At 63.4% G+C, this 57,671-nt stretch carries 42 protein-coding genes; 18 read left to right on the forward strand and 24 right to left on the reverse strand.

Going from position 1 to position 57,671, the window contains the following annotated elements; translation table 11 throughout:
- The coding region (locus SO139_RS21685) for a dihydrodipicolinate synthase family protein (protein ID WP_498540557.1) at window positions 1-343 on the reverse strand (343 nt) is incomplete at its 3' end.
- 42 nt (window positions 344-385) lie between these two features.
- Here SO139_RS21685 and SO139_RS21690 point away from each other — a divergent pair.
- The gene (locus tag SO139_RS21690) at window positions 386-787 is read left to right on the forward strand and encodes a hypothetical protein (RefSeq protein ID WP_449381098.1); all 402 of its coding nucleotides are present in this window, start codon (window positions 386-388) and stop codon (window positions 785-787) included.
- A 46-nt stretch (window positions 788-833) separates the two neighbouring features.
- Here the strand turns inward: SO139_RS21690 and SO139_RS21695 are convergent, their stop codons facing one another.
- The 3 genes from SO139_RS21695 to SO139_RS21705 all read right to left on the reverse strand — a co-directional run bounded on the left by SO139_RS21695 (window position 834) and on the right by SO139_RS21705 (window position 2,060).
- Window positions 834-1,088 (reverse strand): hypothetical protein, encoded by a 255-nt coding sequence (locus SO139_RS21695; protein ID WP_449381097.1) that lies wholly within the window; start codon window positions 1,086-1,088, stop codon window positions 834-836.
- A 196-nt stretch (window positions 1,089-1,284) separates the two neighbouring features.
- Window positions 1,285-1,551 carry a hypothetical protein gene (locus SO139_RS21700; RefSeq protein WP_449381096.1) on the reverse strand — a complete coding sequence of 89 codons (267 nt, stop codon included), beginning with the start codon at window positions 1,549-1,551 and terminating at the stop codon, window positions 1,285-1,287.
- Window positions 1,552-1,592: 41 nt separating this feature from the next.
- Window positions 1,593-2,060 carry a hypothetical protein gene (locus SO139_RS21705; protein ID WP_449381095.1) on the reverse strand — a complete coding sequence of 156 codons (468 nt, stop codon included), beginning with the start codon at window positions 2,058-2,060 and terminating at the stop codon, window positions 1,593-1,595.
- Window positions 2,061-2,547: 487 nt separating this feature from the next.
- Here SO139_RS21705 and SO139_RS21710 point away from each other — a divergent pair, with 487 nt between their 5' ends.
- The 6 genes from SO139_RS21710 (at window position 2,548) to SO139_RS21735 (ending at window position 10,752) form a co-directional block, all read left to right on the forward strand.
- The gene (locus SO139_RS21710; RefSeq protein WP_298102122.1) at window positions 2,548-2,637 is read left to right on the forward strand and encodes a K(+)-transporting ATPase subunit F; all 90 of its coding nucleotides are present in this window, start codon (window positions 2,548-2,550) and stop codon (window positions 2,635-2,637) included.
- Between the two features lie 111 nt (window positions 2,638-2,748).
- Window positions 2,749-4,452 (forward strand): potassium-transporting ATPase subunit KdpA, encoded by a 1,704-nt coding sequence (gene kdpA / locus SO139_RS21715; protein ID WP_449381094.1) that lies wholly within the window; start codon window positions 2,749-2,751, stop codon window positions 4,450-4,452.
- Between the two features lie 23 nt (window positions 4,453-4,475).
- On the forward strand, window positions 4,476-6,587 hold the full coding sequence (gene kdpB, locus SO139_RS21720; RefSeq protein WP_449381093.1) for a potassium-transporting ATPase subunit KdpB: 2,112 nt from the start codon (window positions 4,476-4,478) through the stop codon (window positions 6,585-6,587).
- Window positions 6,588-6,699: 112 nt separating this feature from the next.
- The gene (locus tag SO139_RS21725; RefSeq protein ID WP_449381092.1) at window positions 6,700-7,302 is read left to right on the forward strand and encodes a K(+)-transporting ATPase subunit C; all 603 of its coding nucleotides are present in this window, start codon (window positions 6,700-6,702) and stop codon (window positions 7,300-7,302) included.
- A gap of 40 nt (window positions 7,303-7,342) precedes the next feature.
- A complete protein-coding gene (locus tag SO139_RS21730; RefSeq protein WP_449381091.1) occupies window positions 7,343-10,066 on the forward strand; it encodes a DUF4118 domain-containing protein in 2,724 nt (907 codons plus the stop codon).
- Window positions 10,063-10,752 (forward strand): response regulator, encoded by a 690-nt coding sequence (locus SO139_RS21735; protein ID WP_449381090.1) that lies wholly within the window; start codon window positions 10,063-10,065, stop codon window positions 10,750-10,752. Before SO139_RS21730 ends, SO139_RS21735 begins: the two co-directional genes overlap by 4 nt.
- Window positions 10,753-10,914: 162 nt before the next feature.
- Here SO139_RS21735 and ku read toward each other — a convergent pair whose 3' ends face one another.
- Complete coding sequence (gene ku / locus SO139_RS21740; RefSeq protein ID WP_449381089.1) at window positions 10,915-11,799, reverse strand: non-homologous end joining protein Ku; 885 nt, start codon at window positions 11,797-11,799, stop codon at window positions 10,915-10,917.
- 120 nt (window positions 11,800-11,919) lie between these two features.
- Between ku and ligD the strand changes: the two genes are divergently transcribed.
- A complete protein-coding gene (gene ligD / locus SO139_RS21745) occupies window positions 11,920-14,577 on the forward strand; it encodes a DNA ligase D (RefSeq protein ID WP_449381088.1) in 2,658 nt (885 codons plus the stop codon).
- A gap of 138 nt (window positions 14,578-14,715) precedes the next feature.
- Here the strand turns inward: ligD and SO139_RS21750 are convergent, their stop codons facing one another.
- On the reverse strand, window positions 14,716-14,880 hold the full coding sequence (locus tag SO139_RS21750) for a DUF3309 family protein (RefSeq protein WP_211384334.1): 165 nt from the start codon (window positions 14,878-14,880) through the stop codon (window positions 14,716-14,718).
- Between the two features lie 175 nt (window positions 14,881-15,055).
- Here SO139_RS21750 and SO139_RS21755 point away from each other — a divergent pair, with 175 nt between their 5' ends.
- Window positions 15,056-15,373, forward strand: a complete 318-nt coding sequence (locus SO139_RS21755; protein WP_449381087.1) for a polyhydroxyalkanoic acid system family protein — start codon at window positions 15,056-15,058, stop codon at window positions 15,371-15,373.
- A 10-nt stretch (window positions 15,374-15,383) separates the two neighbouring features.
- Here SO139_RS21755 and treY read toward each other — a convergent pair whose 3' ends face one another.
- Genes treY through SO139_RS21785 form a run of 6 tightly spaced genes read right to left on the reverse strand, consistent with a single transcriptional unit; the run spans window position 15,384 to window position 29,384 of the window.
- Window positions 15,384-18,167 (reverse strand): malto-oligosyltrehalose synthase, encoded by a 2,784-nt coding sequence (treY, locus tag SO139_RS21760; RefSeq protein WP_449381086.1) that lies wholly within the window; start codon window positions 18,165-18,167, stop codon window positions 15,384-15,386.
- Window positions 18,168-18,169: 2 nt separating this feature from the next.
- Entirely contained in the window at window positions 18,170-19,924 is a 1,755-nt protein-coding gene (treZ, locus tag SO139_RS21765) for a malto-oligosyltrehalose trehalohydrolase (protein ID WP_449381085.1), read from the reverse strand.
- Window positions 19,921-21,996, reverse strand: a complete 2,076-nt coding sequence (gene glgX / locus SO139_RS21770) for a glycogen debranching protein GlgX (protein WP_449381084.1) — start codon at window positions 21,994-21,996, stop codon at window positions 19,921-19,923. The genes treZ and glgX overlap by 4 nt, the downstream gene beginning before the upstream one ends.
- A gap of 3 nt (window positions 21,997-21,999) precedes the next feature.
- Entirely contained in the window at window positions 22,000-24,147 is a 2,148-nt protein-coding gene (glgB, locus tag SO139_RS21775; RefSeq protein WP_449381083.1) for a 1,4-alpha-glucan branching protein GlgB, read from the reverse strand.
- Window positions 24,140-27,433, reverse strand: coding sequence for a maltose alpha-D-glucosyltransferase (gene treS / locus SO139_RS21780; RefSeq protein ID WP_449381082.1), 3,294 nt, complete (start codon window positions 27,431-27,433; stop codon window positions 24,140-24,142). Before treS ends, glgB begins: the two co-directional genes overlap by 8 nt.
- Before the next feature lie 10 nt (window positions 27,434-27,443).
- Window positions 27,444-29,384 (reverse strand): maltotransferase domain-containing protein, encoded by a 1,941-nt coding sequence (locus tag SO139_RS21785; protein ID WP_498540558.1) that lies wholly within the window; start codon window positions 29,382-29,384, stop codon window positions 27,444-27,446.
- A 204-nt stretch (window positions 29,385-29,588) separates the two neighbouring features.
- On the opposite strand from SO139_RS21785, the gene malQ reads away from it, so the two are divergent.
- Complete coding sequence (malQ, locus tag SO139_RS21790; protein ID WP_449381080.1) at window positions 29,589-31,544, forward strand: 4-alpha-glucanotransferase; 1,956 nt, start codon at window positions 29,589-29,591, stop codon at window positions 31,542-31,544.
- Between the two features lie 120 nt (window positions 31,545-31,664).
- Window positions 31,665-33,470 carry a glycoside hydrolase family 15 protein gene (locus SO139_RS21795; protein ID WP_449381111.1) on the forward strand — a complete coding sequence of 602 codons (1,806 nt, stop codon included), beginning with the start codon at window positions 31,665-31,667 and terminating at the stop codon, window positions 33,468-33,470.
- A gap of 7 nt (window positions 33,471-33,477) precedes the next feature.
- Here the strand turns inward: SO139_RS21795 and SO139_RS21800 are convergent, their stop codons facing one another.
- The 7 genes from SO139_RS21800 to SO139_RS21830 all read right to left on the reverse strand — a co-directional run bounded on the left by SO139_RS21800 (window position 33,478) and on the right by SO139_RS21830 (window position 42,236).
- Complete coding sequence (locus SO139_RS21800) at window positions 33,478-34,530, reverse strand: medium chain dehydrogenase/reductase family protein (protein WP_449381079.1); 1,053 nt, start codon at window positions 34,528-34,530, stop codon at window positions 33,478-33,480.
- Window positions 34,531-34,755: 225 nt separating this feature from the next.
- The gene (locus tag SO139_RS21805) at window positions 34,756-35,568 is read right to left on the reverse strand and encodes an HAD family hydrolase (RefSeq protein WP_449381078.1); all 813 of its coding nucleotides are present in this window, start codon (window positions 35,566-35,568) and stop codon (window positions 34,756-34,758) included.
- The gene (locus SO139_RS21810; RefSeq protein WP_449381077.1) at window positions 35,565-36,107 is read right to left on the reverse strand and encodes a gluconokinase; all 543 of its coding nucleotides are present in this window, start codon (window positions 36,105-36,107) and stop codon (window positions 35,565-35,567) included. Before SO139_RS21810 ends, SO139_RS21805 begins: the two co-directional genes overlap by 4 nt.
- Window positions 36,094-36,843 carry a 6-phosphogluconolactonase gene (gene pgl / locus SO139_RS21815; RefSeq protein ID WP_449381076.1) on the reverse strand — a complete coding sequence of 250 codons (750 nt, stop codon included), beginning with the start codon at window positions 36,841-36,843 and terminating at the stop codon, window positions 36,094-36,096. Before pgl ends, SO139_RS21810 begins: the two co-directional genes overlap by 14 nt.
- Window positions 36,843-38,357, reverse strand: coding sequence for a glucose-6-phosphate dehydrogenase (gene zwf / locus SO139_RS21820; RefSeq protein WP_449381075.1), 1,515 nt, complete (start codon window positions 38,355-38,357; stop codon window positions 36,843-36,845). The genes pgl and zwf overlap by 1 nt, the downstream gene beginning before the upstream one ends.
- Before the next feature lie 13 nt (window positions 38,358-38,370).
- Window positions 38,371-39,372, reverse strand: coding sequence for a phosphogluconate dehydrogenase (NAD(+)-dependent, decarboxylating) (gene gnd, locus SO139_RS21825; RefSeq protein WP_449381074.1), 1,002 nt, complete (start codon window positions 39,370-39,372; stop codon window positions 38,371-38,373).
- Between the two features lie 14 nt (window positions 39,373-39,386).
- Window positions 39,387-42,236 (reverse strand): bifunctional transaldolase/phosoglucose isomerase, encoded by a 2,850-nt coding sequence (locus SO139_RS21830; RefSeq protein ID WP_449381073.1) that lies wholly within the window; start codon window positions 42,234-42,236, stop codon window positions 39,387-39,389.
- A 395-nt stretch (window positions 42,237-42,631) separates the two neighbouring features.
- Here SO139_RS21830 and SO139_RS21835 point away from each other — a divergent pair, with 395 nt between their 5' ends.
- The 4 genes from SO139_RS21835 (at window position 42,632) to SO139_RS21850 (ending at window position 48,258) form a co-directional block, all read left to right on the forward strand.
- Entirely contained in the window at window positions 42,632-43,180 is a 549-nt protein-coding gene (locus tag SO139_RS21835) for a hypothetical protein (RefSeq protein ID WP_498540559.1), read from the forward strand.
- 302 nt (window positions 43,181-43,482) lie between these two features.
- Window positions 43,483-45,426, forward strand: a complete 1,944-nt coding sequence (locus tag SO139_RS21840) for a PrkA family serine protein kinase (RefSeq protein ID WP_449381071.1) — start codon at window positions 43,483-43,485, stop codon at window positions 45,424-45,426.
- Window positions 45,427-45,439: 13 nt separating this feature from the next.
- Window positions 45,440-46,717: a YeaH/YhbH family protein gene (locus SO139_RS21845; RefSeq protein ID WP_474799635.1), complete on the forward strand. Its 1,278-nt coding sequence runs from the start codon at window positions 45,440-45,442 to the stop codon at window positions 46,715-46,717.
- Window positions 46,714-48,258, forward strand: coding sequence for a SpoVR family protein (locus SO139_RS21850; RefSeq protein ID WP_449381069.1), 1,545 nt, complete (start codon window positions 46,714-46,716; stop codon window positions 48,256-48,258). The genes SO139_RS21845 and SO139_RS21850 overlap by 4 nt, the downstream gene beginning before the upstream one ends.
- 200 nt (window positions 48,259-48,458) lie before the next feature.
- Here SO139_RS21850 and SO139_RS21855 read toward each other — a convergent pair whose 3' ends face one another.
- Window positions 48,459-48,908: a DsrE family protein gene (locus SO139_RS21855; RefSeq protein ID WP_449381068.1), complete on the reverse strand. Its 450-nt coding sequence runs from the start codon at window positions 48,906-48,908 to the stop codon at window positions 48,459-48,461.
- A 29-nt stretch (window positions 48,909-48,937) separates the two neighbouring features.
- Entirely contained in the window at window positions 48,938-49,540 is a 603-nt protein-coding gene (locus SO139_RS21860) for a hypothetical protein (RefSeq protein WP_449381067.1), read from the reverse strand.
- A 206-nt stretch (window positions 49,541-49,746) separates the two neighbouring features.
- Here SO139_RS21860 and SO139_RS21865 point away from each other — a divergent pair, with 206 nt between their 5' ends.
- From SO139_RS21865 to SO139_RS21875, 3 genes are all read left to right on the forward strand, one after another.
- Window positions 49,747-50,730: an ABC transporter substrate-binding protein gene (locus SO139_RS21865; protein WP_449381066.1), complete on the forward strand. Its 984-nt coding sequence runs from the start codon at window positions 49,747-49,749 to the stop codon at window positions 50,728-50,730.
- Between the two features lie 241 nt (window positions 50,731-50,971).
- Window positions 50,972-52,522 (forward strand): SUMF1/EgtB/PvdO family nonheme iron enzyme, encoded by a 1,551-nt coding sequence (locus SO139_RS21870; protein WP_449381065.1) that lies wholly within the window; start codon window positions 50,972-50,974, stop codon window positions 52,520-52,522.
- 17 nt (window positions 52,523-52,539) lie between these two features.
- Complete coding sequence (locus tag SO139_RS21875; protein ID WP_449381064.1) at window positions 52,540-52,965, forward strand: DUF4399 domain-containing protein; 426 nt, start codon at window positions 52,540-52,542, stop codon at window positions 52,963-52,965.
- A 20-nt stretch (window positions 52,966-52,985) separates the two neighbouring features.
- On the opposite strand, the gene SO139_RS21880 is transcribed toward SO139_RS21875, so the two are convergent.
- From SO139_RS21880 to SO139_RS21890, 3 genes are read right to left on the reverse strand one after another with little or no spacing between them, the layout of a single operon-like run.
- Window positions 52,986-54,041: a 2-oxoacid:ferredoxin oxidoreductase subunit beta gene (locus tag SO139_RS21880; RefSeq protein ID WP_449381063.1), complete on the reverse strand. Its 1,056-nt coding sequence runs from the start codon at window positions 54,039-54,041 to the stop codon at window positions 52,986-52,988.
- Window positions 54,038-55,885, reverse strand: coding sequence for a 2-oxoacid:acceptor oxidoreductase subunit alpha (locus SO139_RS21885; protein ID WP_449381062.1), 1,848 nt, complete (start codon window positions 55,883-55,885; stop codon window positions 54,038-54,040). Before SO139_RS21885 ends, SO139_RS21880 begins: the two co-directional genes overlap by 4 nt.
- Entirely contained in the window at window positions 55,855-57,654 is a 1,800-nt protein-coding gene (locus SO139_RS21890) for an FAD-dependent oxidoreductase (protein ID WP_449381061.1), read from the reverse strand. The genes SO139_RS21885 and SO139_RS21890 overlap by 31 nt, the downstream gene beginning before the upstream one ends.
- Window positions 57,655-57,671 lie beyond the last annotated feature (17 nt).

Below are 57,671 nucleotides of genomic sequence, written 5' to 3' on the forward strand. Positions count from 1 at the left end.
TGTAGTACGGCACGACCGACAGGACTGCGTCCGCGCCAGCGGCTTCCGCCCGACGGGTGAGCTCGATGGCATGATCGGTTGCGTTCGCAACGGCGCCGGCGATGATCCTGCATCGACCGCGCGCGACATCGACCGCAGCGCGGATGATCAGCTCCTGCTCGGCCGCCGTCAGCGTTGGAGCTTCGCCAGTCGTCTCACAAACCAGGAGCGCCGGAGCACCGGCCGCGATCTGGCGCTCGCAGAGCATTGCGAAAGCCTTGAGATCGACGAGGCCTGCCGCGTTGAACGGGGTCGGCAGATCAGGGATATAGCCGGCGAGCCAGACGGACGGAGGGACGAGCATGGTTAGGGGACCTCACGCCGCGCGGTCCATCTGAGCGAGGCCTTGTCGCCGCGCAGACAGAACCAGCCCTTGATGGCACCTCACGCCCGCTTCGATCCGGAAGCCGAGCTGTTCGAGCTTCTTGCGGATCTTGAGTGCGAAACCGCTTTCGCCCGCCTTGATGCGAACCGCAATTGTCGCTGCGGCACTCAGGGAAGGGGCGATTTGCGCAAAGGCGCTTTCAAATTCGTCGATCGATTCCTGGACGGTGATGAGACCGACGGCGCATGTCGCCTTGCGCAGGCGAAACGTCGACGGGAATCCAATCCGGACAAAGCCGCGCCGCCGCAGGGCGAGATACAGGCTGGTACTGCCCTGGCCCGCGACGATCGCACGATGGAGGTTGGAAAGATGCGTAAGCGCGATCGTGGTCTCGACGACCTGATCGTGCTCGGGGGTAACTGAATGGAGCTGGAGCATTTGGATACTCTCTGGGAAGATCTGCGTTCCGTCAGGCGGCGCGCCGGTCGGCGGCCACTTGCGGCGTGCGGTTCATGTCGAGCTCGATCTCACGAGGCAGTTCGACGATGGTTTCGATATGATGTCCGTTCTCGAACAGCGCGTACTTGATCGCTTGGGCGCGGCTGACGAAGAGCCCGCCATAGAGGCCGTCCTGTTCCTGGGCGACCCACTGTCCCCTGCGATTCCGGCCGATGAAGACAACAGTTGAAGGCGAGCTGCACGACGGAGGTTCGACGAGTTTCACGTTAGAATTCCTTCTGGTCGACGCAAATGCGCACCCTCCGACGGAGGCTGTCCGCTTCCGACGAATATTGGGAGAATTCGTTGCGGGCACGCTTTGCGTGGCTTGTCCCGCTAATATCTCGGCTTGCGAATATGATTTCGAGGGCGGCCGCGGGGCGATCTTGTAGGAACGTTATAAAGTCGGGGGAGAACGGTCTTCAGACTGCTTCGACAAGACCGACGACATGCACCAGCGCAAACAATGCGCCGAACGCGACCGCCTCGTCCCAATGATTAAGGCGCGTGCGGAACGGTGGCTCGCGCTTGATCAGCCCGACGAGTACGCACAGGATGATCGCCATCCAGAGCAGGGCAGTGAGGCTCTTGCCGAAGCCGACGCTGCTGAACGCAGCAAAGCAGCCGAGCAGCGCGGCCCGCACGAGAAAGCGCACGAGCACCTTGGGTGTGCTCAGCGCGTGTGGCATGTCTGGCGATCGCGACAAGGTTCGGTGCACCCGACTGCGAGCTAGCCGAAATGATCGCAGTTGACCGGTTCGTACAGCTGACTCGCGGCCTGGCGAACGGACGGAACGCTTGGCCGGGTCTTTTCCGCACTTAGCATCTGCGCCTCTACAACAACCGAGAGCAGAGCGAGAGCGAGATCGGCGTGCTGCGCCTCGACCGAGTTCTCCAGCCAATCCGGCAACTCGCGTTCGCGCGAGAGCGCGCAATACCATTCGCCATCGTCATAGGCGATGCGGCGGACCTGCCACAGTGGCAATTCGAGTTCCAGGAGCACGAGCGCAGCATCGGCCCAGGCTTCGGCATCGATCAGGCGCGACAGCCGTGCGGTTCGTTCGCTCTGCCCGAGCGAAGGGAAACGGCGGCAGGCCTTGTCGATGAGGTCGAGCATCAGGGGCCGCGTGACCGCCTGCGCTCTGCGAAGCCGCTCGCCGAGCGAGGCCGGATCGAAATTTTGCAGAACGGAAGACATGACGGCGTCTCGATCATGGGCCGGTTGCGGGTCCGCAGCCGATGCCATCAAGATCGCGGGAGGGGCATTTGAAAGCGAGATGGGGCAGGGGAGAGAAATATAGGGATTTCATAAAGATCGGAGCGGGCCGCGTAAGGGGTCCGTAGCTTCTCCAAACTCACAATCGTCGTCCCGGCGCGCCAGGACGACAGCGTGATTTGTGACGCCGGCCAGCGCGCCAGCCAGACACCTGTAGAACTGCCAGAGCTCCACGCCGCGCTCGGCCTTTATGAGATTCCTATATCGTCGCCATAGCCTCCATCTCGAAAACCTATGCCTCGGGTGGCACTTGTCGGCCTGACAGCGCGGCATCCGTATCCGGACTGCGCTTGGATGCATAGGGATACTCTCATGCTCGATATCATCATGCTGGCGTTGGCTTCGGCCTTCTTCGCGCTCGCGATCGGCTACACCTACGCCTGCGAACGGCTCTGACGGGAGCTTGACCATGATCTTCGATTATTCGCTCGCCGCGGTCGTCTCGCTGGGCCTTCTCTTCTACCTCACTTATGCGTTGCTGCGGCCCGAGCGGTTCTGACGGTGCTTCTGCTGCTCAAACTGCTGCTGGCGGACGCTCTGCTCGTCGCGCTTCTGCTTACGTTGCTTCCACCGCTTCTGCACGGAAGGCGAGTCCTCAAAGGTTAATGCCATGACTGTCATCGGTTGGCTCCAGATCATTCTGTTCTGCGTCATCATCCTCGCCCTGACCAAGCCGCTCGGCTGGTACATGACCCGCGTCTTCAATGGTGAGCGCACCTTCCTGTCGCCCGTGCTGCGCCCGGTCGAGGCCGGGCTCTACTGGATCTCCGGCGTGGACGAGAAGCGGGAGCAGCATTGGCTGACCTATACGGTCGCGATGCTGCTATTCCACATCGGCGGCTTCCTCATCATCTATGCCGTAATGCGGCTCCAGGCCGTGCTGCCGTTCAACCCGGCCGGTCAGTCGGCGGTCGCGGAGGATTTGTCCTTCAACACCGCCGTCTCCTTCATCACCAACACCAACTGGCAGAACTACGGCGGCGAGAGCACGGTATCGTATCTCGTGCAGATGCTGGGCCTGACGCACCAGAACTTCCTGTCGGCAGCGACCGGCATCGCGCTTGCCGTGGCGCTGATCCGCGGCTTTTCGCGCGCGTCGATGCGCACCATCGGCAATTTCTGGGTCGATGTCACGCGCTGCACCCTATATGTGCTGCTGCCGATATGCATCGTCTATGCGCTGTTCCTGGTTTCGCAGGGCATGCCTCAGACGCTTGGCGACTATGTCGAGGCGACCACGCTCGAAGGAGCCAGGCAGACCATCGCGGTCGGCCCGGTGGCGTCGCAGGTTGCGATCAAGATGCTCGGCACCAATGGCGGCGGCTTCTTCAACGCCAATGCGGCGCATCCCTTCGAGAACCCGACCGCGCTGTCGAACTTCGTGCAGATGATTTCGATCTTTGCGTTGGGTGCTGCACTTACCAACGTGTTCGGCCGCATGGTCGGCAACCCGCGCCAGGGCTGGGCGATCCTCGCCGTGATGGGCGTCTTGTTCGTCGCAGGTGTCGCGGTGACCTATTGGGCCGAGGCCAACGGCACCTCAACCCTGCAGGCGCTGGGTCTCACCGGAGGTAACATGGAGGGCAAGGAGGTTCGCTTCGGCATCGTCGCATCCTCGTTGTTCGCCGTGATCACCACGGCCGCGTCCTGCGGCGCCGTCAACGCCATGCATGACAGCTTCACCGCGCTTGGCGGCATGATCCCGCTGATCAACATGCAGCTCGGCGAGATCATCGTCGGCGGCGTGGGCGCCGGCCTCTATGGCATGTTGCTGTTCGTGGTGATCGCGATCTTCGTCGCGGGGCTCATGGTTGGCCGCACGCCGGAATATGTCGGCAAGAAGATCGAGGCGCGCGAGGTCAAGATGGCGATGCTCGCGATCCTGGTGCTGCCCCTGATGTATCTCGGCTGGACCGCGGTTGCCGTGGTGTTCCCGCCGGCGGTAGCCTCGATGGCGAACGCGGGGCCGCACGGCTTCACCGAGGTGCTCTACGCTTACACCTCGGCGACCGGCAACAACGGTTCGGCCTTCGCGGGCCTCACCGGCAACACCTTCTTCTACAACCTGACGCTCGCCAGTGCGATGTTCGTAGGTCGGTTCTTCATGATCATCCCCGCAATGGCGATCGCCGGTTCGCTGGCGGGGAAGAAGACTCATCCGCCGTCAGCCGGCACGTTCCCGACCACGGGCGGGCTGTTCGTCGGCCTGGTCGTCGGCGTCATCCTTATCATTGGCGGCCTGACCTTCTTCCCGGCGCTCGCGCTCGGACCCATCGTCGAGCATCTCGCGATGAACGCCGGCAACGTCTTCTGATCGAATTGTCTGGAGTGACCTCCATGGAAACCATGAAACTGCAAAAGCGCGCTTCCGTCTCGGCGATGCTCGATCCGAAGATCGTTGTGCCCGCGGTTCGCGCGTCCATCACCAAGCTCGATCCACGGGTCATGATCAAGAACCCCGTGATGTTCGTGGTCGAGATCGTCGCGGCGCTCACGACCGTCATCTTCCTGCGCGACCTCCTCACCGGCGGGGCGGGCCTCGGGTTCACCTTCCAGATCATCCTCTGGCTGTGGTTCACGGTGCTCTTCGCCAATTTTGCGGAGGCGGTGGCGGAAGGCCGCGGCAAGGCGCAGGCGGATTCGCTTCGCAAGACCCGCACGGAAAGCCAAGCCAAGCTGCTGACCGGCTCCGACCAGACCTTCAAGCTGGTGCCTGGCACCAGCCTCAAGGTCGGCGATGTCGTGCTGGTCGAGGCCGGTGATACGATTCCCTCCGATGGCGAAGTGATCGAGGGCGTCGCATCGGTCAACGAGGCTGCCATCACCGGTGAATCCGCGCCCGTGATCCGCGAATCCGGCGGCGACCGCTCGGCGGTGACCGGCGGCACACAGGTGCTGTCCGACTGGATCCGCGTCCGCATCACGGCCGCGCAGGGCTCGACCTTCATCGACCGCATGATCAAGCTGGTCGAGGGCGCCGAACGGCAGAAGACGCCGAACGAGATCGCGCTCAACATCCTGCTCGCAGGCCTCACCATCATCTTCGTGTTCGCCACCGTCACCATTCCGAGCTACGCGGCCTATGCAGGCGGCTCGATCTCGGTGATCGTGCTGGTCGCGCTGTTCGTGACGCTGATTCCGACCACGATCGGCGCGCTGCTCTCGGCGATCGGCATCGCCGGCATGGACCGCCTGGTGCGCTTCAACGTGCTGGCGATGTCCGGCAGAGCCGTCGAGGCCGCCGGCGACGTCGATACGCTCCTGCTTGACAAGACCGGCACCATCACGCTCGGCAATCGCCAGGCGACTGCGTTCCGCCCCGTGCGCGGCGTGACCGCGCAGGAGCTCGCTGACGCAGCCCAGCTCGCCTCGCTCGCCGACGAGACGCCCGAGGGGCGATCGATCGTCGTGCTGGCGAAGGAGAAATACGGCATCCGCGGCCGTGACATGGCCGAGCTGGGCGCCACCTTCATCCCGTTCACGGCGCAGACCCGCATGAGCGGCGTCGATGCGGGTGGCATATCGGTGCGAAAAGGTGCGGTCGACGCCATGCTCAACTATGTCGGCGGTGGTGCGCCGCTGGTCGCCTCGGGCAACACGGCACGCGCGATGCAGCCGGCCCCGCTCTCGGAGGTCGGACGCGAGATCCAGGCCATCGCGGATGAGGTGTCGAAGTCCGGCGGTACACCGCTGGCGGTCGCCAAGGACGGTCGCCTGCTGGGCATCGTCCAGCTCAAGGACATCGTCAAGGGGGGCATCCGCGAGCGCTTTGCGGAACTTCGCCGCATGGGCATCCGCACCATCATGATCACTGGCGATAATCCGATGACCGCAGCCGCGATCGCCGCGGAAGCCGGCGTCGATGACTTCCTTGCGCAGGCGACACCCGAGGACAAGCTCAAGCTGATCCGCGACGAGCAAGCCAAGGGCAAGCTGGTTGCGATGTGCGGCGACGGCACCAACGATGCGCCGGCGCTAGCGCAGGCAGATGTCGGCGTCGCCATGAACACGGGCACGCAGGCTGCACGCGAGGCCGGCAACATGGTCGACCTCGATTCCAACCCGACCAAGCTGATCGAGGTAGTCGAGATCGGCAAGCAGCTTTTGATGACGCGCGGTGCGCTGACGACCTTCTCGATCGCCAACGACGTCGCGAAATATTTTGCGATCATCCCCGCGATGTTCCTGGCGTTCTACCCGCAGCTCAACGTGCTCAACGTGATGAACCTGTCGAGCCCGCAAAGCGCCATCCTGTCGGCGATCATCTTCAACGCACTGATCATCATCGCGCTGATTCCATTGGCGCTGAAGGGCGTCGCCTATCGCGCAGTCGGCGCCGGTGCGCTCCTGCGCCGTAACCTGATGGTCTACGGCCTGGGAGGCATCATCATTCCCTTTATCGGCATCAAGGCGATCGATCTCGTGGTCACCGCCCTGCACCTTGCTTGAGATCGTCATTGCGAGGAGCGGAGCGGCGACGCGATAGGCCGTCACCACCGGAGACATTTCTGGATTGCTTCGCTTCGCTTCGCTCGCAATGACCGAGAATAGGAGAGACATCATGCTCAGAGAAATCCGCCCCGCCATCGTCCTGCTGGTCGCGCTGACCGTCATCACGGGACTGGCCTATCCGCTCGCGATGACCGGAATTGCCGGCGTGCTCTTCCCGACGCAGGCACAGGGCAGTCTGGTCGAGAAGGACGGCAAGGTCATCGGCTCCGCCCTGATCGGGCAGGAGTTCAAGGAGGACAGATATTTCCATGGTCGCCTGTCGGCGACGCTCGCGCCGGACCCGAATGATTCGACCAAGACGGTGTCAGCGCCCTACAACGCTGCCAATTCCGGCGGCTCCAACCTCGGTCCGACCAGCAAGGCGCTGGCCGATCGGCTCAAGGAAGATGTGGACAAGCTGAAGGCCCAGAATCCGGGCCAGCCGGTGCCGATCGACCTCGTCACGACGTCCGCCAGCGGTCTCGACCCGCACATCTCGCCCGAAGCCGCCCAATTCCAGGTGCCGCGGGTCGCCAAGGCGCGCAGTATGCCGGAGGAACAGCTCAGGCAGATTGTGGCCGCCAATACCGAAGGCCGCCTGTTGGGCCTGATCGGCGAGCCCCGGGTCAACGTGCTGGCGTTGAACCTAGCGCTCGATCAAGCCGCCAAGTAGCGGCCTAGGCTCCCCCTGGCCGGGTGACTATAATGCGCTGATGGTCCGAGAGCGCCGCGATCCCGAACAACGTCCTTCGCCCGAGGCGCTGCTGCAAGCGGCGCGCCGGGAGGAGAGCGCGAGCGGCAAGCTCAAGATCTTCGTCGGCGCCGCGCCCGGCGTCGGCAAGACCTATGAGATGCTGCAAAGCGCGCACGCCAAGCGCAAGGCGGGCATCGACGTCGTCGTCGGTTTCGTCGAGACCCATGGCCGCGCGGAGACCGAAGCGCTGCTTCGCGGGCTTGAAGTCATCCCGCGCAAGAAATTCGACTATCGTGGGCAGGTTTTGGAGGAGATGGACCTCGACGCGGTGATCGCGCGCCGGCCGCAAATCGCCCTCGTCGACGAACTCGCCCACACCAACGTGCATGGAAGCCGACATCCCAAGCGCTATCTCGACGTCGAAGAGCTACTCTCGAACGGCATCGACGTCTACACCGCCGTCAACATCCAGCATATCGAAAGCCTGAATGACGTCGTCGCGCAGATCACCCATGTGCGAGTGCGCGAAACAGTGCCGGATTCGGTGTTCGATCGTGCCGACGCGATCGAGCTGATCGACCTCACGCCCGATGATCTGATCCAGCGGCTGAAGGAGGGCAAGGTCTATGTGCCCAAGCAGGCCGAGCGGGCGCTGGAGCATTATTTCTCGCCGGGCAATCTCACGGCGCTGCGTGAGCTGGCACTGCGGCGCACGGCCGAGCGCGTCGACGAGCAGCTCCTCACTCATATGCAGGCCAACGCCATCGCCGGTCCCTGGGCCGCGGGCGAGCGTATCCTGGTATGCGTCAGCGAGGACCCGCGCGCGGCGGGCCTCGTGCGCTACACCAAGCGGCTGGCCGACCGGCTGCACGCGCCATTCACGGCGATCTCGATCGAGACGCGGCGATCGCTTCAGCTCTCGGACGCGGAGCGCGACCGGCTCGCCGATACGCTGCGGCTCGCCGAATCGCTCGGTGGCGAGGCTCTGACCATCCCCGGCGTCGGCCGTCGCATCGCCGACGACGTCATCAACTTTGCTCAAGGCAACAACGTCACGCAGATCGTGATCGGCAAGTCGACGCGATCGCGCTGGTTCGAGATGACGCGTGGCTCGGTGGTGCACGACCTCGTGCGGCGCTCCGGCAACATCACCGTGCACGTCATTTCCGGCGACGAATTACAAGGTGAGGCGGCGCCGAAAACAGCGGTGCAGACGGCGGCCCGCACGGAGCCGTTCGATCCGCGCCCCTATCTCAAGGCGCTCGGGATCGCTCTGCTTGGACTTGGCGCGGCCGAGCTGATCCAGCCGTATTTTGGCATCGAGAATGTCGATCTCGTGCTGCTGACGGCGGTGGTTGCGGTCGCGGTGCGTTACGGTCTCTGGCCGTCACTGCTCGCCACCGTCGCGGCGTCGCTCTCGTACAACTTCTTCTTTCTGCCGCCGATCTATGCCTTCACGATCACCGATCCGACAAACGTCGCTGCTTTCGTCCTGTTCATGGTGGTTGCGATGCTGGTGTCCAATGTCGCGGCTCGCGTGCGCACCCAGGCCGATACCGCGATCGGGCGCATCAGGATGACCGAGCAACTCCATGCCTTCAGCCGCAAGCTGGCGGGCACCGCGACGCTCGACGATGTCTTGTGGGCGACGGCCTACCAGATCGCGCTGATGCTGAAGGTGCGCGTGGTACTGTTGTTGCCGGAGGAGGGGCTGTTGACGGTCAAGTCCGGCTATCCGCCGGAGGATGAGCTCGACCAGGCTGACCTTGCTGCGGCCAATTGGGCCTGGAGCAACGACCGGCCCGCCGGCCGCGGCTCCGACACGCTGCCCGGCGCAAAGCGCCTGTTCCTGCCGATGCGCACCGGGCGCGGCCCGATCGGTGTGATCGGCATCGACAATGACCGCACCGGCCCGCTGCTCACGCCCGATCAGCGCCGCCTGCTCGACGCGCTGGTCGACCAGGGCGCGCTCGCGATCGAGCGCGTGCTGCTGGTCGAGGATATGGATCGCGTCAAGCGCACGGTCGAATCCGAGCGGCTGCGCTCGGCGCTGCTCACCTCGATCTCGCACGACCTGAAAACGCCGCTCGCCTCCGTGCTTGGGGCGGCCTCGACCATGCGTGACCTCGCCGGCGCCCTGTCCGATACCGAGAAGCGCGACCTGCTGGCAACCGTGATCGACGAATCCGAGCGGCTCAATCGCTTCATCGCCAATCTGCTCGACATGACCAAGCTCGAATCCGGCGCGATCGTGCCGAACACGGCGCTGCACGACGTCGGCGAAATCGTCGGCAGTGCGCTGAGGCGGGCGAGCAAGATCCTGACGCGCCACAAGGTCGATCTCCGGCTCGCCGCCGATCTGCCGATGCTCGAGCTCGATGCCGTGCTGTTCGAGCAGGTGCTGTTCAACCTGCTCGACAACGCGGCAAAATATTCGCCGCCGGATACCACCATCGCGATCCGCAGCCAGCGTGACAAGGATCGTGTCGTGCTGGAGGTCGCCGACGAAGGCGAGGGCATCCCGCCGGGCGAGCTCGAGAGCGTGTTCGACAAGTTCTATCGCGTGCAGAAGGGCGATCATGTCCGGCCCGGCACGGGGCTCGGTCTTGCGATCTCCCGCGGCTTCGTCGAGGCGATGCGCGGCACGATCACGGCGACGAACCGCGGGGATCGCAGCGGAGCGATGCTGACCATTCGCCTGCCGATCCCCGCGCAGACCAACGCATTGGACACCGCTGCATGAGCGCACCATCGATCAAGGTTCTGATCATCGACGACGAGCCGCCCATCCGTAAATTGCTGCGGATGGGGCTGACCACGCAGGGCTATGACGTCCTGGAAGCGTCGAACGGCAAGACCGCGCTGGAAAAGCTCACCGAGGAGCCGGCGCTGATCATCCTCGATCTCGGCCTGCCCGATATCCAGGGCCACGAACTGCTCCGTACTATCCGCGCGCGCAACGAGAGCGTGCCGATCGTGGTGCTGTCGAGCCGCGGCGACGAGGCCGGCAAGGTGCAGGCGCTCGATCTCGGGGCCGACGACTATCTGACAAAACCGTTCGGCATGGACGAGCTCTTGGCGCGGCTGCGTGCCGCGCTTCGGCACCAGCTCCAGGTCCAGGGCGAGCGCCCGGTGTTTCGCGCCGGCGATCTCTCCGTCGATCTCGTTCGCCGCATCGTCAAGGTCGGTGAGCGCGAAGTGAAGCTGTCGCCGAAGGAATATGATCTGCTGCGCGTGCTCGTGCAGCACGCCGGCAAGGTGCTGACGCACCGGTTCCTGCTGAAAGAGCTATGGGACGAGCTGACCGATGCGCAATACTTGCGCGTCTATGTCCGCCAGCTTCGCCAGAAGATTGAGGCCGATCCCGAGCGGCCGCAATATGTGCTGACCGAGACGGGGATCGGGTACCGGTTGAAGGCGGGGGATTGAGTCAGCTGCCCGGGCATCAGACTATCTCCTCATCCTGAGGAGCGCGGAACGCGCGTCTCGAAGGATGAGGGCCCGTATTCTGCAGCGGGGCCTTCATGGTTCGAGACTGCGCTTCGCGCCTCCTCACCATGAGGGGGTAGGGCGATGCACGCGCGCAGGCTATCAACCCGCCTTGCGATGCCTTGCCGTCGAACGATGCGTCTTGCGCGTGCTGCGACGCTGGCTCGTGCTCCGCCGCGGATGGGACCGCGCTGACGCCCGTCCCCTGCCTCTTCCCTTCAAGCTTTGCTTCAGCGCGTCCATCAGATTGATGACGTTGCTTGGCCGTTCTTCCGGCTCAGGCAGCTCGATCTTCTTGCCGCTGGCTTTTCGTTTCACCAGCGCCTTCAGCGCGTCCTCGTACTCGTCCTTGAACTTGCTGGGATCGAAATGCGCCGCCTTAGTGTGCAGGATATGGCCGGCGAGCTCGACCATGTCCTTGGTGATCTTCGCGCTCTTGATGTCGTCGAAGAACTGGTCCTCGTCGCGCAGCTCGTAGGGGTAGCGCAGCGTGGTGCCGAGCAAACCCTTGCCGAGCGGTTCGATGGCCATGACATGTTCGCGGTTCGTCAGCACGATCCTGGCGAGCGCCACACGCTCCTCGTCCTTCATGGCATCACGGATCACAGCAAAGGCATCGACCGCAGCCTTGCCGTCAGGAGCGACATAGTAGGGGTGGTTGAGGTAACGCTTGTCGATCTCCTCGCGCGGCACGAAGCTTTCGATGTCGATCGTATGATTGCTTTCGATCTGAACCGCTTCCAATTCCTCCGGCTCGATCTCGACATATTTGCCTTTACGTAGCTCGTATCCGCGTCCCTTCTGATCGCTCTCGACGACGTCGCCGGTCTCGGCATCGACCATTTGCTGCTTCAGACGGTTGCCGGTCTCCCGGTTGATCATGTGAAACCGTGTTTTCGCCGCAGCGGTCGCAGCGGGATAAAGGACGACCGGGCAAGTCACCAGCGACAGCTTCAATGTTCCTTTCCAATAGGCGCGGGGAGCCATTCCAATCTCCAATGTTTTCAATGCGTTTTCGGAACTCCAACCCACCTTATGGGTTTTGGTTCCGGGTGGGACTTTGGCCGTGATAGGCTCGAATGCACTTGAAAAAATGCGGGACCGGTCGTGCTGAGAAACCTCTCCACCTATCGGAAAAAGCGGGATTTCGAGATCACTCCGGAGCCGTCCGGCGAGACGGCGGTGACGCCCTCGAAACAGCGGCGTTTCGTGATCCAGAAGCACGACGCGACAAGGCTGCACTACGATCTCCGGCTGGAGTTCGATGGCGTCTTCAAGTCCTGGGCGGTGACGAAGGGGCCTTCGCTCGACCCGCATGACAAGCGGCTCGCGGTCGAGGTCGAGGACCATCCGCTCGATTACGGCGATTTCGAAGGCACCATTCCGGAAGGCCAGTATGGCGGCGGCACGGTGATGCTGTGGGACCGCGGATATTGGGAGTCTGAAGATCCCGAGCGCGGCTTCAAGAAGGGCGACCTCAAGTTCACGTTGCATGGCGACAAGCTGCATGGAAGCTGGGTGCTCGTGCGCATGCGCAATCGCGACGGCGAAAAGCGCACCAACTGGCTGCTGATCAAGCATCGCGACGACTATGCTCGCGAAGGCGAGGGCAACGACATCCTGGACGCGGACAAATCGGTCGCTTCCGGCCGGGCGATGGATCAAATCGCCGAGGGCAAGGGGCGCGCGCCAAAGCCGTTCATGCTGGCGAAGGGAACCAAAGGCAAGGCCGATGCGGTCTGGCAGTCCAATCGCGTCGATCAGGAGACGCGCACCATCAAGCCTGCGCCGCGCGCGGCCTTGAAGAAGGGCAAGGCGACGACAGCAACGACCGCGAAGAAAGTGTCGGAGATGCCGGACTTCGTCGCGCCACAGCTCTGCACGGCGGTGGAGCGTCCGCACCCGGGCGAGGGCTGGTGCCACGAGATCAAGTTCGACGGCTACCGCGTGCAGCTTCGTGTCGAGGATGGCGAAGCAACCCTCAAGACCCGCAAAGGCCTCGACTGGACCGGAAAATTCGCATCGATCGCTAAGGAAGGCAGCGCGCTGCCGGACGTGCTGATCGATGGTGAGATCGTCGCGCTCGACCACAACGGAGCGCCGAGCTTCTCCGCGCTGCAGGCGGCGCTTGCGGACGGCGAGACCGATGACCTCATCTTCTTCGCCTTCGATCTCCTGTTTGCCGAAGGCCTTGACCTGCGCCGGCTGCCGCTCGGCGAACGCAAGACGCGGCTTAAGAAGTTGCTGGACGCGCGCAAGAGGAAGTCGAGCCAGATCCGCTATGTCGAGCATTTTGAGAGCGGTGGCGATGCCGTGCTGCAATCTGCCTGCAAGCTCCAGCTCGAAGGCGTGGTCTCGAAGAAGCTCGACGCGCCCTATCGTTCAGGGCGCACCGAAAGCTGGACCAAGGCGAAATGCCGCGCCGGCCATGAGATCGTGATCGGCGGCTACAAGACCACGAATGGTAAATTCCGCTCTTTGATGGCGGGCGTGCACCGCGGCAATGATCTCGCCTTTGTAGGCATCGTCGGCACCGGCTTTGGTGCTGACAAGGTCAAGCGCATCATGCCGCTGTTGAAGGCGGCGGAGGCCAGGGAGAGCCCGTTCGGCGGCAAGAACGCGCCGAAGAAGACCCGCGACGTGCATTGGCTGAAGCCCGAGCTCGTGGCCGAGATCGAGTTCGCAGGCTTCACCGCCGACGGCAATATCCGCCAGGCCGCGTTCAAGGGCCTGCGGCAGGATAAGCCCGCCGAGGAGGTCGAGGCCGAGGCGCCGGTGAAGACCGAGCTTGCCGAGCCGTCGCCGCGGAAGGGCAAGGCGAAGGCTGCGTCAAAGACAAGATCAAAGCAGCCCGGTACCGCGGAAGTGATGGGCGTCGTCATCTCGAAGCCCGACAAGGAGCTGTGGCCAGACGGTGGGGATGGCGATCCCGTCACCAAGCTCGATCTCGCGCACTACTTCGAGGCGGTCGGCGAATGGATGATCGCGCATCTGAAGGGAAGGCCGTGCTCGCTCATTCGAGCGCCCGACGGCATCAAGGGCGAGTGCTTTTTCCAGCGTCACGCCATGCAGGGCACGTCGAACCTGCTGGAGCTCGCAAAGGTCTCCGGCGATCGCAAGCCATATTTGCAGGTCGATCGGATCGAGGGGCTGGCGGCGGTGGCGCAGATCGGCGGCGTCGAGCTGCATCCCTGGAATTGCGCGCCTTACGCCTATGATACGCCAGGCCGGTTGGTGTTCGATCTCGATCCCGCGCCGGACGTGGCTTTCCCCAACGTGATCGAGGCGGCCAGGGAGATGCGACAGCGTCTGTCCGACGTCGGACTGGAGAGCTTCTGCAAGACCACCGGCGGCAAGGGAATGCACGTCGTCGTGCCGCTGCTTTACGGTGCGCGGGACAGGGTCGATTGGAAGGAGGCGAAAGCCTTTGCCCAAGGCGTATGTCGGTGGATGGCTGACGATGATCCGCAGCGATATCTGCTCAACATGTCGAAAAAGCTGCGCAACGGAAAGATCTTCCTCGACTACCTGCGCAACGACCGTCTTTCGACGGCCGTGGCACCGTTGTCGCCGCGCGCCCGCGACGGCGCCACCGTCTCCATGCCGCTGACCTGGGCGCAGGTGAAGGGTGACCTCGATCCGAGGCGCTACACGCTGCGCACTGTGCCAGGACTTCTGGCGCGATCAAAGGCGTGGGAGGGCTATGACGATGCGGCCGCATCGATCAAGGCGGCGATCAAGAAGCTGGCGGGGAAGGTGAAGTAGTGGCGGATTCACCGAAGAGGTGGAATCGGTAGGGTGGGCAAAGCGAAGCGTGCCCACCATCGCTTGCCCGGATTGACACAGAATAAGTGGGCACGGCGCTTCGCGCCTTTGCCCACCCTACGATGTCGGCGATCAAAGCTAGATCCGTCCCATCAGCAGCAAGATCAGCAGAATGACGATGATCAGCCCCAGTCCGCCGCCACCGTAGTAGCCGGTGCCGTAGAACGGACCGCCGCCGATGCCACTGAAGCCGCCGAGCAGCGCGATGACCAAAATGATCAGAATGATTGTACCGATGGACATGCAAATCTCCTCCAGCCCTCGCAAAGAAGGGTCGTTGTCTTGACCAATTTTCGTCGGGGCAACTTGCCGTCGTAGCGAAAGTTCCTCGCTCGGATCATGATAAGAAGGCGTCAAGCAGGGGAACCTTTGTGTTCGAACGCGGCCTGATTTACATCAGTCGGCAGAGGACAATGTCATGTCAGCACCGCTCGTCGTTTCGATCCCGCACCGTCTCGGTCGCGAGGAGGCCGCGCGTCGTTTGAAATCCGGGCTTGGCCGCGCCGCAGCGAGCATTCCGGTGATGCAGGTCGAGGAGGAGCGCTGGGAGGGCGACCGCATGAATTTTCGCATCCGCGCGCTCGGGCAGGTCGCGACCGGTTTGGTCGATGTCGGAGAGGATCAGGTGCGGGTCGAGGTGATGCTGCCCTGGCTGTTGCAGCGCTTCGCCGAACTGGCGCAAGCCACGATCCGCAAGCGTGGGCAATTGTTGCTGGCAAAGGGCGATGGCAAGTAGAGTCTTGGCGTCAGGCGGGCGCGGGTTGCCGCGCGGCTCTTGCGGCACGCGCAATGCGAGCCTTCAGGACGGTTGCCGGAAACGAGCCAAAGGCCTGTGAGAGCCGCAGATCATGACCCTCGTGACCGGCGATCGCATAGCCCTTCGCGTCAATAATCGCATCGAGCGCTTCGAATGACGGCCATTCGCGGCCACCTTGCGTGAACGGTGCAAAGGCTCGCCCGACCAGGACGATCGCTGCGTCGCGTCCGTGGCGCCGCGCGAAAGCGATGACATGGTCGGCGTGCGGTCCGCTCACCACCAGAGGCTGGTAGTCGCCACGGGTAAAGACGTCGGCAAGCTCGGAGCGCAGCTTCAGGAGTTGCCGCGTCCAGGCGAGCTTCAGTCGACCGTCCGACCAGTTCCGGGCAAGACCGTTCCAGTCGGGGCGGTCCAGCGCGTCGAGCGCAACTTGTCGCTGGACAAAATCAACCGGACGGCGATTGTCCGGATCGACCAGCGACAGATCCCAGAATTCGGTGCCTTGATAAAAATCCGGCACGCCAGGGAGCGTTACCTTCAGCGTGAGCTGGCTCAGCGAATTCAGTGCACCGAGCAGGGCGAGGCGTCGCCCCAGCGTTTGAAGCGCCTCCAGGAATTCGGCGGAAACGGTGGGATCGAGAATCCTCGCAATGAAGTTCTGTACGCCTCCCTCATAGGCCTCGTTCGGATTGAGCCAGCTCGTCTCCTCCTTGCCTTCGCGGGCCGCTTTGAGCGCGTAGGCCTGGATGCGGTCGATGAAGCCCGCGTCAGGCGGCCCGGACATCCATGCGCCGAGCAGCGTCTGGTAGAGCATGTATTCGAACGTCGCCGACGGCGCGCGCATCTCGCCATGCGTTGTTATGTGAGGCACGTTCAGCACCTTCCAGCGTGCTACCGCGCTGGTCCATTCACCCGGGATTTCGCTGAGCGCGGCGAGCCGGGCCCGCGCATCCTCGCCGCGCTTGGTGTCATGCGTGGCCGTGGCCGTCATGCCATGCGGCCAATCCCTGGCGCGTGCCTTCATGGTCTCATGGAGGGCGGGTAATGCGAGAGCCTTTGCGGCGGGATCGCCGCCGACTTCGTTCAGCGCGAGCAGGCGGTGATAGCGATAGAAGGTCGTATCCTCCAGCGACTTCGCCAGCATCGGCCCGGTGAATTGCTGCACCTTCAGCGCAAAGCGTCGCACGCGCGGGGTACTGTGCGGCGGCCGATCTGGCTTGAGCAGATCCATGGTCAGGGCATCGCGCAGGAAGTCGAAAATGCCGTCGTCAGCCGCAAACCATTCCGCGCGAGCGCGCCCGATGGCCTCTTCGATCAGCCTGCGGTCGTGCGCCGTCGATCCGCTCGTCGTGATGTAGGTGCGGTAGACCGGGAAATGCAGCACGTAGAGCTCGAGCGCCTGCCGCAGGCTGTCGGCGGAAAAGTCGCGCGTCGAGTAGTGCCCGTTGGCGATGCGGGCGAGCAGGCGCGTCAGCACGGTGAATTCGCTCGTGAGAAGCGTATCCAGCACGCGTCGCTTGGCTTCCATCAGATAAGGTGCAAGCCGCGGCGAGCGGTTGCTGATCTGGCGCCAGGTTTCGTCGAGCGCGTCGAGCCCCTTGGCATCGACCAGTACCTGGGTGATGACGTTCATCCATTCATAGCCGGTCGTGCCGTGAACGCCGGCGAAGCGCGGCAGCCGTTCGTGCTCGCACAGGATCTTTTCGATCACGGTGTAGAACGGCTTTGCGGGGCCTTGCGCGTCGCGGACGATCCGGCGGAGCCGCTGGCAATATTGTGCGGGATCGCGCAAGCCGTCGATATGATCGAGCCGGATACCCTGCAGCCTGCCGTCCGCGACCAGCTGCTTGACCAGCCGGTGCGTGGCAGCAAATGTGCTCGCGTCCTCGACCCGCAGCCCGGCGAGACCGTTGACGTCGAAGAAACGGCGATAGTTGATATCGCTGGAGGCGAGCCGCCAATGGCCGAGCTTGTAGTGCTGGCGTTCGAGCAGATGATGCAAGGCAAGCGTTTGTGTCGGGCGGTCCTTGGCCGAACGATAGGCGGCAAGGCCTCGCTCCATGATTTCGGGCGCACCGGTGATCGCCCTCAGTTCGAGCCTGAAGGCCGGTGCCTCATCGCGGTTTGGATGGCGCAGTCCCTTGTAGCGTTCGGCGAGCTCAAGCAGACGCTTTCCAGCCTCGCTGCCGGCGGCATCCGCCTCCTTCACGATCATCCGCAGGACTTCGCCATAGCGCTCCGGCGCGATCGGCAGGCGATGCTCGAAGTACCACGCCGAAAAGCTGCCTTCGCCTGCATCAAAGCGCAGCTCGATCTCGCCACGCTCCAGCGCCTCGCCATAGGCCGAGCCGAGGATCGGCAGCAGCACGCCGCCGCGGGCGCGATAAGGCAACTGGTCCCAGTCGATGTCGAAGGAGGCCGCGTGCGGCGACGCCTGTCCCCATTCCAGCACGTCGAGCCAGTACGGGTTATCCGCGAAGTGGACGCCGACATGATTCGGGACGAAGTCGATGATCAGGTCAAGGTCATGCTGCTTTAGGGTGTCGCTGAAACGGGTAAAGCCGGCCTCTCCGCCGAGCTCGGGATTGAACTGGCTGTGGTCGACGATGTCGTAGCCGTGGGTCGAGCCCTTGCGCGCCTTCATCAGCGGCGAGGCGTAGACATGCGTGATGCCGAGAGCCTTGAGATAGGGTACGACCCGGGCGGCGTCGTCGAAGTTGAATTCGGCCGTGAATTGCAGGCGATAGGTGGCGAGCGGAACGGCACGAGGCATGTTCACCTCACAAGGCGCCAGACCACGAACCAGGGCGGAAGTCGATCACCGGCATCGTCACCCCATATTGGCGTGCCAGTCATGTTTGGTGAGGTGACATCGCGATCCGACAGATTGGCGGTCAGGCGCAGAGTCGCGCCGTCCCCCAAGCGCCAATGCGCGGTCAAGAGGCCGCTCTCCTCAACTTTGGCGTCGCCAAAGGCCGCGCCGGAAAGCCGTGGCATGATTTCGGTGCGGCGAATGCGCAGGAGCTCGCGCACCAGCGACAGCCGCGCGTCGTGCTCCGGGATACGCGAGTCCCAGTCGAGCACGGCGGATTGCGGCGTCGCCGGATCGAGCGGATCGGGCACTTCGTCGCCATATTTCTCGTAAGCCCAGGCATATTCCTGGCGCCGTCCGTTGCGAACGGCATCGGCGAGATCGCCGTGGAAATCGCAGAAGAACGGGAACGGCTTCGTCGATCCCCACTCCTCGCCCATGAACAGCATCGGCACCATTGGCGCGAGCAGGGTAACGGCGAGGGCCGCCTCGATCGCTCGGGGGTTCGCGATGCTCTCCAGCCGATCGCCAAATGGCCGGTTGCCGATCTGATCGTGGTTCTGCAGGAAATTGACGAAAGTGTCCGGGGGAAGCTGGCGGCTCGGCTCGCCCCGCGGCTTGTTGCCCCAGAACGCTGAGACCTCGCCCTGATAGACGAAGCCCGACGCCAGCGCGCGGGCGAGGTCGCCGCGCGGCGAGCGCTGATAATCGCCATAATAGCCAGAGGATTCGCGCGTCAGCATCACGTGCCAGACGTGATGATAGTCGTCGTTCCACTGGCCGCGATATTTTCCATTTGGCGGCTCCTCGGTGGGATCGAGCAAGCTCGCGCGATTGTCGCCATTCTCCAGCACGAGATGAATGTGCCGCCCGGTCGCCGCCGCAAGCTGGCCCGCTGCAATGCTGAGATCGTGCAGCACCGACTGCTCGCCCGGGATCGCCATGATGTGATTGGCGGCGTCCAGCCTCAGGCCATCGAAGCGGTAGTCGCTGAGCCAGCAAAGCGCGTTCTCGACCGCGAAGGCGCGGACCTGCGGCACACGATAATCGATAGCGCTGCCCCACGGCGTATGCGCATCGGTGAAGAAGTTCGGCGCATAACGGCCAAGATAGTTTCCCTCGGGGCCGAAGTGGTTGTAGACGACGTCGAGAAAGACCATCAGACCGCGCAGGTGCGCTTCGTCGATCAGCGTCTTCAAGTCTTCGGGCCGGCCATAGGCGCTGTCGGGCGCATACCACAGCACGCCGTCATAGCCCCAGCCGCGCTTGCCGGCGAAGTCCGCCAGCGGCATCAACTCCAGCGCGGTGATCCCCGTCGCGACGAGGTGATCAAGCTTGCCGATCATGGCGCGATAGTTTCCTTGCGGCGTGAAGGTGCCGACATGGGATTCCAGCAGCACCGTCTCATGCCACGGACGGCCGCGCCAATCTCTGGCGCGCCACTCGAAACTGTCGTGGTCGATCACTTCGCTCGGCCCGAACACATCCTCCGGCTGGAAGGCGGAAGCCGGGTCCGGTACGTCGAGTTCGTCGTCGATTCTGAACCGATAACGGGTTCCCGCCGTCAGCCCGGGAATGTCGGCCACGTACCAGCCGTCCTCGCCGCGCCGCATCGCATGGCGCTTGTCGAGCACGAGGTCGACGTGCCTTGCACCGGGCGCCCAGAGCCGGAACGATACGCCCTCCTTGCTCGCCTTGGCGCCGAAGGATGGCCTCATAGCGCGCCTGCAAAGGCGAGCACCGAGCGCGGCGGCGCCTTGCTGTCGGTGCCGGGCAGGAAATCGACAGTGTTCAACTTGGCATCGGTCGTATTCAGGATCTGCTGCCAGCTCTTGTAGTCGGCCATCTTGGGCAATTTGAATCCGATCTCTTCCGGTGCGGCGTTCAGGACAATAAAGATCGCGGGCACGCTGGGTTCCAGCGGGCCGAGCACGTAGGCGAGAAATCTCCCTTCTGGGAAATTCCAGTCGCCCTCCTTCATCTCCTCGGCTGCCGGCGTCAGCCACAAGACGCCATAGGAGCCGTCGGCGCGGCGGCCGTCGAGCCAGCGCTGGCTGCGGAGCTGCGAGAAGCGACGGCGGATCTCGGCGAGCTGGTTGACGAACTCAACCATGTCCTCACCGTCCTTGCCGAGATTGTCCCAGAGCACCCAGCCCACCTCATTGTCCTGGCAATAGGCATTGTTGTTGCCAGATTGGGTGTTGCCGACCTCATCGCCGGCAAGCAGCAGCGGCGTGCCCTGTGCAAGCATCAGGCAGGCGAGCACGTTCTTGCGGAGCTGGCGGCGCAGCGACAGGATTTGCGGATCGTCGGTCGGGCCCTCGACACCGCAATTGTTGCTGTGGTTGTCGTTGGAGCCGTCGCGATTGTCCTCGCCATTGGCTTCGTTGTGCTTCTGGTTGTAGCTGAAGAGGTCGGCGAGGGTGAAGCCGTCGTGCACCGTGATGTGGTTGATGCTGGCGCGCAGCTTGCGGCCGTCATGGTGGAACAGGTCGGATGATGCCGTCATGCGGCTCGAGATGTCGCCGATCAGGCTGCCTTCGCCGCTCCAGTAACGACGCATGGCGCTGCGGTAGCGGTCGTTCCACTCCGACCATTGCGAGGGAAACGCGCCGACCTGATAGCCGCCGAGGCCGAGGTCCCAGGGCTCGGCGACGAGCTTTACGCCCTGGAGCACCGGATCCTGGCGGACCGCGGTCAGAAACGAGCTGCCGCGGTCAAACCCGTTCGGTCCGCGTGCGAGCGTGGTGGCGAGATCGAAACGGAAGCCGTCGACATGGCAGACCTCGACCCAATAGCGCAGCGAATCCGTCACCATCTGGAGCACGCGCGGATGGGTGAGGTTGACTGATGAGCCGCAGCCGGTGAAATCGTCGTAGTAGCGCGGGTTCTCGCGGTTCAGCCAGTAATAGGAGGCGTTGTCGATGCCGCGGAAGGAAAGCGTCGGGCCGAGATGGTTGCCTTCGGCAGTGTGGTTATAGACGACGTCGAGCATCACCTCGATCCCGGCGTCGTGCAGGCGCGCTACGGTGGTGCGGAAGGAATCCAGCGGATTGTCCTGCGCGTAGCGCGGCTCGGGCGCGAAGAAGGCAAGTGTGTTGTAGCCCCAGTAGTTGGCGAGCTTCTTCTCCACCAGCACGCGGTCGTCGATGAAGCCGTGGATCGGCAGCAATTCGACGGTGGTGACACCCAATCGTTTCAGGTGCTCGATCATGGCCGGTGAGGACAGTCCGCCAAACGTGCCGCGCAGGTTCGGCGGCACGTCATCGCGCCTTTGCGTCAGCCCCTTGACGTGGGCCTCGTAGATGATCGTCTCGTCCCAGGGGATGTTCGGGCGGATTTCGCGCCGGCCCCAGTTGAAGGTCTCGTCGACGACCACGGCCTTGATCATGCCGCGCGCATTGTCGCGCCGGTCGAAGGACAAATCCTCGCGCGGGCTGCCGGTGCGATAGGCGAAATGCGCATCGCTCCACACCAGGCGTCCGGCGAGCCGCTTGGCGTAGGGGTCGAGCAGCAGCTTGTTGGGATTGAAACGGTGGCCGTGCTCGGGCTCGTAGGGGCCATGCACGCGGTAGCCGTAAAGCTGGCCTGGCGAGACGTCGTTGAGATAGCCGTGCCAGACGTCCTCGGTGCGCTCGGGCAATTCGATGCGCTCGAGCTCGCGCCGTCCCTGGCTGTCGAACAGGCACAGCTCGACCTTCTGCGCGTTGGCGGAGAACAGCGCGAAGTTGGTGCCGCGTCCGTCCCAGCTTGCACCGAGGCGTGCGGGCGTTCCGGCGGTCAGTCGCATGCGTCAGCTTTCCGGAACGAGGAAGATCGCGGCTAGCGGCGGAATGGTCAGGCGCAGCTCCGGCGTCTTGGCGTCAACCGCCAGCACCTCTCCGACGTTCCCGACGTTGCTGCCGCCATAGTGAGCGGAGTCGGAATTGAAGACCTCGTGCCATTTGCCGGCGAGCGGCACCCGGACGCGATAATTGCGATAGACGTTCGGCGAGAAATTCACGATCACGAGACAGCGCGCACGGGCGTCGAACCCCTTGCGCAGCCAGGCGAACACATTGCGGTTGGCATCATCGGTGATCAGCCACTCGAAGCCGGCCTGATCGCAATCCATCTGATGCAGCGCAGGCACGGCGCGATAAAGCCGATTGAGGTCGCGAACCAGCGACTGGATGCCGGAATGGTTCTTGTATTCGAGCAGATGCCAGTCGAGCGACTGGTCGTGATTCCATTCCTTCCCCTGCGCAAACTCGCCGCCCATGAACAGCAGCTTCTTGCCGGGATGGCCGAACATGAAGCTGTAATAGGCGCGCAAGTTCGCGAAGCGCTGCCATTCGTCGCCCGGCATGCGGCCGAGAATCGAGCGCTTGCCGTGCACGACCTCGTCGTGCGACAGCGGCAGGATGAAGTTTTCCGAGAAGGCGTAGTGCAGGCCGAACAGGATCTCGCCGTGATGGTGCTTGCGGTGGATCGGATCCTTGCTGATGTAGTTCAGCGTGTCGTGCATCCAGCCCATGTTCCACTTGTAGCCGAAGCCGAGGCCGCCATATTCGACGGGCCGGGAAACCTGCGGCCAGGCGGTGGATTCCTCCGCGGCGGTCGTGGCTTGCGGAAAGCGCGCGAACACTTCCGTATTGAAGCGCCGCAGGAACGCGATCGCCTCGATGTTCTCCCGCCCGCCATACTGGTTCGGAACCCACGCGCCCGCAGGGCGGCTATAATCGAGATAGAGCATGGAGGCGACGGCGTCGACGCGCAGTCCGTCGATGGCGTAGCGCTCCAGCCAGAACAGCGCGTTCGACACCAGGAAATTCGTCACTTCGGTGCGGCCGTAGTTGTAGATCAGCGTGCCCCAGTCGAGATGGCGACCCTGTAAGGGATTGGCATGCTCGTAGAGCGCGGTGCCGTCGAAGTGGCCGAGCCCGTGCGGATCATCGGGGAAGTGTCCGGGCACCCAGTCGAGCAGCACTCCGATGCCTTCGCGATGGCAGGCATCGACCAGCGCGGCGAAATCGTCCGGCGGCCCGAAGCGACTGGTCGGCGCATAGAGGCCTGTCGGCTGGTAGCCCCAGGAACCGTCAAAGGGATGCTCGCTGACCGGCAGGAATTCGAGATGGGTGAAGCCCATGTCGCGCGCATAGGCCGGAAGCTGCTCGGCGAGCTCGTGATAGGTCAGCCATTCGTTGTCGCCCTTGCGTCGCCAGGAGCCGAGATGCACCTCGTAGATCGACATCGGCGCCGAGAGCGCGTTGATGCCGTCGGGCGCCGGCCGCGGGCGCGGCAGGTGCGCTTCGTCGAACACGATCGACGCCGTCTTCGGCCGCAGCTCTGCGGCAAACGCCAGCGGATCGGACTTCAGCGGCAGATTGTGGCCGTGCGGTCCGACCATGTCGAACTTGTAGTGATCGCCGGCCTTTGCGTGCGGGATGAACAGCTCCCAATAACCGACACCGCGCACGCGCATCGGGTGGCGTCGCGCGTCCCAGAAATTGAAATCGCCGACCACGCTGACCCGCCGTGCATTTGGCGCCAGCACGACGAAGCCGACACCATCGACCCCGTCGAGCGTCATCGGATGTGCGCCGAGCTTGTCATAGAGCCGCTGATGCGTGCCTTCGCCGAGCAGATAGAGATCGAAATCGGTCAGGATCGGCGGAAAGCGATAGGGATCTTCGAGCTCGACGACATTGCCGCCGAACGTCGCGCGCAACTGGTAGCGCTTGGCACCATTGGGCAGCGCGCCTGCGAACAGGCCGGACTCGTGAATGCGATCGAGTTTCGCCACCTCGCCATGCTCGCCGACGGCCTCGACATTGGAGGCCTCGGGCAGGAAAGCGCGCACCACGCTTTTGCCGCCTTCGGGATGGAGCCCGAGATAATGGAAGGGATCGGAGTGGCGGCCCTCGATGATCGCATAGGCCTCGGCGGACAATTTAGGCATGTGCTTCGCTCTCCGCATTGGACAGAATGCGAAGCAGCCCGGTCAGCGGCGCACTGAGCGCCTCCGGCCGGTGGGACAGTTCGTACTCCACCTCATCGAACGCTCTATCAAGCAGGAAAAATCTTAACAGGCCATCCGCCGAATGTGGATGATTTGTCCGCAGGCGCCGGTCGGTCATGGCCTCGCGATAGGCGGTGAGGAACGTCGCCGTGGCGCGCTCGCGCCATTCGCCGAGCGCGGTCGCGAGCCGTCCCTGTTCGTCCGGCGCGCCCTTGAGCGCGCGGTCGACCGCTGCGATCACGGCCAGGTCGATCGAGCAGACGAGGCTCGCGACGTCGCGCGCCGCGGGTGCCTTGCGCCGCCGCTCCGCCAGCGGCAGATGGAGGTTGCCATCGAAGTCGATGATGAAGATGTCGTCCTTCACGATCAGAATCTGCCCGAGGCGGAAGTCGCCATGATGACGGATGTTCAACCCGCCGATGTCGGATGGCAATAGCTTCGTGAGCACGTCGGAAAGGGCCGGGCGCCGGTCCAGGAGCTGGTCGACCAGCGGGCGATCTGCCTCCCGCAAGCCGTTGCGGCTTTGGGCCAGCGTTTCAAAGGTACGTTCGGCGCGCTTGAGGAGATCCGTGGTCCATTGGGCGACGTGCGCAGACGTGACCGGCTCGGGCGCGAGATCGGCGCCCTCGGCCCGGGCGAGCGCGATATGCAGCTCAGCCAGCCGCCGACCGGTCTGGGCGAGATAATGCAGATAGGGCACCTGGTCCTGGTTCTCGCGCGGCGCTTCGCTTGCGGCGAGCAGACGCTGCTCGTCGATGTAGCGGTCGAGATAGCCCGACGTCACCGCCCAGCCGTCACCCTGGTTCGCGACATAGGCATGCACGACGGCGACGGCGCTCCGCCCGCTATCCTCCACCAGCTCGGCGCTGCCAAGCAGCGCGGGCGTATTGGCGAACTGAGCGACCTCGGTGAGGTAATAGCCGAGCTCGATCTCGGGGTTGGTGCCGGCTTCGAGCCGGCGATAGATCTTGGTGACATACTGATTGTCGACCAGCGCGGTGCTGTTGGCCTGCTCGATGGCACGGATCTGCTCCGGCTGCTTGATGGTGCCCGCGCCGAAGCGGCTGGTCGGCCTGAAGTCCAGCCGCATATTGTTTTCCTCGACGATCAGGGACTGGCTGAGATTGCGCAGGAACAGGCCGATGAAGATCTGGTCGGTCGCGACGTCGAGCAGCGTTCCCTCCCGCGCGCCCTGGCGCACCGCGGCCAGTGCCCTCGGGTTGAAGCGTTCGCGGTCGAAGCGAACCCATTCGATCTGCATCGGCATCACATAGCGCGACGTGACGCCGCGCTGCGTCGCCTCGAAGAATGCGAGCCAGGGCCGGTTGTCGCCAATGTCGCAGAACGGGACCGCAGAAGTCAGGGTCGGCCGGATCTGCTTGGGATTGCGCTCCGGATACCAGCGGGTCCGCGACAAAAATCCCGGCAGCACGTCGCGCTCGAAGACGCCGCGCTCGCGCGCAAGGGAGACCCAGGTCGAGTTGACCGGCACCACCAGCGTCTCGAATTCGGGCACCGCGCGCGGCGTCACCGGCTCGGACTTGTCGCGCTCCCGTAGCTGGAACCAATAGTAGCCGTACGGCCCCAGCGTGATCATGTAGGGCAGCTCGCCGATCGCAGGAAAGCGCGTGCGGCCCAGCATCTCCTGCGGGACCCGGTCCTTCCACGGCGACAGATCGAGCTCGGTCGCCTGTGCCGCGCGCGAGAGGTTGGCGACGCACAGGATGACCTCGTCGCGATATTGCCGGACATAGGCCAGCACGGAACGATTGGCCGGGCGTATGAAGGTCATGGTGCCGCGGCCGAAGGCGAGCGTCGACTTGCGCACCGAGATCAGGCGCTTGGTGGCGCTGAGCAGCGAGGACAGGCTGCGCGACTGCGCCTCCACATTGACCGCTTCATAGCCATAGACGGGGTCCATGATCAGCGGCGCATAGAGGCGGGCCGGGTCGCAGCGCGAGAAGCCGCCATTGCGGTCCGGGCTCCACTGCATCGGCGTGCGCACGCCGTTGCGGTCGCCGAGATAGATATTGTCGCCCATGCCGATCTCGTCGCCGTAGTAGATGATTGGCGTGCCCGGGAACGACAGCAGCAGCGAGTTCATCAGCTCGATCTTGCGCCGGTCGTTGTCCATCAGCGGCGCTAGCCGCCGGCGGATGCCGAGATTGATGCGGGCCCGCGGATCGTTGGCATAGGTCGACCACAGATAGTCGCGCTCGACGTCGGTGACCATCTCCAGCGTCAGTTCGTCATGGTTGCGCAGGAACAGTGCCCATTGGCAGCTCTGCGGAATGTCCGGCGTCTGGCGCAGGATGTCGGTGATCGGAAAGCGGTCTTCCTGGGCGATCGCCATGTAGATGCGCGGCATCAGCGGGAAATGATAGGCCATATGGCATTCGTCGCCGCGGCCGAAATATTCCTGCACGTCCTCCGGCCATTGATTGGCCTCGGCCAGCAGCAGCTTGCCCTTGGAGTAGGCGTCGAGCTCCTGGCGCAGGCGCTTGATGATGGCATGCGTCTCGGGAAGGTTCTCGTTCGAGGTGCCCTCGCGCTCGCAAAGATAGGGGATCGCGTCCAACCGGAATCCGTCGACGCCGGCGTCGAGCCAGCGCTTCATCACCTGGATGATGGCACTGACCACCCGCGGATTATCGAAATTGAGATCAGGCTGGTGCGAGAAGAAACGGTGCCAGTAGAACGCGCCGGCCTCCGGATCCCAGGTCCAGTTCGACTTCTCCGTGTCCGTGAAGATGATCCGCGTACCCTGATATTTCTGATCGGTGTCGCTCCAGACATACCAGTTACGGGCGCTCGAGCCCGCCGGGCTCCGTCGCGCGCGCTTGAACCATCTGTGCTGATCGGAGGTGTGGTTGACGACGAGCTCGGTGATCACCCGCAAGCCGCGCCGCTGTGCCTCCTGGATGAAGCGTTTGAAATCCTTCATCGTCCCGAAATCGGGATTGACCGAGCCGTAATCGGCGATGTCGTAGCCATCGTCGCGGCCGGGCGAAGGATAGAACGGCAATAGCCACAGCGTGGTGACGCCGAGATCCTGCAAATAGGGCAGTCTTTCGGTCAGCCCGGCGAAGTCGCCAATGCCATCATGATTGCTGTCGGCAAACGCCTTGACGTGGAGCTGGTAGACGATCGCGTCCTTGTACCAGAGCTCGTCCACGACCTCGGCAGCTTCGACCTTCTTCTCGTCAACGGAGGGAAGAACGTTCATGCCGCGATCCTCACGCCAGGCAGCGGAACAAGAGCGCCGGATCGCGATCGGGATCGATGCGCAGCCGGATTCCGCCCCATTCGATTACGGACTGCTCGCCGGTGAGAAGGTTCTCAACGCGCGCGATGTGGCGACGTTCCCCGTTCACGCTGGCCATGACGTCGCCAAGCGGGAGCCAGATCTCCCGTACGTCGGGCGACAGCGCGATGGCGACGAGAACGGTGTTCGTCCTGTCGATCGACTCCTTGACGAAGGCGATCACGTCGCCATCGTCGATGCCGAGAAAGCGCAAATTCGACGCCTGTTGCAGCGCATCGTTGTCGCGGCGGATGCGATTGAGCACGGCGATGTAGGGCTTGATGTTGCCGGGCTTGTCCCAGTCGCGAACCCGGATCTCGTATTTTTCTGAGTCGAGATATTCATCCAGCCCGGGAACGGCCTGGTGTTCGAGCAACTCGAAGCCGCTATAGATGCCGTAACTGCCCGACAACATGGCCGCCAGCGCGACACGCGACTTGAACATCCAGGGCTCGCTATTCTGGAGGTGATACGGCAAGACGTCGGGTGTGTTGACGAACAAATTGGGGCGATAGAAGTCGCGCTCGGGATAGCCGGTCATTTCAACCAAATATTGCTCCAGCTCCCATTTTTGCGTTCGCCACGGAAAATAGCTGAAGGACTGAGCGAAGCCGAGCTTGGCGAGGCCCTTCATCAGTTTCGGCCGGGTGTAGGTCTTGGAGAACAGGATCACCTCGGGATGCCGGCGGCGGACGTCGCAAATCAACCACTCCCAGAAACTGAAGGGCGCGCTGTCGTGATTGTCGATCGCAAAGATAGTCACGCCATGGTCGATCCAGAACAGCATGACGTCACGGAAGGCGTTCCACAATTCGCTTCGGGTCAGACAGGAGAAATCGGGCACGACGATGTCAGAATAGTCAGCCGTCCGCATCGAGCCGTCCGGCCGCCATTTGAACCATTCCGGACGCTGCGTCAGCCAGGGATGATCCGGCGAACACTGAACCGCGAAATCGAGCGCGAGCTCGACGCCGTATTCCAGGCAGGTCGCAACCAGCGCTCGGAAATCCTCGATCGTGCCGAGCTCCGGATGCAGTGCATCGTGACCGCCCTCGGACGCGCCGATGGCGTAGGGGCAGCCCGGATCGCCTGTGACGGCGACCGGGGAATTGTTGCGGCCCTTGCGGCGGGTGCGGCCGATCGGGTGGATCGGCGTGAAATAGAGCACGTCGAAACCCATCGCGGCGATATCGGGGACACGCGCGATGCAATCCCTGAGCGTGCCGTGCTGGCCCGCCACCTTGCCCTGGCTGCGCGGCATCATCTGGTACCAGGTGCTGAAGCGTGCCTCCTCGCGGTCGACGACCAGCGGGAAGAGGGGCGAGCGGGTGAGGTCGAGCTGCAACTGGCTGTCGGCCATGGCATCTCTCAGCTCATCCGCCATCAGCGGGGTGACCTCGCCGGTTTCCAGGAAATCCTCGCATTGTCGCAGGATGATGGCCGCGGCGTCATCGTCTGCGCCATGGGCCTTGGTCAGAAGGGCGGCGCCCTCGATCGCATCGAGCGTGACATCGGCTCCTGATCGCTGCCTGAGCGCCAGTCCGTGACGCCAGGTCGCGAATTCGTCGGTCCAGGCCTCGACGGCGTAGACATATTGGCCCGGCTCGGGCGGGATGAACGCGGCGACCCAGCGGTCATTGCCGTGATGGAGCATCGGCGTGCGCTGCCATTCCCGATCCTGCTCGCGGCGCCAGAGCAGCGCGGCGCCGACCGCGTCGTGGCCGCCGCGGTAGATGTCCGCCCAGACATCGACGCGCTCGCCCGCGACGCGCTTGACGGGGAAGCGTCCGCCATCGACTAGCGGATAGACGCCTTCAATAAGGAAAGCGCCGCCGGCTGCGACACTCTCGACAGTTTGAATTGTCTTGTTCACGGTGATGCCATTGACAACAAAGCAGCGTCTCGTGTCCCTTGTCGGGAACCGACGCTTGGTACCTATATAGAAAGCCTCTTGTGTGTCATTAGTTCCCGCCAGGAACGATAGCCGCAGTCAACGCGTTAGTCTCGACTATCCTATTCCTCCGCCTCATAAAAATGAATGCCGCCGTCTCATGGTGGCCTGCAAACTGCGTGCCGAATGGATCTTTTAGCTGAAGCCAGAACCAAGGGCGTCCAGTCCGAATTCGTCGATGCCCTGGGCAAGCTGCGGGTCACCGCGCCCGATGCCCTCACATCGATCCTCAAGGCTCTGCCGGAGAAGCGCGCCTACCGCTTCGTCAGCGGTGCTGTCGTGGTCCGCACCGGCAGACAGCCACGCACCGACCTCAGCGAGGCTGCCAAGCTTCCGCTGCGTTGGTCCATTGCCAACGGCACCGTGCCAGTCGCGCAGGGCGAGGCGCGCGAGCGCGCCATTGTCTGGCCCGACAACCTGCCGTCGGGCTACCACCGGCTGAAACTCGTCGATGCGTCCGGGGCAGTAGAAGAGGCGCCACTGATCGTGGCGCCCGAGCGCGCTTTCACCGGCGATTTCGACCGCGGCTGGCTGCTCGCGGTGCAGCTCTACAGCGTCCGTTCCGCGCGCAACTGGGGTATCGGCGATTTCACGGACCTTGCCGCTCTCGTTGTGCTTGCCAAGGAGCTCGGCGCAGATGGCGTCGGCCTCAACCCGCTGCATGTGCTGTTCGACGACCGGCCGTCCGACTGTAGCCCCTATTCGCCGAACAGCCGGCTGTTTCTCAATCCGCTCTACGTCGACGTCGAGAAGATTCCGGAGTTTGCGCTCCACCTGCTGCCGGAGGCGGGCGCGACCGCGGCATCCCTGCGCGAAGGCGACCGCGTCCGATATCGCGAGGCGGGGCCTCTGAAATGGCGCGGCCTGCGCGCCGCGTTCGATGCGTTCAAGGCCGAGGCCGGCCTCGGGCGCCGAGAGGCATTCGATGCCTTCCGCCTCGAGCGGGGTCCGCTGTTGTCGCGCTTTGCCTGTTTCGAGGTGCTGCGCCATCGCTACAAGGGACGACCGTGGTGGGAATGGCCGTCAGAGTGGCAGCGGCCGGACGAGACGAAATGCACGGAGCTGCGCGCAGGCCCCGATCACGACGAGATCGAGTTCGTCGAGTTCGTGCAATGGACGGCCGATCTGCAGTTGGCTGCGGCCAAGGAGCTCGCGGGCCGGCTCGGCATGAAGGTCGGGCTCTACCTCGATGTTGCCGTCGGCGTGCAGTCCGACGGATTCGATGCCTGGAACGAGCAGGGCGCGATCTCCCGCCATCTCGCGGTCGGTGCACCGCCCGATGTACTGAACACGGTGGGCCAGGATTGGGGCCTCGCCGGCTTCAATGCCGGTGGCCTGGAGGCGCAATCGTTCGTGCCGTTCGCTGACATGCTGGCCGCCTCGATGCGCCATGCCGGCGCGATCAGGCTCGATCACGTGCTCGGGCTGAAACGGCTCTACCTCGTGCCGCGCGGCTTCAGGCCGGACAATGGCGCCTATGTGCAGATGCCGTTCGAGGCGCTGCTGGCGGCAGTTGCGCGTGAGAGCGCCGCTCACAAATGTATCGTGATCGGCGAGGACCTCGGCACGGTGCCGGAAGGATTTCGCGAGACCATGCAGGATTGGGGCATCTGGTCCTATCTCGTGATGATGTTCGAGCGAGATGACGCCGGGCGTTTCCGCAATCTCGATCATTACCGGTCCAACGCGCTCGTCACGTTGAACACGCATGATCTGTGTACCTATGCCGGCTGGCGCTCGTTCAGCGATCTCAAGATGAAGCTCTCGCTCGGGCTCGATCCCGGCGAGAACGAGGAGGCACGCTGGTACGCCCTCGGCATGCTCGACGAGATCCTGCGCTTCAATTCCATTCAGGCCAATGATCTCTATTCGGTGCTGGCCTTCCTGTCCCGGACGCCCTCCCGCCTTCTGGCGGTGTCGCTCGAGGATCTCCTGGGCGTGGTCGACCAGCCGAACATCCCCGGCACGATCGACGAGCACCCCAACTGGCGCCAGCGGCTGCCGGTCGCGCTTGACAAGATCGCGTCGAGCATCGATCGCGCCGCACTGAAAGCAGCAACGCGGGAGCGCTCGCACAGTTAGCGTATGATCCGGAAAAGTGTGAAGCAGTTTTCCGAAAAGATCATGCTCAAACAATAACCTAAAGCGCGATGATCGCGCTTTGGAGTCCAGCCACGACAATTTCAGGTGGGTTACAAGGAATTGTCACAGAAGATCGAAGACTATGCGCTGATCGGAGATTGCGAGACCGCGGCCCTCGTCGGCCGCGACGGCTCGATCGACTGGCTGTGCTGGCCGGCCTTCGATTCCGACGCCTGCTTTGCAGCAATCCTCGGCACCAGAAGGAACGGCCGCTGGCAGATTGCGCCGAGCGAAGCGGTCACGGCTTGCTCCCGCCGTTATCTCGCCAACACGCTGATCCTCGAGACCCGTTTCGAGACGGACGGCGGTTCCGTCGCCTTGATCGATTTCATGCCGCCGCGCGGCAAGGCGTCCGACATCGTGCGGCTGGTGCGCGGCCTGAAGGGCCGCGTCAAGCTCAGGATGGAGCTCATCATCCGCTTCGGCTTCGGCGTCGACATTCCCTGGGTCAGGCGAACCGAGGATCGCTCCGCCGTGCTTGCGATCTGCGGCCAGGACATGACGGTGCTCCGCACACCCGTCGAAACCCGCGGCGAGGATCTGACCACCGTCGCCGAGTTCGAGGTCGCCGGCGGCGAGACCATCCCCTTCGTGCTGACCTATGGCCCGTCGCATCTTGATCCGCCCGAGGCAATTGACCCCGAACGCGCATTCGCGGAGACGGAAGCCTTCTGGAAGGACTGGTGCAGCCGATCAAATCGCGACGGCGAATATCACGATCTAATCATACGCTCGCTGATCACGTTGAAGGCCCTGACCTTTGCCCCGACCGGCGGCATCGTCGCAGCGCCAACCACCTCGCTGCCCGAGAAGCTCGGCGGCGCCAGAAACTGGGACTACCGCTTCTGCTGGCTGCGCGATGCCACCTTCACGCTGCTCGCGCTGATGAACTCCGGCTATACCGAGGAGGCATCGGCTTGGCATAGTTGGCTGCTGCGCGCGGCCGCCGGCGCGCCGGACCGCATGCAGATCATGTACGGAATCTGGGGCCAGCGGCGGCTGCTCGAATGGGAGGCCGAATGGCTCGACGGCTATGAGGGCGCGAAGCCGGTTCGCGTCGGCAATGCCGCCCACGCGCAATTGCAGCTCGACGTCTATGGCGAGCTGATCGACGCGTTCCACCAGTCGCGCATGGCGAAACTGAAGCTCGACGACGAGAGTTGGGCGTTGGAATGTGCCGTGCTGAAACACCTCGCCGAGGTCTGGGATCAGCCCGACAACGGCATCTGGGAGCGCCGCGGCCAGGCCAAGCACTATGTCTTCTCGAAGGTGATGACCTGGGTTGCCTTCGACCGCGGTATCAAGAGCGCCGAGACCTTCGGCTTCAAGGCGCCGCTGCTGCATTGGCGTACCTTGCGCGATGCCATCCAACGCGACGTCTGTGAGAGAGGCTTCGATGCAGAGGCCAACGCTTTCGTCGAGTCCTATCGCTCGAAGGTCCTGGATGCCAGCGTACTGTTGCTGCCCGCGGTCGGCTTTCTTCCGGCAAACGACCCGCGCGTGCGCGGCACAATCGCGGCGGTCGAACAGCACTTGATGCGCGACGGCTTCGTGCTGCGGCATGATCCGCGTGAGGTGTCCGAGGAGACGCAGCCGATCGAAGGGGCGTTCCTCGCCTGCAGCCTGTGGCTGGCGGATGCTCATGTGCTTGCCGGCGACCTCGACAAGGCGCAGGTGTTGTTCGATCGCGTGGTCGGCATCGCCAATGATGTCGGGCTGCTGGCCGAGGAATACGATTCAGTGGCGCGGCGTCAGACCGGCAATTTTCCGCAGGCGCTGACCCATATCGCGCTGATCAACACGGCCCATAATTTGTCCGCTGCCAGGACCCGCAGCGAGAAGCCCGCCGTGCAGCGGTCGCAGTGACGGAACTTCAGGCCGCAGTGCTTGTCGTGCCGGATGCCTGTGGCGCGAGATCCGGGCACAGCACGAGCTTGCCCTCCAGGCCACCGGCTTCGAGGCGTCGGTGCGCATGAGCAACTTCATCGAGCGATATCCGCGCGGCGATGCGCGGCTGGATGGCGCCACTGGCAAGCAGAGCGAACAGGCGCTTAAGGTCTTCGGTGAACCATTCAGGATGTTGCAGCCGCATCGCGTTGATCGAGTAGAAAAAAGCCGACCTGCCGCCAGGCAACCACCTCCAGAGATAAAGTCGCGCGATCCACATCAGCATGGTGAGCATCCGTCGCCGATCCTGCGCGCCCGCCGAGTAGCCATAGGCGCAGAGCAGACCGCCACGCTTGAGTGCCGAAAATGACCGGCGATAGCCATCCTCCCCGATGCCATCGAACACGACGTCAAATCCACCTGGCAAGACGCGCGTGAAATCTTCGCGCTGATAATCAAGCGGCGTAGCCCCGAGCTCACGGATCAGCGCAGCGTGCCTTCCATGAGCTCCGCCCCATAGCTGAAGTCCAGCCATGCTACCGAGTACGAGAAGCGCCTGTCCGACCGCTCCGGCAGCACCATGCACCAGCACACGCTGCCCCGGCTGCACCCGCCCAGCGCGGTGCAGGAGCTGATATGCCGTCATCCAGCTGAGGATCAGCGCGGCCGCTTGCGCCGAATCAACGCCCATCGGCACGTGGGTCAAGTGACGCGCCTGGAGCGTGCGATAGGCCGCATTCGATCCGAGCACCGTCATGTCGGCCACACGGTCACCAAGCTGAAATCCGCTCACGCGATCGCCGAGCTGATCGATTTCTCCAATAACATCGTAGCCCATTACCAGGGGTGGCCGACGGGAGGCAGTTTGCGGGTAGAGGTGCCGTCGGATCAGAGTATCGGTGTACTCGAGCCCCGAGGCGAGCACACGGATCCGTACCTCGCCCGTACCGGCCGTCGGCAGCGGAGCGTCGACGACTTCCAGCTCCTCAGGTCCGCCAAAGCGACGAAGTTGAACTACGCGGTTGCGCGCTTCGATCACACGCCGATCCCCGCAATCTCAGATTCGAGAAGTGCATCACGAGTGTTGCAATTGGATGGTCTGACACCACCAAGTCTGTTGCAAAGAATCAGCTCGAAATCGGGCCTTGTAATTGATGCAGATCAATTCGGCGCGTGGCCCATGCCAGCCGCCCGGTCGTCCATTGTCTGCTTCTCGGCAGCAGAGCGGACATCCCAGAAATGTTGCTAACGATGAGCAAGCGCCTTAGTCGATCCCGTTGCGCTTCAGGATCATCTCGATGGCGCCGGCAAAGCCTTCCTGCTCGTTGCTCGTCGTGACGTAAGTTGCCTGCTGCTTGACATTGTCCGCTGCATTGCCCATCGCGATCGACAGGCCGCTGACGCGAAACATCGCAAGGTCGTTCTGCATGTCGCCGATAGTCGCGACCGCATCGGTCGAGATGCCGAGCCGTCGCGCCATCGACTGGACGAAGGTGCCCTTGTTGCAGCCGGGCGGGGTGACGTCGAGATAGTAGGTCTGCGAGCGAATCGCCTCGGCTTCAGTCCCCAGCGCTTCCTGCATCACTTTTTCGCAGGCCTCCAGATGCGGCGCGTCGGCGCTGGCGCCGACGATCTTGCATGCGCTCGAAAGATAGGACGTGAAATCGCTGACGATGGTCGGATCGGCGCGGATCGTGTGCTGCTCGTGACCGACGTACTTCCCATCCGGATTGCGGATCAGCCACTTGTCCGACGTGAACAGCCAGATATCGACGCCGAACTCGTCGAGGATCTTGATGCTGCGCTCGGCGGCTGAGGCGGGGATCAGATGCTGCTCGACCGGCATCATCTGCGGATCGACGATAGAGGAGCCGTTGAAGGCACCGATCGGCAGCGAGAGCGCCAACGGCTCGATCAGGAAGCGCATGCCGATGCTGGGGCGGCTGGAGGTGATGGTGAAGCCGATCCCGGCATCACGCAGTCGCTGCACCGCGGCCCTGGCGCGCTCGGTGAGCGTCTTGTCCTTGGTCACCAGGGTGCCGTCGACGTCGGAGACCACAAGTGAGATGGGGGTCATGACATGGCCTTGTGCTTCTCGCTGCCGAATCTCAACTGCCGCAACACGCCATCTACGATCGCCTCGACGGTCTCGTCGATCGAGACTGTGATCACGTGTTCGCTCGCTTCCGGCGGCTCCAACGTTGTGAACTGGCTGGTCAGCAGCCCGGGTGGCATGAAGTGGCCCTTGCGGAGGGCGAGGCGGTCGGCGATCAGCTCCTGGCTGCCCTTCAGGAAGACGAAGCGGACGTCATCACGTCCACGCAAGAGCACGTCGCGATAAGTGTGCTTCAGCGCAGAGCAGGCGATGATGACGTGCTCGCCAGCCTTGCAGGCACGCGCGATCTCGTCGGCGATGGCGTTGAGCCAGGGCCAGCGGTCCTCGTCGGTGAGCGGCTGGCCGGCGCTCATCTTCGCGACATTGCTCGGCGGATGGAAACTGTCGCCGTCCTCGAAGCGCCAGCCGAGCCGCTCACCCAGTGCTTCCGCAACCGTGCTCTTGCCCGAGCCCGACACACCCATCACGATCAATGCACAAGGTGCTTCACTGCCCGCCACGAATCCCCTCCGGGAGCGCGGCCTGGTCGACCAGCCAGACGGTCTCACCATTCGAGCGCGCGCGTACGGCCGGCAGGTTCTCGCCATTGAGGAGCCGCGTCAAGATCGCTTGCTTGTCGGACCCGGCAATCTCGAACAGCATTTCGTGGCATGATGCCAGAGCGGGCAGGGTGAGCGAGACCCGCGGCACGAAAGGCGCGACATTGGCCTTGGGTACGCCGACGACCCAGCGCTCTGTCTCCTCGACCGCGGGATAGCCGGGAAACAGCGAAGCGGTGTGGCCGTCCGGTCCCGCGCCCATCAGGACCAGGTCGAACAGTGGGCGCGACGGATCGAGCTGGTCCCCACCATAGAAGGATTGGAGCTCGTGCTGATAGGCCTCGGCGCTCTGATTAGGATTCTCGGTCGCGGTGGGGATCGGGTGGACATGGCCGGACGGTGCGCTGCGATCGAGGAGGATCGTGCGCGCTACCGTCATGTTGCTGAGGGGATCACCGTCCGGCACGAACCGCTCGTCGCCGATGAACCAGTGCACGCGCTCCCAGGGAATCTTGTCTCGCCAAGCCTCGCTGGCGAGCAATTGATAGAGCTTCTTCGGGCTCGATCCGCCGGTGAGGCAGATCGCAATGCGGCCCGGGTTGGCCGCAATGCGCGCCATCACGCGTTCGGCCGCGGCCCGCGCCAGCGCATCGGCGTCGGCTTCGACGATCAGTTTCGGCTGGTCGGCCGCAGCCATCACGAATATTTCCGCCAGCTGCGCCCATCGCGCCGGAGTAGCTCGTCGGCGCAGGAGGGGCCATCACTGCCGGCACGATAAGTCTCGATGCCGTTGGTGCCCGCCTTCTTCCAGGCATCGAGGAACGGCTGCACGGCTTGCCACCCGGCTTCGACGCCGTCGGCGCGCTGGAACAGGATGTTGTCACCGATCATGCAGTCGTAGATCAGCGTCTCGTAGCCGGTGCTCGGATCGGCCTTGAAATAGTCGCCGTAGCGAAACTTCATCTCGACACCGTCGATCGTGACGCTCGGTCCCGGAATCTTCGCATTGAACTGCAACTCGATGGTCTCGGTCGGCGCAATACCGATGGTCAGGAAATTCTGCGACAGGCGATCGACCGTGGTGCCGCTGAACATCGACAGCGGCGCCTGCTTGAACTTGATCGCAACCTCGGTGCGCTTGTGAGCCAGCGCCTTGCCGGTACGCAGATAGAAGGGCACGCCGGCCCAGCGCCAGTTGTCGATCAGGAGCTTTAGCGCCACGTAGGTCTCGGTCGTGCTCCCGGACTTGACGTCCTCGGTCTTGCGATAGTCCGGGATATCGGAATCGCCGACGCGGCCTGCCAGATATTGCGCGCGCACCGAACTCTTCAGCGCTTCCTCTTCGCTCGGTTGCTGGATCGCGGAAAGAACCTCGGCCTTTTCGGAGCGGACGGAGTGCGCATCGAAACGGCTCGGCGGCTCCATCGCGACCAGCGACATCAGCTGAAACAGATGGTTCGGCACCATGTCGCGGAGTGCGCCGGTGGCGTCGTAGAAGCCGCCGCGATGACCGACGCCGAGCCGTTCCTCCACCGTGATCTGGATGTGGTCGATATGGTTGCGATTCCAGATCGGCTCGAACATGCCGTTGGCAAAGCGCAACACCAGGATGTTCTGCACCGTCTCCTTGCCGAGATAGTGATCGATCCGATAGATCTGGTGCTCCTCCATGATCTTCAGGAGCTCGGCATTCAGCGCGCGGGCCGAGGCAAGGTCGGTGCCAAATGGCTTCTCGACCACGAGCCGCCGCCAGGCGCCGTTGTTCTCCTTCATCAGTCCGGTGCGGCCGAGCTCGCGCGCGGTCGGTGCAAACGCCGCCGGCGGGGTCGCCAGATAGAACAGCCGGTTGCCGCCGGTGCCGCGGGAGCATTCGAGCGCGTCCAGATGCTCGTGTAGTTTATCGAAGGACGCTGGATCCTTCGTATCGGCCTCGACAAAGGTCACGCATTGCAGGAGTTGCCGGGCGACGACGTCGTCCACCGGACGGGTGGCATGCTCGCGCAGGCCCTTCAACAGGCCGTCGCGCAGCTCGTCATTCGACATGCCCTTGCGCGCGACGCCCACCACGCAGAATTTCTCCGGCAGCAGGTTCTCGGCGGCGAGATTGTAGAGCGATGGGATCACCAGGCGATGGGTGAGATCGCCGGTGACGCCGAAGATGACGAAGGCGCAATTTTCGGGCTTGCGTTTGGGCTGCGGGTCTTTTGTCACGAATGGCGGGCCTTCAGGCTTTGGGCTTGGGTGCGCCCGGTTGTTTCGGCTCCTTGTGCCCCCCGAATCCGGCACGCATGGCGGAGAGGATTTTCTCCGCAAAGGTATGCTCCTTGCGTGACCGGAAGCGGGCAAACAGCGCCGCGGTCAGCACTTCGGCCGGCACCGCCTCGTCGATCGCCGCATTCACGGTCCAGCGCCCTTCGCCGGAATCCTCCACGAACCCCGAATATTCCGCCAGCGCCGGGCTGTCGGCGAGAGCGGTCGAAGTCAGGTCGAGCAGCCAGGACGGGATCACGCTGCCGCGCCGCCAGACCTCGGCAATGTCGGCGAGATCGAAATCGAAACGATGATCCGCCGGCAGCGCCTCGATGTCAGCATTCTTGAGGATGTCAAAACCCTCGGCATAGGCCTGCATCAGGCCGTACTCGATGCCATTGTGGATCATCTTGACGAAATGACCGGCGCCGACCGGGCCGGCGTGGATGTAGCCCTGCTCGATGCGGGGATCGCGGCCCTCGCGTCCGGGCGTACGCGGGATCTCGCCCGCGCCCGGCGCAAGCGTGCCGAAGATCGGATCGAGCCGGTCGACGACGGCTTTGTCGCCACCGATCATCATGCAATAGCCGCGGTCGAGCCCCCAGACGCCGCCGGAGGTGCCGACGTCGACATAGTGGATGCCACGCTCCTTCAGCGCTTTGCCGCGGCGGACGTCGTCCTGCCAGAAGGTGTTGCCGCCGTCGATGATGACGTCACCGGCTTGCATCAGCTTTGCGAGCGTCTCGATCGTCGTCTCGGTGATGCGGCCGGCGGGCAGCATCACCCAGGCGGTGCGCGGCTTGTCGAGCTTGGCGACGAACTCTTCCAGCGTGCTCGCGCCTTGCGCGCCGTCCGCCGCAAGGTCGGCGACGGCCTTGGCGTCCTTGTCATAGACCACGGCCGAATGGCCATTCCGCATCAGCCGGCGGACAATGTTGCCGCCCATCCGGCCGAGGCCGATCATGCCGAGCTGCATTGACCTATCCTCTTTCAGTTCAACGCTTGGGAGAGCGCGGCGTTCAGCGCGGCAAGGCCTTTCTTCAGCCCGCCCTTCAGGTGCACGCGGAGCGCGCGTCGTCCGCGCTCGGTGAGAACATCGAAGTCGCCGCGCGCCTGCGCCGCCTTGATGACGCCAAAGCTCGCCTTCTGGCCCGGCACCGGAAGGTCCTCGGCGTCGTCGGTCGTGATTTGCAGGAACACGCCGCTGTCGGGCCCGCCCTTGTAGGCCTGTCCGGTCGAATGCAGGAAGCGCGGACCGAATTCAGCGGCGGTGGCGACACGGCGCTTTTCGAGCACCTCCGTCCGCATCGCCTGCAAGGCTTCGATCGTGGCCTTGTCGCGCGCGATGTAGCCGAGCAGGGCGACATAGTCGCCTTGCCGGGAGCGGTCGAGATGCGCTCTCAGCCAGGAGGTGAGGTCGCCGTTCGCGCCGGCGGCACGGAGCGCTGCGGCATTGGCGTCGTCGGTGTAGAGATCGGCGTCCGCGGTGCTGACGACCGGCTCCTCCGGCGGCAGCGCGCCGGTCTTCTCGAACGCGGCGGTGAGCTCGCGGGTCTTGATCTTGGCTGCTTCCACGTCGGGCTGGTCGAACGGGTTGATGCCGAGGATGGAGCCCGCGACCGCCGTCGCCATCTCGAAGCGGAAGAACTCCTGGCCGAGATGGTCGACCGACTTCATGAGGATGCGCACCACGGGATGGCCGGCCTTCTCGAGCGCGGAGAGCATCCCGTCATGGACGGCATCTGCTTCACCCTCGGTGCGGATGTCGATGAAGAAGCGGTCGTCTCCATAGACTGAATGATCGACCAGCGGCTCGCCGTCGATCGGGATCAGGCCCTTGCCTTCCTTGCCGGTCGATTCGGCGATGAGCTGCTCGGCCCAGGCGCCGAAATCGGCGATCTTCTTCGAGGCGTAGATCGTCACCTTGTCGCGGCCTTCCAGGCCTGCAAGGCCCATCGCGAGGCCGAGCTGCACGCCGGGATTCTCTTGCGGCGGCACGTCCGGTCCGCATGAGCGAGCCATCGCGAGCGCGTGCCCGATGAAGCTCTTGACGTCTATGCCAGCGGTCGCGGCGGGCACGAGGCCGAACGGCGAAAGCACCGAATAGCGTCCGCCGATGGAGGGTTCGCCGTGGAAGATGCGGGCATAGCTGAGCTTCTTGGCAGCCTTTTCCAGCGAGGAACCGGGATCGGTGACCGCGATGAAGCGGTGGCCGGTCTTCACCGACGGCCCGACCGCCTTGGCGACGCGGTCATAGAAATAATCCTTCATCGCGTTCGGCTCGGTGGTGCCGCCGGATTTGCTGGAGACGATGAAGACGGTGTTGGCGATGTCGATCTTGGCTTCCATCGCCCGTACCTGCGCCGGGTCGGTCGAGTCGAGCACGTGCAGCTTGGGGAAGCCGGCTCTTCTCGCGAACGTCTCGGCCAGAACTTCCGGACCGAGACTCGATCCGCCCATCCCGAGCACGACTGCGTCGGAAAAATGCTGGCCCTTCACCCGGTTCGCATAGTCGGCGTAGTCGGCGACATCGGCCTTCGCCGCGCTGTCGAGCCAGCCGAGCCATTTGTTCTCGTCCGTGCCGGTCCAGACCGACTTGTCGCGCTGCCAGAGCCTGCGGATTTTCGCCGACGCCCGCCAGTCTTCGGTGCTCTTGGTCACGGCCTTGCCGAGCCCCTCGCCCAGCACAAGCTGCTGGCGGTTGATCGCCGTCCCTAGCACGGTGGCGCGCTTATGGGCGACCGCGCCATAGAGCTTGTCGGCGGCGTCGGCAAACAGCTTCACGCCGTCCCTGACGAGCTCCTCGGTGATCTCGTCAAGAGAGATGCCGGAGCGCTCGAGCTCCTCCAGCACGTGGGCGGCCTCCTCGACATTCTCCTCCAGGCTGTCGCGCAGCTTGCCGTGGTCGCGGAACGCATCGAGCGTCGCCGGCGGCACGGTGTTGATGGTGTTCGGGCCGATCAACTCCTCTACATAAAGGACGTCGCTATAATCCTTGTTCTTGGTGCCGGTGGAAGCCCACAGCATCCGCTGCGGCTTCGCACCCTTGGCGGCGAGCTTGTCCCAGCGTGGCCCGGAGAACAGGCGCTTGTAGTCCTGGTAGGCGACCTTTGCATTTGCGATCGCGACCTTGCCCTTGAGCGCCGCGAGACGCTCTTTTTCGCTGGGATCGTTGGCGCGGGCGATCTTGTCGTCGAGCTGCTTGTCGACCACGGTGTCGATGCGGCTGACGAAGAAGCTTGCGACGCTTGCCACATGCGACGGATCGCCGCCGCCAGCCACGTATTTCTCAAGGCCCGCAAGATAGGCCTCGGCGACCTCCAGATAGACCTCCTTGGAGAACAACAGGGTGATGTTGACGCTGATGCCTTCGCCGATGAGCTGTTCGATGGCCGGCAGGCCCTCCGGCGTCGCCGGCACCTTGATCATCAAGTTTTTGCGATCGACATCCTTCCAGAGCCGCCGGGCTTCGGCGACCGTCCCTTTGGTGTCCATGGCCAGATAGGGTGACACCTCCAGGCTGACGAAGCCGTCCTGGCCCTTCAGGTGGTTATAGACCGGGCGCAGCACGTCGGCGGCGTTCTGGATGTCCTCGACTGCGAGCTGCTCGAAGAGGTCGGCGACCGGACGGTCGCCGCGCTTCAGCGCCTTGCCGATCGGGGCGTCATATTCGTCCGAGCTGCCGATCGCCTTTTCGAAGATCGACGGGTTGGAGGTGACGCCCTTGACGCCGTCGGTCTCGATCAGCCGCTTCAGGTCGCCTTCGGCGATGAAGCCGCGGGCCAGGAAATCCAGCCAGACGGCCTGTCCGTGCTTTTCCAGTTCTTTGACGGGATTCATGATCACTCTTTTCTCCGAGCCGGTGGCAGGCGAGGGGTTCCCGCGCCGGTCCTGACGCGCTATGGTGTGTTACCATGGCCTTGGGAGGGAACCAATCAAGGGTATGTGCGTCGTACTCTCGGCATAACTCCGTTGAGAGCGTAGCGATCCAGTTGATCGGGCGCGTCGTTGCGCGAAAGTCGTTGGCCGCCAAGTTTATCGGCCTGAGACCGTAGCGTAGCGTCAGCCTTGGCTGAGCGGAGTTTCGTGTCGCTGGCTCAAGCATTTGCCCGTGCGGCGGGTTGCCTCAGTTCATTCATGAACTGCCGTGCTGGCGGATAAGCATGCACGCAAATTTTGACGACCTTGCGATTGCCGTCACGCCGCGTCCATCTGCCTTTCCTGCCGATCTCGACGTGTCCAACGATCTCGATGTCGGTCATAGCTTTTCCCGCCTCGCAGAGCCGATTGTGCTGGGGTTTGTCATGCCCCTTTTCAGCGCCGCGCTTGCCTTCGAGTTGTGCGGCGGCCTTGGCGCCTGTGAGCGGGCGGCGGGCCGCGCGGGTGTTCTGCTGTTCGGGCTCGTCATCTGCCGACTGATCTGGATGTCGCTGGCCGAGCGGTGCGCGACCGTCAGCCACCACCGCATCCGCGATCTGCGTGCCGGCGATGAATTCCTGCTCTGGGACTCGATCGAAGACGTTTCGGTGCGTGAAAGCTACGGATGCAAAACCGTTATGCTGACGCCGGCGCTGCGGCGGCAACTTCGCAGCGTCAGGAGCAGAGGCGCGATCTCGCCGCGGAATGACACGGATTTCAGCGTCATCGCTCCGGCCGGGCCGGCGACGGACTTCGCGACGCTGCTGCGAGCCTGCCTGGCTTGCCACGACGCGAGCAAGCTGCGCGCCGCATTGCAGCAGAAGAGCCATCACGACGTTCAAGGCTTCGCCGTCAAAGCGTCATAAGTTTGCCGTCGGCGGGGCAGCTATGTTGCGCTGCCGGATGGACCAATCCCCGGTAACGCCCGGATGTTGCCGCGGGGCGACATTTGCTGGAAATTAGCACGTACGGGTATAGATTCGCATAAATAACAGGCAAGTGCCTGTTCGTAACTCACCCGGTGCCTACGTAGTGCGTTGCGCCAACAAGGTGCTCGGGTGTCCAATGATCGTCATGTGCTCACGCTGATTCGAGACGGGCGCTGAGGAACGGTCCGGTAACTGCTTTCGTTTCAGCTTGAGTGGCGGAAATCACGCGGAGAGGGATCATGTACAACGATTCTTTGTTCAACGCTTTCGCTCGGTCGTTCGAGGCGAGAAGCCAGCACGACATGTCGATGGCGGAATATCTGGAATCGTGTCGAAGCGATCCCATGAAGTACGCGAATTCAGCCGAGCGACTACTAGCTGCGATCGGTGAACCCCAGACGATTGACACGGCCAAGGACCCACGCCTTGGCCGTATCTTTTTGAACCGCACGATCCGCACCTATCCGGCCTTCGCCGGCTTCTACGGCATGGAGGAAACGATCGAGCGCATCGTTGGTTTCTTCCGTCACGCCGCGCAAGGGCTCGAAGAACGCAAGCAGATCCTCTATCTGCTCGGCCCGGTCGGCGGCGGCAAATCATCGCTCGCCGAGCGGCTCAAGTCGTTGATGGAGGTGCAGCCCATCTACGTGCTGAAGGCTGGCGATGAACTGAGCCCGGTGTTCGAAAGCCCGCTCAGCCTGTTCGATCCCGAGCAGCTCGGACCGATGCTGGAAGAGAAGTACGGCATTCCGCGCCGGCGTCTCACCGGTCTCATGAGCCCGTGGTGCTACAAGCGGCTGGAGGCCTTCGGCGGCGACATCTCGCAATTCCGCGTCGCCAAGATCCAGCCGTCGCGGCTGCGCCAGATCGCGATCGCCAAGACCGAGCCCGGCGACGAGAACAATCAGGACATCTCCTCGTTGGTCGGCAAGGTCGATATCCGCAAGCTCGAGACCTATGCGCAGAACGACCCGGATGCGTACAGCTATTCCGGCGGTCTCAACCGCGCCAACCAGGGCATCCTCGAGTTCGTCGAGATGTTCAAGGCGCCGATCAAGATGCTGCACCCGCTGCTCACTGCGACGCAGGAGGGCAACTATATCGGCACCGAGAACATCGGTGCGATCCCCTTCACCGGCATCATCCTCGCGCACTCGAACGAGGCCGAGTGGGCGAGCTTCAAGTCCAACAAAAACAACGAAGCCTTCATCGACCGCATCTGCGTGATCAAGGTGCCTTACGTCCTGCGGTACACCGAAGAGCAGAAGATATACGAAAAGCTGATCCAGGGCTCAGAGCTCGCCTCGGCACCTTGCGCGCCTGCGACGCTGGAGACGATGGCGCGGTTCTCGGTGATGTCACGTCTGCGCAAGCACGAAAATTCCACGCTGTTTGCCAAGATGCGGGTGTACGATGGGGAAAGCCTGAAGGAATCAGATCCCAAGGCGCGCAGCGTTCAGGAATACCGTGATGCCGCCGGTGTCGATGAGGGCATGGACGGCGTTTCCACTCGCTTCGCCTTCAAGATCCTGGCCGCGACCTTCAACCACGATCCGCAGGAGGTCGCTGCCGATACCGTGCATCTGATGTACGCGCTGGAACAGGCGATCCGCCGCGAGCAGCTTCCCGAAGAGACCGAGAAACGCTACCTGGAGTTCATCAAGGCCGAGCTTGCGCCGCGTTATGCCGAGTTCATCGGTAACGAGATCCAGAAGGCCTATCTCGAATCCTACTCGGACTACGGCCAAAACCTGTTCGATCGCTACGTGGACTATGCCGATGCCTGGATCGAGGATCAGGACTTCAAGGATCCCGATACGGGACAGCTCCTGGATCGCGAACTCTTGAACCAGGAGTTGACCAAGATCGAGAAGCCGGCCGGCATCGCCAACCCGAAGGACTTCCGGAACGAGGTGGTCAAATTCTCGTTACGGGCCAGGGCTCAGAATAGCGGCAAGAATCCGAACTGGACCTCTTACGAGAAGATTCGCGACGTGATCGAAAAGCGGATATTCTCTCAGGTCGAGGACCTGCTTCCGGTGATCTCGTTCGGTTCGAAGAAGGACGGCGAGACCGAGAAGAAGCACGGCGAGTTTGTCGCACGCATGGTGGAGCGCGGCTACACCGAGCGTCAGGTTCGCCGGCTTGTCGAATGGTACATGCGTGTGAAGCAGGCCGGTTGAGGCGGATGAGACAGTGGCCCACATTATTGACAGGCGCCTGAACCCGGGCGGCAAGAGTCTTGAGAACCGCCAGCGGTTCTTGCGTCGGGCCAAATCCCTGGTGCAGGGCGCCGTCAAGAAGACCTCGCAGGAACGCGATATCAAGGACGTCCTGGAAGGGGGGGAGGTCACGATCCCCCTCGACGGGATGCACGAGCCGCGCTTCCGCCGCGAGGGTGGCACGCGCGACATGGTGTTGCCGGGGAACAAGAAGTTCATCGAGGGCGACTATCTGCAGCGTTCGGGGCAGGGCGGCGCCAAGGACTCCGGTCCCGGTCAAGGTGACAGCGAGGATGCCTTTCGCTTCGTCTTGAGCCGCGACGAGTTCGTCGATCTCTTCCTCGACGATCTCGAGCTTCCCGACCTCGCCAAGCGCAAGATCACCCAGACCGAGAGTGAGGGCATCCAGCGCGCCGGCTACACCACGTCTGGCTCACCTGCGAACATCTCCGTCAACCGGACCGTCCAGCTCGCGCTCGCCCGCCGTATCGCGTTGCGCCGTCCGCGCAAGAGCGAGATCGATGAGCTGGAAGCAAGGATCGCCGAATGCGCCGACGAGGACGAGCGCGCGGCGCTCCTCACTGAGCTCGAGAGGCTGAAGGCGAAATCCAAGCGCATCCCCTTCATCGATCCGCTCGACATCCGCTACCGCCGCTTCGAGACGGTGCCGAAGCCTGTGGCGCAGGCGGTGATGTTCTGCCTGATGGACGTCTCCGGCTCGATGTCCGAGCACATGAAGGATCTCGCCAAGCGTTTCTACATGCTGCTCTACGTCTTCCTGAAGCGCCGCTACAAGCACGTCGAGATCGTCTTCATCCGCCACACTGACCGCGCGGAGGAGGTGGACGAGCAGACCTTCTTCTATGGTCCGGCCTCGGGCGGCACGCTGGTGTCGAGCGCGCTCCAGGCGATGCATGAGATCGTGCGCGAGCGCTTCAATCCGTCGGACTGGAACATCTACGCAGCCCAGGCCTCCGACGGTGACAACTCCTATTCCGACGGCGAGCTCGCCGGCATGCTCCTGACCGAGAAGATCCTGCCGGTCTGCCAGTTCTTCGCCTATCTCGAGGTCGGGGAGTCCGGTGGCAGCGCGTTCGATCTCTCCGACTCCTCGCTCTGGACGCTTTATGACCGCCTGCGCAACAGCGGCGCGCCGCTGTCGATGCGCAAGGTCAGTGAGCGCAGCGAGATCTTCCCGGTGTTCCACGACCTGTTCCAACGCCGCGAAAATCAGGAGAAGGCCGCTCCATGACGGACAAGACCGGGCGATTGTTCGAGGGCGCGGATTGGGACTTCCACACCTTGCAGCGTATCCACGATGCCTGCGAGGATGTGGCGAAGAAGGAGCTCGGCCTTGACGTCTATCCGAACCAGATCGAGGTGATCACCGCCGAACAGATGCTGGACGCGTATTCCTCCGTCGGCATGCCGCTGTTCTACAAGCACTGGTCGTTCGGCAAGCACTTCGCCTTCCACGAGGCCTCCTACCGCAAGGGCCTGATGGGCCTCGCCTACGAGATCGTCATCAACTCTTCGCCATGCATCTCCTATTTGATGGAGGAGAACACGGCGACGATGCAGACGCTGGTGATTGCGCATGCTGCGTTCGGCCACAACCACTTCTTCAAGAACAACTATCTGTTCAAGCAGTGGACCGATGCCGACGGCATCCTGGACTATCTCGACTTCGCCAAGACCTACGTCTCGCAATGCGAGGCGCGTTATGGCCGCGTCGAGGTCGAGCGCACGCTCGACGCGGCGCATGCGCTGATGTCGCACGGCATCGACCGGTATCCCGGCAAAAAGAATATCGATCTGCGGGCTGAGGAAAAGCGCGCCGGCCGCCGCCGTCAGCACGAGGAGGAGGTCTTCAACGACCTCTGGCGCACCGTGCCCAAGGGGGCGGCCAAGAGCCGGTCGGTGCTGAGCATCGAGCGTCGCCGCAAGCTGCTCGGTTTACCGCAGGAGAATCTGCTCTACTTCCTGGAAAAGAGCGCGCCGCGGCTGGCGCCCTGGCAGCGTGAATTGCTGCGCATCGTCCGCCACATCGCGCAGTATTTCTACCCGCAGAGCCAGACCAAGGTGATGAACGAGGGGACAGCGACCTACGTCCACTATCGCATCATGTCGACCCTGCATAAGCAGGGCCGCATCACCGACGGCAACTTCCTCGAATTCCTCCAGTCACACACCAACGTGGTGTTCCAGCCCGAGTTCGACGATCCGCGCTTCTCCGGCTTCAATCCCTATGCGCTCGGTTTTGCGATGATGCAGGATATCGAGCGGATTGCGACCAATCCGGAAGCTGAGGACCGAGAGTGGTTCCCGGACATTGCCGGCAAGGGCGACGCCATCGGCGTGCTGCGCGACGTCTGGGCGAATTACCGCGACGAGAGCTTCATCGGGCAGTTCCTCAGCCCCAGGCTGATGCGGCACCTGCGCATGTTCCATCTCCACGACGACCCCGAGGAGCGCGCCGGCATTCGGGTCGACGCCATCCATGACGAGCGCGGCTTCCGTCGCGTCCGCCGCGAGCTGGCGCGGCAGCACGATGTCGGCTTCATCGATGCCAATATCGAGGTGGTCGACGTCGATCTCGCCGGCGATCGTCGGCTGATCCTGCATCACCACGTCATCAAGGGTTCGCAGCTCAGCGAGACCGACGCCAAGCGCGTGCTCCAGCATCTGGCCGATCTCTGGACCTACGACGTGTCGTTGATAGAGGTGGATGCCAACGACAAGGTTTTGCGGGAGTACGTCGTGAGCCCGCGGCCGATCCCCGCAGCGGCGTAACGCTCACGCGTGAAGCGTGCCCCGCGATGGAGTCCGGCAAGCCGCATCCCCATTTTCGCCGTCATGCCCCGGCTTGACCGGGAAATCCAGTACGCCGCGGCTTCTCGATTGAGAGACGCCGTCTCTGGAATGCTGGATCGCCCCGTCAAGCCGGGCGATGACAGCTGAGCTTGGGGCGGCGACACCAACCTCCGTCGACATCACGGCCGCAAATACAAATACCCCCGCGATTGCAGCTCCGCGAGGCGAACTACGCCGCCTTTTTCCGCGCTGACGAAGCCGGGCAAGAGATCCTTCAGCGTGATGTTCTGCGCCTTCATGGTGTTGCCGCAGGCGGCGAGCTCCACGCCGTCCCGGGAGAAATCGCCGACGCGCTTGCTGACGTCGGGATTGGCTTGCGCCGAGTGAAACGCCTTGAGCGCCGGCCCGTGGATGACGAGCGCGATCGTCACGTGCTCCGGGCCGCCGACGCCGTCGATATGGTTCTGGATGTTGCCGAGCACGAAGTTGACCTTCTCGGCATCGCTCAGATGATAGACCACCTTCAGCCTGTCTGCTGGCGTCGGTTCGGTCGCGGCCTTCGCGCGCGACGCGGCGAAGGCCGCGCCCAACGTTGACACTGCGCTCCACAAGATATTACGTCGATTCATCGCGTGCTCAGAAGTTCGGGTCGAACCTATCACTTGTGGCGAAGCGCGGCGAGTTCCTTGCGGTCGGTCACGAGCGAGGCGCACTCGCTGGTGTCGGTGCGGTCGAGTCGGAAAATCTTGTCGTCGGCGCCGGCGACCAGCGATTCCTTGGCGTCGTCGTCAAGTTTGTTGTTCTGCCAGACCTTGATGCGCTCGAGCCGCACGATCGCCGATTTATCATCCTTCGCCAGCGCGATCCCGATGCCGCCGCCGTCGCAATCGACGCCGCAGCCGAAGCGGACCTCGTCGCCATTGTCCTGAAACAGCGCGTGACCGCAGGAGCCGGAGGTGTCGAAGTCGCCCGAGCGGTGCCGATATCGGAAGCCGAGGCGGAAGGCGTAGTGCAGCTCCTTGTCTTCTTTCTCGTATTCGGCCGAGACCAGCAGCTTCATGGACGCAACCTTCTGCTTCGGATGCCGGTCCAGATGGTCGGCATCGTAGCGGCGGACGAAGCAGGCATAGGCCTTGTGGCCGGGCGCGCCTGCAAACATTCGCGCGTCAAAAGCATCGGACTGGACCTTGCTGGCCTCCTGGGCGTGGCCGGTGCCGCCGAGAGCGGCGAGGGTGAGGGCGACGAGAAGGGGGTGTTTCATGTGTGGTCCAGAGCTCTCTTCGAACCGAAGTGTCCGGCTGGTGGTCGGGCAGGGTATTTGGCGGTTAGTCGCTACGCGGGCGGGATGCGTTCACCTGCCCTCGATGACCCGGCACGTCTGGCGCGCCCGGATTTAGTTATCCCCCGGATGGCCGAATGCTGATACACGCGCGTGATGCAGTCGACTTTAGCCAATCCGGGCCACTCATGATCCGGCGTGCCTTCATCCGGGCTATCGGGCTCCTGGCGGCCGCGCCATGGCTTGCGGTGAACGCCCAGCCGGTCCCGCGCAGGAAGCTCGTCGGCATGGTCTCCTCGTTCAGCGAGCAGCAATTGCTGCCGCTCCGCGCTGCGCTCCTGGACCGGCTGCGCGAGCTCGGCTGGCGTGATGGCGACAATCTGGAGTTCGACCTGCGGCTGGCGAAGCCGATGTCATCCTCCCTGTCGGAGGCCTCGGCTTCGTTGGTGCAACGGAAGCCGGACCTGCTGATCGCACAGGGAAGTCCTACGCTCGAGGCAATGCGCAAGTACTCGGGCGCGATACCCGTCGTATTCCTGTTGGTGGCTGATCCGGTCGAGCTCGGCGTGGTGGCGTCCCTGTCACACCCCGGAGGAAGCCTCACCGGCTTCACGAATTTCGAACTCGCGGTCGGGGGCAAATGGGTCGATCTGCTGAAGGCCGTCGACACGACGATCGAGCGCATCGTCCTGATCGCCAATCCCGACAATAACACCAGCGCCCCGTTCGCGCGCCAGATCGAGAGCGACGGACGCGAAAGCGGCGTGAACGTGCAGACGGTTTACGTCCGCGATGCCGGCGAGATCGAGCGCGCCGTTCGCGGTGCAGGAGGTTTGCCCAGGGCTGGGCTGATGACGCTGCCCGACTCCCTGCCGATCCTGCATCAGGATCTGATCGTCGGCTTGACCAACGAGCTGCGCATTCCCAGCATCCATCCGTTCCGCAGCTTTCCGACAAGCGGCGCGCTGATGTCGTACGGGCTGGATTTCCCGGACTTGTTCCGCCAGGTCGCTTCCTATGCAGATAGCATTCTTCGCGGAACGAAGCCGGCCGATCTTCCGGTGCAGGCGCCGACAAAATTCGAGCTGGTCATCAATTTGAGGACGGCGAAGCTGTTGGGGATCGCGGTGCCGCCGGCACTGCTGGCGAGCGCCGACGAAGCCATCGAGTGAGTGAACGCTCGCTTGGCGAGAAGTTCCGTTGCGAGCTTTAGTCGCTCGCGACATGAGGAAAGTTCAAAGCACCCAGCGAGCATTTTCGCTCGGAACCCATGCCGACGCTTCGCGAGAAGCTCTGATCTAGTCGCACTTTGCTTGTTCCTCGCGGGCGATGTGATAGCCTGCAGCTTGCACGTTGAGCTCTTCGAGAGCTGAACGTGCAAGCCGCCATTTGCAAGTTTGTGGAGCCCCAGTAATGGGTGAAATTCGCAACTTCAAATCGGGGAATCAGGGTGAGCCGCCGCGTAACGCGATGCCTCGCCGCCTCGCCGCCATTATCGTCGGTGACATCGCCTCCTACAGCCGTTTGATGCAGGCCGACGAGGAAGGCACGCATGTCCGCGTCAAGCGGATCGAGCGCGATCTGATCCAGCCCAGCATAGTCGAGCACCACGGCACGCTGATCAAGACGACCGGCGACGGCTTCATCGCGATTTTCGACAGTCCCGTCGAGGCCGTTCGGTGCAGCATCGTCATCCAGCAAAATCTCGTCGGCCGCAACGCCACGCTTCCGAATCATTCCCGGATCGAATACCGGATTGGTGTCAATCTCGGTGATGTCATCGTGGAGCCGGACGACGTCTACGGCGACGGCGTCAATATTGCGACGCGGATCGAAGGGATTGCCGAGCCCGGTCAGGTCTTCATCTCAGGCGCGATCTATGAGCAGATCAAGCACAAGGTGGTGTGCGGCTACGAGTCGCTCGGGGATCGCAAGGTCAAGAATATCACCGATCCAGTGCGCGTCTATCGCGTGCTGCCGGACGCTGACGCCGTCGGCAGGACACGAGGTCGGCGCGAGAACATCCTGCTGTTTCTCCTCGGCCTGACGTTGCTCGTGATCGCGAGCGGCGTGCTTTGGTACCTGCTCGTGCAGCAACGCCCCCGCCTCGATCAACACGCGGCAGCTCCCCCCGCCGCGGCTCCCGCATCCCCGGCGCCGCAATCCGTTCCAACAGAATCCGGTTCGATGGCGCCGGCGCCGCAGGCCGCCCCCGTTGCCTCTCCGTCGCCGACAGCAATGCCATCGCCGGCGCCTGCGCCTCCACCGGTCCCGGCGCAATCCACGGCACAGGTCCAGGAGCCGGAAATGATCGCGATCCGCGCCGGCAGTTTTGCGATGGGCAGCAACGAGGATCCGACGGAAAGACCGATCCACCAGGTTGCGATCAAACCGTTCGCGATCGGGAAATATCCAGTGACTGTCCGTGAATGGAACGAATGTGCGGCGGCAAAGGCCTGCGGATTTACGGCAACCGGAAAGGACGACGCCGCCGTCACGAATGTAAGCTGGACGGACGCGCAGCAATATGCGGGCTGGCTCGCGCAGGCGACGAAGAAGCCGTACCGGCTTCCGAGCGAAGCCGAATGGGAATATGCCGCCCGCGGGGGTACCCAGACCAAGTACTGGTGGGGCGACAAGCCGCAGTCGGGCATGGCGGCTTGCAAGGATTGCGGAGACGTATCGGCTGATCAGCCGGTCAAGGTCGGCAGCTTTAAGCCCAATCCCTTTGGACTCTACGACATGGGAGGCGGCGTCGATCAGTGGGTCGCGGATTGCTGGCACAAGAACTACCAGGGCGCTCCGGCCGACGGCTCGGCCTGGAGCGGCGACTGCACTTCGCATGTTCTGCGCTCGGGGTCCTGGAAGAACGACGCGCGCTATGTGCGACCGGCGAACCGCGACAGCTACGATACCAATGTTCGCTATCCGACCCACGGCTTCCGCATAGCGCTTGGTCCGTAAGCGCGGAAGGAGATGCGATGAAGATCGTCTGCTGCCTCGCGCTTTCAGTGCTGCTCGCATCGTCCTCCAGCGCAGCCTATTCGCAAGGCAAGCCGGCGCCGAAGGACGCAAAGCTCTATTTCATCACGCCGCGCGATGGTCAGAAGATCAAAGGCGGATTCTGGGTCCGGTTCGGCCTCCGCAACATGGGCGTGACGCACGCCGGCGACGACTACCAGAACAGCGGCCATCATCATCTGCTGGTCGACGTCAACGAGCCGATCGACCCCAAGGAGCCGATTCCGCAGGACAAAACGCATCTTCATTTTGGAGCGGGGCAGACCGAGACCTTTCTCGAGCTTCCGCCGGGCACCCATACGCTTCAGCTGGTGCTGGGCGATGCGAAGCACTATCCGTTCGACCCGCCCGTTGTGTCGAGCAAGGTCAGCGTTCGGGTCAGATAGGATTTCGTCCGGTCTGTTGGCTAGCGCAGGCCGGCGTTGATCTTGTCCAGCACGGCCGAGCCCGGGCACAGCGCGTCCGCTTCCAGCGTGTTGAGGGGCGTCTCGACCGTGTTGAGATGCTCGTGCATATCGTCCGCGTCGGGGTCGACATACAGCAGGCCTGTGACGATCTGTCCCTTGGCGGCGTGCTTCTGCAGGAAGTTTTGGGCGCCGAGCCGGTCGTGCGGATCGTAGTCGGCATCGATTTTGCGCAGCGCGATCTTGCTGCCGTCATGCTGCTCGACGACCTGCACGGAGCCAGGGGCGTAGTCGACGCTGATCGGATCCCGCCCGACCAGCACGTCGAGCCGGTTCACCGCGTCATTGTGCTCGCGGACATAGTCAAAGCTCTTGGTCGAGCCGGCGTGATTGTTGAAGGCGATGCAGGGACTGATCACGTCGATGAACGCCGCGCCCTTGTGGCGGATCGCGGCGGCGATGAGTGGTACAAGTTGCGTCTTGTCGCCGGAGAAGCTGCGCGCGACGAAGGTCGCCCCCAACTGCAGCGCGATCGCGACGAGGTCGATGGCGTTGTCGGTGTTGGTGACGCCCTTCTTGGATTTCGAGCCGCGGTCGGCGGTGGCCGAGAACTGGCCCTTGGTCAGACCATAGACGCCGTTGTTCTCGACGATATAGGTCATGTTGACGCCGCGCCGGATCGAATGTGCGAACTGGCCGAAACCGATCGAGGCGGAATCGCCGTCGCCGGAGACGCCGAGATAGATCAGGTCACGATTTGCGAGGTTGGCGCCGGTCAGCACGGAAGGCATACGACCGTGCACTGAGTTGAAGCCGTGCGAATTGCCGAGGAAGTAGTCGGGCGTCTTCGATGAGCAGCCGATGCCGGAAATCTTCGCCACCCGGTGCGGCTCGATCGAGAGTTCGTAACAGGCCTCGATGATCGAGGCCGTGATCGAGTCGTGACCGCAGCCGGCGCACAGCGTCGAGATCTTGCCCTCGTAGTCGCGATGCGTGTAGCCGAGCTCGTTCTTCTTCAGGCCCGGGTGATGAAATTTCGGCTTTGCAATGTAGGTCATGACACGGCCTTGCGGAGCGGGGTCACCTTGAGGTGATCCTGGTGGTCGCCAATGGCTTTTGCGATGAAGCGGGCGGTGATGGGCGAGCCGTCGTAATGCACGATCGGCACGAGACGCACCGGGTCGATGCCGTTCTCGTTGACGATGAGCTGACGGAGCTGGCTGTCGCGGTTCTGCTCGACGACGTAGACGAAATCGTGCTCGGCGAGGAAGCTCGCGACGCTCGAATGGAACGGGAAGGCACGGATGCGCAACCGGTCGAGCTGATGCCCGCGGACTTCCAGAAGGCCGATCGCCTCGTCCATCGCCGGCGCCGTGGAGCCGAAATAGATCACGCCATATTTGGTCGGCCGTTCCGCATTGGCCTGGAGCGGCCGCGGCACGAGATCCTGCGCTGTCTCGAACTTGCGCACCAGGCGCTGCATGTTGTCGGCATAGACCGTGCCCTCCTCGGAGTAGCGCGCATAGCGGTCGCGCGAGGTGCCGCGGGTGAAGTAGGAGCCCTTGGTCGGATGCGTGCCGGGATAGGTGCGATAGGGGATGCCATCACCGTCGACGTCGAGATAGCGGCCAAAGTCGCGGCCTTCTTCCAGCATTTCCGCGGTCATCACCTTGCCGCGGTCATACTGCCGCGCGTCGTCCCACTTCAGCGGACGGCAGAGGCGGTGGTTCATGCCGATATCGAGATCGAGCATCAGGAAGATCGTGGTCTGAAGCCGTTCGGCGAGATCGAACGCGGCTGCCGCGAACTCGAAGGCCTCAGCCGGATCTTCCGGGAACAGCAGCACGTGCTTGGTGTCGCCATGCGAGGCATAGGCGCAGGCGATGATGTCGCATTGCTGTGTGCGGGTCGGCATGCCAGTCGAGGGGCCGGCGCGCTGGATGTTCATGATCACGGCCGGAATCTCGGCGAAATACGAGAGGCCGATGAACTCCGTCATCAGCGAGATGCCGGGGCCCGACGTTGCGGTGAAGGCTCGCGCGCCGTTCCAGGAGGCGCCGATCACGATGCCGATGGAGGCGAGCTCGTCTTCGCCCTGCACGATCGCGTATTTCGCCTTGCCGGTCTCGGGATCGTGCCGGTACTTCTTGCAATGGCTGGTGAAGGCTTCCGCAACCGACGAGGACGGTGTGATCGGATACCACGCGCACACCGTCGCGCCGCCATAGACGGCACCGAGCGCCGCGGCACTGTTGCCTTCGATGAAGATGCGGTCGCCGACCTTGTCGGCCTTCTTCACCCGCAGCCCGATCGGACATTTCAGATTCTGCAATGCCCAGTCGCGACCGAGATGCAGCGCATGGACGTTGGAGGAGAGCAGCTTCTCCTTGCCCTTGTACTGCTCGCCGATCAGCTGCTCGATCACCTTGGGATCCATGTCGAGCAGCGCCGCGAGTGCGCCGAGATAGATGATGTTCTTGAATAGTTGTCGCTGGCGCGGATCGGTATAGGTCGAGTTGGTGATCGCGGTCAGGGGAACGCCAATCACGGTGATGTCGCCTCGGAATTTCGTCGACGGCATCGGCTTGGTGGAATCGTAGAACAGGTAGCCGCCGGGCTCGATGCCGGCGACGTCCTTGTCCCAGGTCTGCGGGTTCATCGCCACCATCATGTCGACGCCGCCGCGGGCGCCGAGATGGCCGGCTTCGGTCACCCGCACTTCATACCAGGTCGGCAGGCCCTGGATATTGGAGGGGAAGATGTTGCGTGGGGAGACCGGCACACCGTGGCGCAGGATCGCGCGGGCAAACAGCTCGTTGGCCGAAGCCGAGCCCGAGCCGTTGACGTTGGCGAAACGGACGACGAAGTCGTTTACGCTGCTGATCGGCTTTTTGTCGGACATGATGATCCTGCGTAGGTCATATCGATGAGGTATTTCTGCATGTCCCAGGCTCCGGTGGGACAACGCTCGGCGCACAGCCCGCAATGCAGGCAGACGTCCTCGTCCTTCACCATCACACGCCCGGTCTTGAGATCGCCGGAGACGTAGAGATCCTGGTCGGGATGCATCGATGGCGCCTTCAGGCGCTGGCGCAGATCGGCCTCTTCCCCGTTCTCCGTGAAGGTGATGCAATCCATCGGGCAGATGTCGACGCAGGCATCGCACTCGATGCACAGAGAGGTCGAGAATACGGTCTGCACGTCGCAGTTCAGGCAGCGATGCGCCTCGCCGAGCGCGAGCTTGACGTCGTAGCCGAGCTCGACCTCGGCGCGGATGTCCTTCAGGGCCACCACCTTGTCGCGGTGCGGCACCTTGAAGCGCTTCTCCGGCGAGATGTCGTTGTCATAGCTCCACTCGTGGATGCCCATCTTCTGCGAGGTGACATGCACGGCAGGCAGCGGCCGCTCATTGATATCCTCGCCCGAGAGCAGCCTGTGGATCGACAGCGCGGCGTCGTGGCCGTGCGAAACCGCCCAGATGATGTTCTTCGGCCCGAAGGCGGCGTCGCCACCGAAGAAGACCTTTGGGTTGGTCGAGGCGAAGGTCTTGGGATCGACCTTCGGCATGTTCCATTTGTCGAACTCGATGCCGCAGTCGCGCTCGATCCAGGGGAACGCGTTCTCCTGGCCGACCGCCACCAGCACGTCGTCGCAGGGAATGGTCTGATCCGGTTCGCCTGAGGGGACGAGATTGCGCCGGCCCTTGGTGTCGTATTCGGCCCGGACCTTCTGGAAGGTGACGCCGATGAGCTTGCCGCCTACATGCTTGAATTCCACGGGCACCATGTAATTGAGGATCGGGATGTCCTCGTGGATGGCGTCTTCCTTCTCCCAGGGAGAGGCCTTCATCTCCTCGAAGCCGGAGCGCACAATGACCTTGACGTCCTGGCCGCCGAGCCGGCGCGCGGTGCGGCAGCAATCCATCGCGGTGTTGCCGCCGCCGAGCACGATCACGCGCTTGCCGATCTTGTCGGTGTGGCCGAACGAGACCGAGGACAGCCAGTCGATGCCGATGTGTATATTCGCGGCTGCCTCCTTGCGGCCGGGAATGTCGAGCTCGCGGCCGCGCGGCGCGCCGGAGCCGACGAAGATCGCGTCGTACTTGTCCGCGAGCAGGGCCTTCATGCTTTCGACGCGGTGGCCGCCTTTGAATTCGACGCCGAGATCGAGGATGTAGCCGGTCTCCTCGTCGATCACGGAATTGGGCAGGCGGAATTTCGGGATCTGTGAGCGCATCATGCCGCCGGCTTCGGGATCGGCATCGAACACCGTGCAGTGATAGCCGAGCGGTGCGAGATCGCGCGCCACGGTCAGCGACGCCGGGCCACCGCCAACCAGCGCGATGCGCTTGCCGTTCTTCGGCGAGGGACGCGGCAGGCGCTGCTTGATGTCATCCTTGAAGTCGGCCGCGACGCGCTTCAGGCGGCAGATCGCCACCGGAGTTTCCTCGACGCGTCCGCGGCGGCACGCCGGCTCGCATGGACGATCGCAGGTGCGTCCCAGAATTCCGGGAAACACGTTCGATTTCCAATTGACCATATAGGCGTCGCTATAGCGGCCTTGTGCGATCAGACGGATGTATTCGGGAACCGGGGTGTGCGCAGGACAGGCCCACTGGCAATCGACTACCTTGTGAAAGTAGTCGGGGGCCGCGATATCGGTCGGTTTCATTCCTACCCTGTCCGCAC

Source organism: Bradyrhizobium sp. UFLA05-89, assembly GCF_059803475.1.

What these genes read in the sequence shown, in the direction of transcription:
- SO139_RS21700 (WP_449381096.1), bottom strand. Translation starts at nt 1,551, where the DNA reads ATGCCACACGCGCTGAGCACACCCAAGGTGCTCGTGCGCTTTCTCGTG.
- SO139_RS21705 (WP_449381095.1), bottom strand. Translation starts at nt 2,060, where the DNA reads ATGTCTTCCGTTCTGCAAAATTTCGATCCGGCCTCGCTCGGCGAGCGG.
- SO139_RS21710 (WP_298102122.1), top strand. Translation starts at nt 2,548, where the DNA reads ATGATCTTCGATTATTCGCTCGCCGCGGTCGTCTCGCTGGGCCTTCTC.
- kdpA (WP_449381094.1), top strand. Translation starts at nt 2,749, where the DNA reads ATGACTGTCATCGGTTGGCTCCAGATCATTCTGTTCTGCGTCATCATC.
- kdpB (WP_449381093.1), top strand. Translation starts at nt 4,476, where the DNA reads ATGGAAACCATGAAACTGCAAAAGCGCGCTTCCGTCTCGGCGATGCTC.
- SO139_RS21725 (WP_449381092.1), top strand. Translation starts at nt 6,700, where the DNA reads ATGCTCAGAGAAATCCGCCCCGCCATCGTCCTGCTGGTCGCGCTGACC.
- SO139_RS21730 (WP_449381091.1), top strand. Translation starts at nt 7,343, where the DNA reads ATGGTCCGAGAGCGCCGCGATCCCGAACAACGTCCTTCGCCCGAGGCG.
- SO139_RS21735 (WP_449381090.1), top strand. Translation starts at nt 10,063, where the DNA reads ATGAGCGCACCATCGATCAAGGTTCTGATCATCGACGACGAGCCGCCC.
- ku (WP_449381089.1), bottom strand. Translation starts at nt 11,799, where the DNA reads ATGGCTCCCCGCGCCTATTGGAAAGGAACATTGAAGCTGTCGCTGGTG.
- SO139_RS21750 (WP_211384334.1), bottom strand. Translation starts at nt 14,880, where the DNA reads ATGTCCATCGGTACAATCATTCTGATCATTTTGGTCATCGCGCTGCTC.
- SO139_RS21755 (WP_449381087.1), top strand. Translation starts at nt 15,056, where the DNA reads ATGTCAGCACCGCTCGTCGTTTCGATCCCGCACCGTCTCGGTCGCGAG.
- treY (WP_449381086.1), bottom strand. Translation starts at nt 18,167, where the DNA reads ATGCCTCGTGCCGTTCCGCTCGCCACCTATCGCCTGCAATTCACGGCC.
- treZ (WP_449381085.1), bottom strand. Translation starts at nt 19,924, where the DNA reads ATGAGGCCATCCTTCGGCGCCAAGGCGAGCAAGGAGGGCGTATCGTTC.
- glgX (WP_449381084.1), bottom strand. Translation starts at nt 21,996, where the DNA reads ATGCGACTGACCGCCGGAACGCCCGCACGCCTCGGTGCAAGCTGGGAC.
- glgB (WP_449381083.1), bottom strand. Translation starts at nt 24,147, where the DNA reads ATGCCTAAATTGTCCGCCGAGGCCTATGCGATCATCGAGGGCCGCCAC.
- treS (WP_449381082.1), bottom strand. Translation starts at nt 27,433, where the DNA reads ATGAACGTTCTTCCCTCCGTTGACGAGAAGAAGGTCGAAGCTGCCGAG.
- malQ (WP_449381080.1), top strand. Translation starts at nt 29,589, where the DNA reads ATGGATCTTTTAGCTGAAGCCAGAACCAAGGGCGTCCAGTCCGAATTC.
- SO139_RS21805 (WP_449381078.1), bottom strand. Translation starts at nt 35,568, where the DNA reads ATGACCCCCATCTCACTTGTGGTCTCCGACGTCGACGGCACCCTGGTG.
- pgl (WP_449381076.1), bottom strand. Translation starts at nt 36,843, where the DNA reads ATGGCTGCGGCCGACCAGCCGAAACTGATCGTCGAAGCCGACGCCGAT.
- gnd (WP_449381074.1), bottom strand. Translation starts at nt 39,372, where the DNA reads ATGCAGCTCGGCATGATCGGCCTCGGCCGGATGGGCGGCAACATTGTC.
- SO139_RS21830 (WP_449381073.1), bottom strand. Translation starts at nt 42,236, where the DNA reads ATGAATCCCGTCAAAGAACTGGAAAAGCACGGACAGGCCGTCTGGCTG.
- SO139_RS21840 (WP_449381071.1), top strand. Translation starts at nt 43,483, where the DNA reads ATGTACAACGATTCTTTGTTCAACGCTTTCGCTCGGTCGTTCGAGGCG.
- SO139_RS21850 (WP_449381069.1), top strand. Translation starts at nt 46,714, where the DNA reads ATGACGGACAAGACCGGGCGATTGTTCGAGGGCGCGGATTGGGACTTC.
- SO139_RS21855 (WP_449381068.1), bottom strand. Translation starts at nt 48,908, where the DNA reads ATGAATCGACGTAATATCTTGTGGAGCGCAGTGTCAACGTTGGGCGCG.
- SO139_RS21860 (WP_449381067.1), bottom strand. Translation starts at nt 49,540, where the DNA reads ATGAAACACCCCCTTCTCGTCGCCCTCACCCTCGCCGCTCTCGGCGGC.
- SO139_RS21865 (WP_449381066.1), top strand. Translation starts at nt 49,747, where the DNA reads ATGATCCGGCGTGCCTTCATCCGGGCTATCGGGCTCCTGGCGGCCGCG.
- SO139_RS21870 (WP_449381065.1), top strand. Translation starts at nt 50,972, where the DNA reads ATGGGTGAAATTCGCAACTTCAAATCGGGGAATCAGGGTGAGCCGCCG.
- SO139_RS21875 (WP_449381064.1), top strand. Translation starts at nt 52,540, where the DNA reads ATGAAGATCGTCTGCTGCCTCGCGCTTTCAGTGCTGCTCGCATCGTCC.
- SO139_RS21880 (WP_449381063.1), bottom strand. Translation starts at nt 54,041, where the DNA reads ATGACCTACATTGCAAAGCCGAAATTTCATCACCCGGGCCTGAAGAAG.
- SO139_RS21885 (WP_449381062.1), bottom strand. Translation starts at nt 55,885, where the DNA reads ATGTCCGACAAAAAGCCGATCAGCAGCGTAAACGACTTCGTCGTCCGT.
- SO139_RS21890 (WP_449381061.1), bottom strand. Translation starts at nt 57,654, where the DNA reads ATGAAACCGACCGATATCGCGGCCCCCGACTACTTTCACAAGGTAGTC.